Origin of the sequence: Mycobacterium sp. 4858 (assembly GCF_900240975.1) — a bacterium.
In the GTDB taxonomy this organism is placed as follows: Bacteria; Actinomycetota; Actinomycetes; order Mycobacteriales; family Mycobacteriaceae; genus Mycobacterium.
In genome coordinates this window covers 338636-394805 of record NZ_LT968776.1, presented here as the reverse complement: position 1 = coordinate 394805, position 56170 = coordinate 338636, and the positions used below count along the sequence as shown (strand labels likewise).

General features: G+C 69.8%; 55 protein-coding genes, 1 pseudogene and 1 riboswitch (2 of these 57 cut by a window edge). Of the genes and pseudogenes, 39 read left to right on the top strand and 17 right to left on the bottom strand.

Annotated elements, in window-relative coordinates; all coding sequences use genetic code 11:
• Both C1737_RS10145 and C1737_RS10140 read left to right on the top strand, forming a co-directional pair.
• Positions 1 to 1425: the 3' portion of a class I adenylate-forming enzyme family protein gene (locus tag C1737_RS10145; RefSeq protein WP_102418011.1), read on the top strand. Its footprint begins 120 nt before the window's first position; 1425 of the gene's 1545 nt are visible here — the last part of the coding sequence; its start codon lies beyond the left edge, outside the window; it ends in the stop codon at positions 1423 to 1425.
• Positions 1422 to 4658 (top strand): carboxyl transferase domain-containing protein, encoded by a 3237-nt coding sequence (locus C1737_RS10140; RefSeq protein ID WP_102418008.1) that lies wholly within the window; start codon positions 1422 to 1424, stop codon positions 4656 to 4658. The genes C1737_RS10145 and C1737_RS10140 overlap by 4 nt, the downstream gene beginning before the upstream one ends.
• Before the next feature lie 13 nt (positions 4659 to 4671).
• On the opposite strand, the gene C1737_RS10135 is transcribed toward C1737_RS10140, so the two are convergent.
• Complete coding sequence (locus tag C1737_RS10135) at positions 4672 to 5019, bottom strand: PE-PGRS family protein (protein ID WP_067920154.1); 348 nt, start codon at positions 5017 to 5019, stop codon at positions 4672 to 4674.
• A gap of 90 nt (positions 5020 to 5109) precedes the next feature.
• Between C1737_RS10135 and C1737_RS10130 the strand changes: the two genes are divergently transcribed.
• The 3 genes from C1737_RS10130 to C1737_RS10120 are packed head-to-tail and all read left to right on the top strand — an operon-like array spanning position 5110 to position 8179.
• Positions 5110 to 5886: an SDR family oxidoreductase gene (locus C1737_RS10130; protein ID WP_068094765.1), complete on the top strand. Its 777-nt coding sequence runs from the start codon at positions 5110 to 5112 to the stop codon at positions 5884 to 5886.
• Positions 5887 to 5888: 2 nt separating this feature from the next.
• Positions 5889 to 7091: an acyl-CoA dehydrogenase family protein gene (locus tag C1737_RS10125; RefSeq protein WP_102418006.1), complete on the top strand. Its 1203-nt coding sequence runs from the start codon at positions 5889 to 5891 to the stop codon at positions 7089 to 7091.
• A complete protein-coding gene (locus C1737_RS10120; protein ID WP_102418003.1) occupies positions 7088 to 8179 on the top strand; it encodes an acyl-CoA dehydrogenase family protein in 1092 nt (363 codons plus the stop codon). The genes C1737_RS10125 and C1737_RS10120 overlap by 4 nt, the downstream gene beginning before the upstream one ends.
• A 24-nt stretch (positions 8180 to 8203) precedes the next feature.
• On the opposite strand, the gene C1737_RS10115 is transcribed toward C1737_RS10120, so the two are convergent.
• Positions 8204 to 8953, bottom strand: a complete 750-nt coding sequence (locus C1737_RS10115) for a dienelactone hydrolase family protein (RefSeq protein WP_102418001.1) — start codon at positions 8951 to 8953, stop codon at positions 8204 to 8206.
• Positions 8954 to 9196: 243 nt separating this feature from the next.
• On the opposite strand from C1737_RS10115, the gene C1737_RS10105 reads away from it, so the two are divergent.
• The 9 genes from C1737_RS10105 (at position 9197) to C1737_RS10065 (ending at position 18406) form a co-directional block, all read left to right on the top strand.
• On the top strand, positions 9197 to 9997 hold the full coding sequence (locus C1737_RS10105; RefSeq protein ID WP_067920095.1) for a thymidylate synthase: 801 nt from the start codon (positions 9197 to 9199) through the stop codon (positions 9995 to 9997).
• A complete protein-coding gene (locus C1737_RS10100) occupies positions 9994 to 10491 on the top strand; it encodes a dihydrofolate reductase (protein WP_068094774.1) in 498 nt (165 codons plus the stop codon). Before C1737_RS10105 ends, C1737_RS10100 begins: the two co-directional genes overlap by 4 nt.
• Before the next feature lie 87 nt (positions 10492 to 10578).
• Positions 10579 to 11280: a cell division protein DivIVA gene (locus C1737_RS10095; protein WP_068094778.1), complete on the top strand. Its 702-nt coding sequence runs from the start codon at positions 10579 to 10581 to the stop codon at positions 11278 to 11280.
• A gap of 18 nt (positions 11281 to 11298) precedes the next feature.
• Positions 11299 to 12546 (top strand): winged helix-turn-helix domain-containing protein, encoded by a 1248-nt coding sequence (locus C1737_RS10090; protein ID WP_199182957.1) that lies wholly within the window; start codon positions 11299 to 11301, stop codon positions 12544 to 12546.
• Positions 12546 to 13919 (top strand): type I restriction-modification system subunit M, encoded by a 1374-nt coding sequence (locus C1737_RS10085; protein ID WP_102417996.1) that lies wholly within the window; start codon positions 12546 to 12548, stop codon positions 13917 to 13919. The genes C1737_RS10090 and C1737_RS10085 overlap by 1 nt, the downstream gene beginning before the upstream one ends.
• Positions 13916 to 14977 carry a restriction endonuclease subunit S gene (locus C1737_RS10080; RefSeq protein WP_102417994.1) on the top strand — a complete coding sequence of 354 codons (1062 nt, stop codon included), beginning with the start codon at positions 13916 to 13918 and terminating at the stop codon, positions 14975 to 14977. Before C1737_RS10085 ends, C1737_RS10080 begins: the two co-directional genes overlap by 4 nt.
• A gap of 10 nt (positions 14978 to 14987) precedes the next feature.
• Positions 14988 to 15743 (top strand): FAD-dependent thymidylate synthase, encoded by a 756-nt coding sequence (thyX, locus tag C1737_RS10075; RefSeq protein WP_068099192.1) that lies wholly within the window; start codon positions 14988 to 14990, stop codon positions 15741 to 15743.
• 64 nt (positions 15744 to 15807) lie between these two features.
• Positions 15808 to 16710 carry a 4-hydroxy-tetrahydrodipicolinate synthase gene (gene dapA / locus C1737_RS10070; RefSeq protein WP_068099179.1) on the top strand — a complete coding sequence of 301 codons (903 nt, stop codon included), beginning with the start codon at positions 15808 to 15810 and terminating at the stop codon, positions 16708 to 16710.
• Positions 16711 to 16729: 19 nt separating this feature from the next.
• A complete protein-coding gene (locus C1737_RS10065; RefSeq protein WP_102417991.1) occupies positions 16730 to 18406 on the top strand; it encodes a ribonuclease J in 1677 nt (558 codons plus the stop codon).
• A gap of 21 nt (positions 18407 to 18427) precedes the next feature.
• Here C1737_RS10065 and C1737_RS10060 read toward each other — a convergent pair whose 3' ends face one another.
• The 3 genes from C1737_RS10060 to C1737_RS10050 are packed head-to-tail and all read right to left on the bottom strand — an operon-like array spanning position 18428 to position 20439.
• Positions 18428 to 19300: an SAM-dependent methyltransferase gene (locus tag C1737_RS10060; protein ID WP_102417989.1), complete on the bottom strand. Its 873-nt coding sequence runs from the start codon at positions 19298 to 19300 to the stop codon at positions 18428 to 18430.
• A 6-nt stretch (positions 19301 to 19306) separates the two neighbouring features.
• The gene (locus tag C1737_RS10055) at positions 19307 to 20128 is read right to left on the bottom strand and encodes a mycofactocin-coupled SDR family oxidoreductase (protein WP_102419878.1); all 822 of its coding nucleotides are present in this window, start codon (positions 20126 to 20128) and stop codon (positions 19307 to 19309) included.
• On the bottom strand, positions 20125 to 20439 hold the full coding sequence (locus tag C1737_RS10050) for a putative quinol monooxygenase (protein WP_067781730.1): 315 nt from the start codon (positions 20437 to 20439) through the stop codon (positions 20125 to 20127). Before C1737_RS10050 ends, C1737_RS10055 begins: the two co-directional genes overlap by 4 nt.
• Here C1737_RS10050 and C1737_RS10045 point away from each other — a divergent pair.
• A pseudogene (locus C1737_RS10045) lies at positions 20438 to 23108 on the top strand (DNA translocase FtsK 4TM domain-containing protein). The gene C1737_RS10050 and the pseudogene C1737_RS10045 sit on opposite strands and share 2 nt — an antisense overlap.
• Before the next feature lie 64 nt (positions 23109 to 23172).
• Here C1737_RS10045 and C1737_RS10040 read toward each other — a convergent pair.
• Positions 23173 to 23700: an amino-acid N-acetyltransferase gene (locus C1737_RS10040; protein WP_068099183.1), complete on the bottom strand. Its 528-nt coding sequence runs from the start codon at positions 23698 to 23700 to the stop codon at positions 23173 to 23175.
• A 38-nt stretch (positions 23701 to 23738) separates the two neighbouring features.
• On the opposite strand from C1737_RS10040, the gene pgsA reads away from it, so the two are divergent.
• The 4 genes from pgsA to C1737_RS10020 all read left to right on the top strand — a co-directional run bounded on the left by pgsA (position 23739) and on the right by C1737_RS10020 (position 26598).
• The gene (gene pgsA / locus C1737_RS10035; protein WP_068099194.1) at positions 23739 to 24338 is read left to right on the top strand and encodes a CDP-diacylglycerol--glycerol-3-phosphate 3-phosphatidyltransferase; all 600 of its coding nucleotides are present in this window, start codon (positions 23739 to 23741) and stop codon (positions 24336 to 24338) included.
• A 155-nt stretch (positions 24339 to 24493) separates the two neighbouring features.
• Complete coding sequence (clgR, locus tag C1737_RS10030) at positions 24494 to 24820, top strand: transcriptional regulator ClgR (RefSeq protein WP_067923414.1); 327 nt, start codon at positions 24494 to 24496, stop codon at positions 24818 to 24820.
• A gap of 128 nt (positions 24821 to 24948) precedes the next feature.
• Complete coding sequence (pspA, locus tag C1737_RS10025; RefSeq protein ID WP_068099185.1) at positions 24949 to 25779, top strand: phage shock protein PspA; 831 nt, start codon at positions 24949 to 24951, stop codon at positions 25777 to 25779.
• Between the two features lie 9 nt (positions 25780 to 25788).
• Entirely contained in the window at positions 25789 to 26598 is an 810-nt protein-coding gene (locus C1737_RS10020) for a hypothetical protein (protein WP_067925456.1), read from the top strand.
• Positions 26599 to 26607: 9 nt separating this feature from the next.
• Here the strand turns inward: C1737_RS10020 and C1737_RS10015 are convergent, their stop codons facing one another.
• Positions 26608 to 27039, bottom strand: coding sequence for a limonene-1,2-epoxide hydrolase family protein (locus tag C1737_RS10015; protein ID WP_102417987.1), 432 nt, complete (start codon positions 27037 to 27039; stop codon positions 26608 to 26610).
• Positions 27040 to 27092: 53 nt separating this feature from the next.
• Here C1737_RS10015 and C1737_RS10010 point away from each other — a divergent pair, with 53 nt between their 5' ends.
• Genes C1737_RS10010 through C1737_RS10000 form a run of 3 tightly spaced genes read left to right on the top strand, consistent with a single transcriptional unit; the run spans position 27093 to position 28792 of the window.
• Positions 27093 to 28259, top strand: coding sequence for a glycosyltransferase (locus C1737_RS10010; RefSeq protein ID WP_102417986.1), 1167 nt, complete (start codon positions 27093 to 27095; stop codon positions 28257 to 28259).
• A 31-nt stretch (positions 28260 to 28290) separates the two neighbouring features.
• The gene (locus tag C1737_RS10005; RefSeq protein ID WP_067925459.1) at positions 28291 to 28554 is read left to right on the top strand and encodes a hypothetical protein; all 264 of its coding nucleotides are present in this window, start codon (positions 28291 to 28293) and stop codon (positions 28552 to 28554) included.
• A 19-nt stretch (positions 28555 to 28573) separates the two neighbouring features.
• Positions 28574 to 28792: a DUF3046 domain-containing protein gene (locus tag C1737_RS10000; RefSeq protein WP_197509328.1), complete on the top strand. Its 219-nt coding sequence runs from the start codon at positions 28574 to 28576 to the stop codon at positions 28790 to 28792.
• 91 nt (positions 28793 to 28883) lie between these two features.
• Here the strand turns inward: C1737_RS10000 and C1737_RS09995 are convergent, their stop codons facing one another.
• Positions 28884 to 29585: a (2Fe-2S)-binding protein gene (locus C1737_RS09995; protein WP_102417985.1), complete on the bottom strand. Its 702-nt coding sequence runs from the start codon at positions 29583 to 29585 to the stop codon at positions 28884 to 28886.
• Positions 29586 to 29641: 56 nt separating this feature from the next.
• Positions 29642 to 29776: riboswitch (cobalamin riboswitch) on the bottom strand.
• Positions 29777 to 29945: 169 nt separating this feature from the next.
• On the opposite strand from C1737_RS09995, the gene recA reads away from it, so the two are divergent.
• The 4 genes from recA to C1737_RS09970 are packed head-to-tail and all read left to right on the top strand — an operon-like array spanning position 29946 to position 33642.
• Entirely contained in the window at positions 29946 to 30998 is a 1053-nt protein-coding gene (recA, locus tag C1737_RS09985) for a recombinase RecA (protein WP_068058892.1), read from the top strand.
• Positions 30964 to 31485 (top strand): recombination regulator RecX, encoded by a 522-nt coding sequence (gene recX, locus C1737_RS09980; protein ID WP_102417984.1) that lies wholly within the window; start codon positions 30964 to 30966, stop codon positions 31483 to 31485. The genes recA and recX overlap by 35 nt, the downstream gene beginning before the upstream one ends.
• A gap of 52 nt (positions 31486 to 31537) precedes the next feature.
• Positions 31538 to 33046 carry a tRNA (N6-isopentenyl adenosine(37)-C2)-methylthiotransferase MiaB gene (gene miaB, locus C1737_RS09975; protein WP_255413386.1) on the top strand — a complete coding sequence of 503 codons (1509 nt, stop codon included), beginning with the start codon at positions 31538 to 31540 and terminating at the stop codon, positions 33044 to 33046.
• The gene (locus C1737_RS09970) at positions 33034 to 33642 is read left to right on the top strand and encodes a hypothetical protein (RefSeq protein WP_102417983.1); all 609 of its coding nucleotides are present in this window, start codon (positions 33034 to 33036) and stop codon (positions 33640 to 33642) included. Before miaB ends, C1737_RS09970 begins: the two co-directional genes overlap by 13 nt.
• On the opposite strand, the gene C1737_RS09965 is transcribed toward C1737_RS09970, so the two are convergent.
• Positions 33639 to 35000 (bottom strand): DUF349 domain-containing protein, encoded by a 1362-nt coding sequence (locus C1737_RS09965; protein WP_102417982.1) that lies wholly within the window; start codon positions 34998 to 35000, stop codon positions 33639 to 33641. The two genes, C1737_RS09970 and C1737_RS09965, sit on opposite strands and share 4 nt — an antisense overlap.
• A 484-nt stretch (positions 35001 to 35484) precedes the next feature.
• Here C1737_RS09965 and C1737_RS09960 point away from each other — a divergent pair, with 484 nt between their 5' ends.
• The 7 genes from C1737_RS09960 (at position 35485) to C1737_RS09925 (ending at position 44569) form a co-directional block, all read left to right on the top strand.
• Complete coding sequence (locus C1737_RS09960; RefSeq protein ID WP_102417981.1) at positions 35485 to 36453, top strand: DMT family transporter; 969 nt, start codon at positions 35485 to 35487, stop codon at positions 36451 to 36453.
• A 34-nt stretch (positions 36454 to 36487) separates the two neighbouring features.
• A complete protein-coding gene (locus C1737_RS09955; RefSeq protein WP_102417980.1) occupies positions 36488 to 37177 on the top strand; it encodes a hypothetical protein in 690 nt (229 codons plus the stop codon).
• Between the two features lie 7 nt (positions 37178 to 37184).
• Positions 37185 to 38108, top strand: a complete 924-nt coding sequence (gene miaA, locus C1737_RS09950; RefSeq protein ID WP_102419875.1) for a tRNA (adenosine(37)-N6)-dimethylallyltransferase MiaA — start codon at positions 37185 to 37187, stop codon at positions 38106 to 38108.
• 4 nt (positions 38109 to 38112) lie between these two features.
• On the top strand, positions 38113 to 38985 hold the full coding sequence (dapF, locus tag C1737_RS09945) for a diaminopimelate epimerase (protein ID WP_102417979.1): 873 nt from the start codon (positions 38113 to 38115) through the stop codon (positions 38983 to 38985).
• 46 nt (positions 38986 to 39031) lie between these two features.
• Positions 39032 to 40459: a GTPase HflX gene (gene hflX / locus C1737_RS09940; protein WP_067917256.1), complete on the top strand. Its 1428-nt coding sequence runs from the start codon at positions 39032 to 39034 to the stop codon at positions 40457 to 40459.
• Between the two features lie 94 nt (positions 40460 to 40553).
• Complete coding sequence (locus C1737_RS09935) at positions 40554 to 41714, top strand: acyl-CoA dehydrogenase family protein (protein ID WP_067917254.1); 1161 nt, start codon at positions 40554 to 40556, stop codon at positions 41712 to 41714.
• A gap of 593 nt (positions 41715 to 42307) precedes the next feature.
• Positions 42308 to 44569: an LGFP repeat-containing protein gene (locus tag C1737_RS09925; RefSeq protein WP_102417978.1), complete on the top strand. Its 2262-nt coding sequence runs from the start codon at positions 42308 to 42310 to the stop codon at positions 44567 to 44569.
• Positions 44570 to 44592: 23 nt separating this feature from the next.
• On the opposite strand, the gene lexA is transcribed toward C1737_RS09925, so the two are convergent.
• Positions 44593 to 45291, bottom strand: a complete 699-nt coding sequence (gene lexA, locus C1737_RS09920; protein ID WP_067917250.1) for a transcriptional repressor LexA — start codon at positions 45289 to 45291, stop codon at positions 44593 to 44595.
• Between the two features lie 290 nt (positions 45292 to 45581).
• Here lexA and C1737_RS09915 point away from each other — a divergent pair, with 290 nt between their 5' ends.
• The 3 genes from C1737_RS09915 to C1737_RS09905 all read left to right on the top strand — a co-directional run bounded on the left by C1737_RS09915 (position 45582) and on the right by C1737_RS09905 (position 47162).
• Positions 45582 to 46076, top strand: a complete 495-nt coding sequence (locus C1737_RS09915; RefSeq protein WP_102417977.1) for a LysM peptidoglycan-binding domain-containing protein — start codon at positions 45582 to 45584, stop codon at positions 46074 to 46076.
• Positions 46077 to 46162: 86 nt separating this feature from the next.
• The gene (gene nrdR / locus C1737_RS09910) at positions 46163 to 46627 is read left to right on the top strand and encodes a transcriptional regulator NrdR (protein WP_067917247.1); all 465 of its coding nucleotides are present in this window, start codon (positions 46163 to 46165) and stop codon (positions 46625 to 46627) included.
• Positions 46628 to 46676: 49 nt separating this feature from the next.
• Entirely contained in the window at positions 46677 to 47162 is a 486-nt protein-coding gene (locus C1737_RS09905) for a peroxynitrite isomerase (RefSeq protein ID WP_067917244.1), read from the top strand.
• Positions 47163 to 47183: 21 nt separating this feature from the next.
• Here C1737_RS09905 and C1737_RS09900 read toward each other — a convergent pair whose 3' ends face one another.
• The 3 genes from C1737_RS09900 to C1737_RS09890 are packed head-to-tail and all read right to left on the bottom strand — an operon-like array spanning position 47184 to position 49969.
• Complete coding sequence (locus C1737_RS09900; RefSeq protein ID WP_102417976.1) at positions 47184 to 47870, bottom strand: PhzF family phenazine biosynthesis protein; 687 nt, start codon at positions 47868 to 47870, stop codon at positions 47184 to 47186.
• A 46-nt stretch (positions 47871 to 47916) separates the two neighbouring features.
• Positions 47917 to 48948 (bottom strand): alpha/beta fold hydrolase, encoded by a 1032-nt coding sequence (locus C1737_RS09895; RefSeq protein WP_102417975.1) that lies wholly within the window; start codon positions 48946 to 48948, stop codon positions 47917 to 47919.
• A gap of 46 nt (positions 48949 to 48994) precedes the next feature.
• Complete coding sequence (locus C1737_RS09890; RefSeq protein WP_068095799.1) at positions 48995 to 49969, bottom strand: proteasome assembly chaperone family protein; 975 nt, start codon at positions 49967 to 49969, stop codon at positions 48995 to 48997.
• 195 nt (positions 49970 to 50164) lie between these two features.
• Here C1737_RS09890 and C1737_RS09885 point away from each other — a divergent pair, with 195 nt between their 5' ends.
• Positions 50165 to 51004 (top strand): serine protease, encoded by an 840-nt coding sequence (locus tag C1737_RS09885; protein WP_067917237.1) that lies wholly within the window; start codon positions 50165 to 50167, stop codon positions 51002 to 51004.
• On the opposite strand, the gene sthA is transcribed toward C1737_RS09885, so the two are convergent.
• Positions 51001 to 52416, bottom strand: coding sequence for a Si-specific NAD(P)(+) transhydrogenase (gene sthA, locus C1737_RS09880; RefSeq protein WP_068095801.1), 1416 nt, complete (start codon positions 52414 to 52416; stop codon positions 51001 to 51003). The genes C1737_RS09885 and sthA overlap by 4 nt on opposite strands.
• Positions 52417 to 52527: 111 nt before the next feature.
• Between sthA and C1737_RS09875 the strand changes: the two genes are divergently transcribed.
• Positions 52528 to 53586: a DUF4192 domain-containing protein gene (locus C1737_RS09875; RefSeq protein ID WP_067924028.1), complete on the top strand. Its 1059-nt coding sequence runs from the start codon at positions 52528 to 52530 to the stop codon at positions 53584 to 53586.
• A 16-nt stretch (positions 53587 to 53602) separates the two neighbouring features.
• On the opposite strand, the gene C1737_RS09870 is transcribed toward C1737_RS09875, so the two are convergent.
• From C1737_RS09870 to C1737_RS09860, 3 genes are all read right to left on the bottom strand, one after another.
• Entirely contained in the window at positions 53603 to 54292 is a 690-nt protein-coding gene (locus C1737_RS09870) for a metal-dependent transcriptional regulator (protein WP_067924025.1), read from the bottom strand.
• A 182-nt stretch (positions 54293 to 54474) separates the two neighbouring features.
• Complete coding sequence (sigB, locus tag C1737_RS09865) at positions 54475 to 55464, bottom strand: sigma-70 family RNA polymerase sigma factor SigB (RefSeq protein ID WP_067924022.1); 990 nt, start codon at positions 55462 to 55464, stop codon at positions 54475 to 54477.
• Between the two features lie 108 nt (positions 55465 to 55572).
• A complete protein-coding gene (locus C1737_RS09860) occupies positions 55573 to 55986 on the bottom strand; it encodes a DUF3099 domain-containing protein (protein ID WP_369804416.1) in 414 nt (137 codons plus the stop codon).
• 45 nt (positions 55987 to 56031) lie between these two features.
• Between C1737_RS09860 and C1737_RS09855 the strand changes: the two genes are divergently transcribed.
• Positions 56032 to 56170, top strand: the 5' portion of a protein-coding gene (locus C1737_RS09855) for a DUF3039 domain-containing protein (RefSeq protein WP_067924016.1). Its footprint extends 101 nt past the window's final position; only the first 139 of its 240 coding nucleotides appear in the window; its start codon is at positions 56032 to 56034; the stop codon falls past the right edge of the window.

Below are 56170 nucleotides of genomic sequence, written 5' to 3'. Positions count from 1 at the left end.
GACATGCTCGTCGACCAGGTCGAGCGGCGCCCGGACAGCGAGGCGGTGGTCGAACTCGGCGCCGGGCGACTGACCTACCGCCAGTTGTGGGACTCCGCGGCGCGGGTGGCCGGTGGGTTGCGCGCGGCCGGACTGCGGCCCGGCGACCGCGTCGCGGTGCGGCACCCCGCGGGCATCGACTGGGTGCTGGCGTTCTGGGGCACGGTGATGGCCGGCGGCGTCGCGGTGGCGGTCAATACGCGCTCGGCGCAACCTGAAGTCGACTTCGTCCTCTCCGACTCGGGGGCGACGCTGGACCTGGCGGCCGACGCACCCCTGCCCGAAGGGCGGCCGTACGTGACCGAGCAAGTCGGTCCCGCCGACGTGGCCGCGCTGTTCTATACCTCGGGGACCACCGGCCACCCCAAGGGGGTGCCGACCACCCACGAGGCCTTCCTGACCAACACCGAGAACGCGATTCGCTGCCTCGACCAGCCTCGCGATCTCGGCGAAGCGATGCGCACGCTGATCTCCGTGCCACTCTTCCACGTGACCGGGTGCAACTCGCAACTGTTGGCGGCCACCCGCCTGGGTGGGGCGTCGGTGATCATGCCCGCCCTCGACCTGGACGGGCTGATCGCCACGCTGAGCGCCGAGCGCATTTCGGTCATGGTCACCGTCCCGGCGATCTACGCATTGATGTTGCGGCACAACAGCTTCGCCGACGTCGACGTCTCCGGGGTCCGCTGGGTCGGGTACGGCGGCGCCCCGATCGCCCCGGCGTTGGCGCGGGCGGTGAAGAACGCCTTCCCCCGGGCCACGGTGTTCAACGGCTACGGCATGACCGAGACGGCATCGCTGATGACCGTGCTGCCGAGCCGCGACGCGGTCGAGCACGCCGACTCGGTCGGGTACGCGGTCCCGTCCGTCGACCTGGGCCTGGTTCCGTTCGGCGGCGACGAGCCGGGAGTCGGCGAGCTGGTGGTGCGCGGCGCCAACGTGACCGCCGGCTACTGGGACCGGCCGGAGGCCACCGCGGCCACCATCGTGGACGGCTGGCTGCACACCGGCGACGTGGTGCGGGTCGACGACGCCGGTCGGATACACATCGTCGACCGGCTCAAGGACATCATCAACCGCGGCGGTGAGAACGTCTCCAGCGTCGAGGTCGAAGCCGTGCTCCTGGCGGCGCCCCACGTCGCCGACGCGTGCGTGCTCGGGGTTCCCGACGACGTCATGGGCGAGAAGGTGGGGGCGGTGCTCTTCGGCGGCGCGGACGAGATCGACGTACCGGCGGTGCTCGACCACTGTCGCTCGCAGCTCGCCGACTTCAAGGTGCCGCAGTACGTCGCTGTGGTCGCTCACGCGCTGCCACGCAACGCCGGCGGCAAGCTGCTCAAAGGCAAACTCCGTGAGCAGGTGCGGTGGGGGGAGCAGGTGCGGTGAGTGCGACCGTGTTGGTCGCCAACCGCGGCGAGATTGCGCTCCGAATCGTCCGCACCGCAACCGAATTGGGCATGCGGACGGCCGCGGTCTACGCCGAGGACGATGCCGAGAGCCCGCACGTGCACGCCGCCGACGAGGCGATCGGCCTGCCCGGCGCCGGACCGCGAGCCTACCTGGACCAGCCCGCACTGCTGGCCGCGGCCAAGAGCTCGGGCGCACAGCTGGTCCACCCGGGCTACGGATTCCTCAGTGAGAACGCCGAATTCGCCCGCGCCTGCGTCGGCGCAGGGTACGCGTTTGTGGGGCCGGACGCCGACGCACTCGAGCTGGTCGGCAACAAGGCCGCCGCCCGCGCCGCCGCCGTGGCCGCCGGGGTGCCGGTGTTGCCCGCCACCGACGGGCCGAGCAGCGTGGCGGACGTCGAGGCGTTCTTCGCCGCCCAGGGCGGCGCCATCATGATCAAGGCCCTCGCCGGCGGCGGTGGACGCGGGATGCGCACGGTGTGCAGCGCCGATCAGATCGGCGACGCCTACCGCCAGTGCGCCGCGGAGGCGCGACTCGGCTTCGGCGACCCGGCGCTGTTCGCCGAGGCGCTGCTCGACGATGCCCGGCACATCGAGGTCCAGGTGATCGCCGCCCCGGCGGGGCACCAGACCCGCGCGCTCGCACTCGGCGACCGCGACTGCAGCATCCAGCGGCGCTATCAGAAACTCGTCGAAATGGCGCCCGCCCAAGGGATTTCGGATCGCTTGCGCCGCGCCCTGCACCAGGCCGCGGCCCTGATGTGCGCGCGAGTCGCGCTGCGCGGGCTGGCCACGGTCGAATTCCTGGTCACCGGCGAGGACTTCGTATTCCTGGAGGTCAACCCGAGAATCCAGGTGGAGCACACGGTCACCGAGGAGACGACCGGGATCGACCTGGTGGCTGTCCAGCTGGACATCGCCGGGGGCGCCTCCTTCTACCAGCTCGGGCTGCCGGCCGGAATCGCCTCCGACGGAACCGAAGTCATCGGCGAGCCCGCAGCGCACCGCGGCTTGGCGATCCAGGCGCGGGTCAACGCGGAGACCTTCGCCGCCGACCTCTCGGTTGTCCCCTCCGCCGGCACGCTCACCGCCTTCTCTCCACCGAGCGGGCCGGGGATCCGGGTCGACACCTACGGCCGGGTGGGACTGGTCGTCAACCCGCATTACGACTCGCTGCTGGCGAAGGTGGTGACCCACGTGCGCGGGGCGTCACCCGGGGCCGCGTTGCGCAAGACCCGGACCGCCCTGGCTGAGTTCGCCATCGAGGGCGTCCGCACCAACATCGACTTCCTGCGCGAGTTGCTGAGTGACCCTGCCGTGGAATCCGGCTGCGTGAGCACTGTTTTCGTCGACCAGAAGCTACCCGAGCTGGCGGCGGCGTCGTGGCACCAGCACGACGTCCGCGCCGCGCCGGTCGAGCTCTACCCCGGCGAGGACGTGCTGCGGGCGCAGCTGGCCGGCACCGTCGTCGAGGTGGCGCCCGAGGACGCCGAATACGGCGCGGGCAGCCAGCTCGTCGTCCTCGAGGCGATGAAGATGCAGCACGTGCTCGTCGCCCCGGATGCGCTGCGGACCATGCGCAACCTGGTGACCCCCGGGCAGGTCGTCGGAACCGGCGACCCGTTACTGGTCTTCACCCGCACCGGCGCCGCTTCCGGCGGCGATTCGTCAACGGCCACAACGGATCTCGACCGGCCGCGCGCCGACCTCGACGAGGTGCGCGGGAGGCATCTGCTCACCCGGGACGAGGGGCGCGAGGCGGCGGTGGCCAAGCGGCACAAGCAAGGCCGTCGCACCGCCCGGGAGAACATCGCCGATCTGATCGACCCCGGCAGCTTCGTCGAATACGGCGCGCTGGCGATCGCGGCGCAGCGCAGCCGGCGCTCGGAGGAGGACCTGATCGCCAACACGCCGGCCGACGGCCTGGTCGCCGGCCTTGCCACCATCGGCGCGGACCGTTTCGGGCGAGCGGCCGCCGAGGCCGTCGTGGTGTCCTACGACTACACCGTGCTGGCCGGCACGCAGGGCATGCGCAACCACGCGAAGACCGACCGAGCGTTCGACCTGGCCGCCCGAAAAGGGTTGCCGGTGGTGCTGTTTGCCGAGGGCGGCGGCGGGCGGCCGGGCGACACCGACGTCGGCGGCGCCGCGGGGCTGGACGTGCCGACCTTCCGGATGCTCGCGGCGCTGAGCGGCCGGGTCCCGCTGATATCCATCGTGTCGGGCCGGTGCTTCGCCGGCAACGCGGCGCTGGCCGGGGTGTGCGACGTCATCATCGCGACGCCGGACGCCAACATCGGGATGGGCGGCCCGGCCATGATCGAGGGCGGCGGGCTCGGGGTCTACCCGCCCGAGGCGATCGGGCCGATCGGCGTGCAGCGGCGCAACGGCGTGGTCAGCCTGGTCGCCCGCGACGAGGCGCACGCGGTCTCGCTGGCCAAGCAGTATCTGTCCTATTTCCAGGGCGCACTGGATGACTGGGCGGCACCGGACCCACGCCTGGCCCGTCATGTGTTGCCGCAGAATCGGTTACGCGCCTACGACGTCCACCGGGCGATCGAGGCGATCGTCGACGCCGGCTCCGCGTTGGAGCTGCGGCCCGACTACGGCGTCGGGATCGTCACCGCGCTCGTCCGCGTCGAAGGGGCGCCCTACGGGCTGATCGCCAACAGCACGCACCACCTCGGCGGCGCCATCGATGCCGAGGCGGCCGACAAGGCCGGCGACTTCCTGGCCCTCTGCGAATCGTTCCGGCTGCCGGTCATTTCGCTGTGCGACACCCCGGGCTTCATGGTCGGTCCCGACGCGGAGACCCAGGCCGCGGTCCGGCGGTTCGGGCGAATGTTCGTACTGGGAGCGCGGCTGACCGTGCCGGTCGGCATGATCATCCTGCGCAAGGGATATGGGCTCGGCGCCATGGCCATGGCCGGCGGTTCGTTCCGCGCCCCGCAGTTCACCGTCGCCTGGCCCACGGGGGAGATCGGCGGGATGGGACTCGAGGGCGCCGTGCGCCTCGGCTTCAGCAAGGAGCTGGCGGCCGAGGCGGACCCGGTGCAGCGCCAGGAGCTGTTCGACAAGCTGGTGGCGGCGGCCTACGAGCACGGCAAGGCGCTCCGGGCGGCCACCACTTTCGAACTTGACGACGTCATCGACCCCGCGGACTCCCGGGCCTGGATCGCCAGGCTCCGGGAGCCGCGCGGATCGGATTGATCAGTCGAACGGATCAGGCGTGGCCGGAACCGCACCCGACGCCGGGCAGGCAGCCCTGACCGCCGGGGATCCCGCCGGGTCCCGCGTTCTGGCCGCCGGAGCCGCAGCCCACGCCCGGGACGCAGCCCTGGCCGCCGGGACCGCCGCCGGGGCCGCTGAACTGGCCGCCGGAACCGCAGTTGCCGTTGGCGTCACAGCCACCACCGCCCGGGTCGTCCTTGAACACCACGTGCGTGGGCGCCGCGGACGGCGCAGGCGCCGAGGCGTGGGAGTCGGTCATGGCGATCGGCGCGACCGCGATTGCCGCGGCCGCAGCCCCGCCCACTACCAGTCTTTTCGCGAGGGTTAATTTCGAGAACATGCGGGTCGCATACCACGGACCCACACGTGTAAAACATCCATGTAGCGAACGGGAAACCGTTCGCTTTCGCGCAACGGAAGGCGCACCACGATGACCTCACTGGATCTGACCGGCCGAACGGCGATCGTCACCGGCGCCTCGCGCGGGATCGGGCTGGCCATCGCCCAGCAGCTCGCGGCCGCGGGGGCGAACGTGGTGCTCACCGCCCGCAAGCAGGAGGCCGCCGACGAGGCCGCCGCGCAGGTGGACGGCAACGCCCTCGGCGTCGGCGCCCACGCGGTCGACGAGGACGCCGCCCGCCGCTGCGTGGACCTCACGCTCGAACGTTTCGGCGGCGTGGACATCCTCGTCAACAACGCGGGCACCAACCCGGCCTACGGTCCGCTCATCGACCAGGACCACGCCCGCTTCACCAAGATCTTCGACGTCAACCTCTGGGCGCCGCTGCTGTGGACCTCGCTGGTCGTCAAGTCGTGGATGGGCGAGCACGGCGGGGCGATCGTCAACACCGCCTCCATCGGCGGCCTGCACCAATCGCCGGCCATGGGCATGTACAACGCCACCAAGGCCGCCCTGATCCACGTCACCAAGCAGCTGGCGCTGGAACTCTCCCCGCGCATCCGTGTCAACGCCATCGCCCCCGGGGTGGTGCGCACCCGGCTCGCCGAGGCGCTGTGGAAGGACCACGAGGACCCGCTCGCCTCCTCGATCGCGCTCGGGCGCATCGGTGAGCCGGCCGATGTGGCCGGCGCCGTGGCCTTCCTCGTTTCCGACGCCGCGAGCTGGATCACCGGCGAAACCATGGTCATCGACGGCGGCCTCCTGCTCGGTGCCGCGCAGGGCTTCCAGGTCCGGCCGCAGGGCTAGCGATGACCTCCGAAGACCTGGCGGTCGACCTCAAGGCGCGGGTGCAGGCGCTGCTGGACGAACACGACCCGGCCAGCACCGAACCGCGAGAATTCCTCGGCGCGCAGTACGACGCGGGCCTGGCCTGGGTACACCTGCCGCACGGTTTCGGCGGGCTCGACCTGCCGCGCAAGGCCCAGGAAATCGTCGACGCCCAGCTGGCCGCCCCGGGCGCGCCGGTGGGCGGCACACCCAAGAACTTCATCGGCATGGGCATGGCGGCCCCCACCATCGCCGCATTCGGCACAGACGAACAGAAACGAAAGTTCCTGCGCCCCTTGTTCACCGGCGAGCAGGTCTACTGCCAGCTGTTCAGCGAACCCGGCGCGGGCTCGGACCTGGCCGGGCTGGCCACCCGCGCGGTGCGCGACGCGGATAACCCTTCTAACTGGATTGTCAACGGGCAGAAGGTGTGGACCTCGATGGCCCAGCACGCGCAGATGGCCATCCTGGTCGCCCGCACCGACCCCACCGTGCCCAAACACGCGGGCCTGACGTATTTCCTGTGCGACATGACGCAGCCCGGCGTCGAGGTGCGACCCCTGCGCCAGATCACCGGCGAGGCGGAGTTCAACGAGGTGTTCCTCACCGACGCCCGCGTGCCCGACGCCAACCGGCTCGGCCCGGTCGGCGGCGGCTGGCGGGTCGCGACCACGACGCTGAACAACGAGCGCGTCGCCATCGGCACCCGCGCCGGGACGCCGCGCGAGGGTGGGATGATCGGGAAGGTCACCAAGGCGTGGCGGGACCAGCCCGGGCTGCGCAACCCCGGAATGCACGACGAGCTGATGCGCCTGTGGGTCGACGCCGAGGTCCTCCGGCTGGCCGGTGAGCGGCTGCGGCAGCAGGCCCAGGCCGGCCAACCGGGACCGGAGGGCGCGGGCATGAAGGTGGCCTTCGCCCGCCTCGCGCAAGCCATTTCGGGCTTCGACATCGAGCTGCACGCCGAGTCCGGCCTGCAGTACGACGACTGGACCATGCGCAGGACCGAGGTCGTCGACCTGATCGGACGCGAGCCCGGGTACCGCTACCTGCGCGCCCGCGGCAACTCGATCGAGGGCGGCACCTCGGAGGTGCTGCGCAACACCATTTCCGAGCGCATCCTCGGCCTGCCGGGTGAACATCGCGTCGACAAAGACGTCGCGTGGAAGGACCTGAACCGGTGAGTGACCTGCTGTACTCCGACACCGAGGAGGCGCTGCGGGACAGCGTCCGGCAGCTGTTCGCCGACCGCTGCCCACCCGAATCGGTGACCCACACCTACGACCCTGAGCCGCAAGACTTTTCGGGTGTTTGGCGGACGCTTGCCGGCGAGCTGGGAGTGGCCGGCCTACTGGTCCCGGAGTCGCTCGGCGGAGCGGGCGCGGGTGCGCGCGAGGCGGCGGTCGTCATGGAGGAGATCGGGCGGGCCGTCGCGCCCGTGCCGTTCTTGTCCAGCGCCGTGCTGGCCACCGTCGCGCTGTTGCGCGCCGGCGACACCGAGACCGTGTCCGCCCTGGCACAAGGCGAACTGACCGCCGCGTTGGTGGTGCCGCTGTCGGCAGCACCCGGCGATCCGGTGACGGCGGTGACCGGCGCCGCCGACGGGCTGACCGGCTCGGTCACCAGCGTCGCCGGGGCCGCCGAGGCCGACGTGCTGGTGGTGCCGGTCGCGGGCCCGGACGGGCTGGAGCTACATACCGTCCCGCGCGCGGCGGCCGGTGTGCAGGTGTCCCCACTCCTCGCATTGGATATGACGAGACCCCTTGCCGACGTGAGCTTTTCGGCGGTGGACTCGTCGCGCGTCGGGCCGGCGGACGGACCGGTCGCCGAGGCGCTGCGCACCGGGGCGGCGCTGCTGGCGTCGGAGCAACTCGGGGTGGCCCAGTGGTGTTTCGACACCACCCTGGCTTACGTCAAGCAGCGCAAGCAGTTCGGCCGCGCGATCGGTTCCTACCAGGCGGTCAAGCATCGGCTGGCCGACCTGTGGTTCGAGGTCGGCGCCGCGACGGCGGCGGCCCGCTATGCCGCCGACACGTGCGCCCGCCACGACGATGACGCCGCCGTCGCCACGGCCCTCGCCCAGGCCTATTGCAGCGGCGTCGCCGTGCACGCGGCCGAGGAGTGCGTCCAGTTACACGGCGGCATCGGCATGACGTGGGAGTATCCCGCGCACCTCTACCTCAAGCGCGCCAAGAGCGACCAGCTCATCTTCGGCACCGCCTACCGTCACCGCGCCCGGCTGGCCGAATTGGTGGACCTGCCGCCGAGCTAGGCGAGACCCGTGCTGCTGGGCGGCTTAGCGCGGTAGCGCCGAAGCGAACACCTCGGTCATGGCCTGCCAGTGCCGCTCGGCCGCCGCGGGATCGTACGGCGCGTTGTCCGGAACCGCGAACCCGTGGCCCGCCGGATACCACTCGATGGTGTGCCGCACGCCGGCCGCTGTCAGCGCTTTCTCGAGCTGCTCAGCGTCCTCGCGGGTGAAGGACGCGTCGTCCTTGGCGCCGCCCACGTACACGGTGGCGCGCATCCGGTCGGCCAGCAGGTGCGGGCTGTCCGCGGTGTCGGTCACCAGGCCGCCGCCGTGGAACGACGCCGCCGCGGCGACGCGTTCGGGCACCCGGCCGGCGACCACCAGCGACGTGCGCCCACCCATGCAGTAGCCGCACACACCGAAGCGCTCCCCGGACACCTCGGGCCGGGCCGCTAGGTAGTCGAAGAAGGCGCCGGCGTCGCTGGCCATCTTGTCCGGAGTGAGACCGCCGATCATGCCGAACAGCCGCCTGCGTTCCCGCTCGTCGCCGAACACGGTGGCCATGTCGAACGGCGCCCAGTCGCCGCTGCGGTAGTACACGTCGGGCAGCAGCACCGTGTAGCCGTATCCGGCGAGTTTGGCGGCCATCTGGTCGAAGGTGTCGCGCACCCCGCCGGCATCGGGGTACATGACCACGCCCGGCCAGGGGACCTGGGCTTCCGGACTGTCGGGGGTGAACAAGCCGACGGTGCAGGTGCCGTCAGGGGTGGTGATGGTGTCGATGATTTTCGGCATGGCATTCGTTGTACTCCGCGTGCCCGAAGCGGGAAATATGCGGCGACCCGCCGCGCTTGCGATCGCCGCGGAAATATGGCGGCGACCCGCCGCGCCCGGCTTCGCCGCGCTTGCGATCGCCGCGGAAATATGGCGGCGACCCGCCGCGCCCGGCTTCGCCGCGCTTGCGATCGCCGCGGAAATATGGCGGCGACCCGCCGCGCCCGGCTTCGCCGCTCTTGCGATCGCCGCTAAGCTTTCCGCGTGCCGGTTCCCACGCCCTACGAGGACCTGCTGCGCCTGGTGCTCGAGCGGGGCACGGCCAAATCCGACCGCACCGGCACCGGGACCCGCAGCCTGTTCGGCCAGCAGTTGCGCTACGACCTGTCGGCCGGCTTCCCGCTGCTCACCACCAAGAAGGTGCATCTGAAGTCGGTTGTCTACGAGTTGCTGTGGTTCTTGCGCGGCGACTCCAACGTCGCCTGGCTGCACGAGCACGGTGTCACCATCTGGGACGAATGGGCAAGTGAGACAGGCGATCTCGGTCCGATCTACGGCGTGCAGTGGCGGTCCTGGCCGACGCCGACGGGTGAGCACGTCGACCAGATCAGCGCGGCGTGCGAGCTGCTGCGCACCGACCCGAACTCGCGGCGCATCATCGTCTCGGCGTGGAACGTCGGGGAGATCCCGCAGATGGCGCTGCCGCCGTGCCACGCGTTCTTCCAGTTCTACGTGGCCGACGGCCGGCTGAGCTGCCAGCTGTATCAGCGCAGCGCCGACCTGTTTCTCGGGGTGCCGTTCAACATCGCCAGCTACGCGCTGCTCACCCACATGATGGCCGCCCAGGCCGGTCTGGGGGTCGGCGAGTTCGTCTGGACGGGCGGCGACTGCCACATCTACGACAACCACGTCGAGCAGGTGCGGACCCAGCTCAGCCGCGAACCGCGCCCCTACCCGGAATTGGTACTGGCCCACCGGGATTCGATCTTCGACTACACCTACGACGACGTCGTGGTGAAGAACTACGACCCGCACCCCGCGATCAAAGCGCCCGTCGCCGTATGACCGATCTCGGCCTGGTGTGGGCGCAGTCCACATCGGGCATCATCGGCCGCGGTGGCGACATCCCGTGGCGAGTGCCCGAGGACCTGGCCCGCTTCAGGGAGCTGACGCTCGGGCACACCGTGGTCATGGGCCGCCGCACCTGGGAGTCGCTGCCGGCGAAGGTCCGGCCGCTGCCGGGTCGCCGCAATGTCGTACTCTCGCGCCGGAGCGACTTCGAGGCCGATGGGGCGCAGGTCGTCGATTCGCTCGAGGCGGCCCTCGCCGGTTGCGAGGACGAGCCACAGACCTGGGTGATCGGCGGCGAACAGGTGTATCTGCTCGCGCTGCCGCGCGCCACCCGGTGCGAGGTCACCGAGGTCGAAGTCGACCTGCGGCGCGACGACGACGACGCGCTGGCACCGGTGCTCGACGACAGCTGGATCGGTCACGCGGGGGAGTGGCAGGTCAGCCGCACGGGGCTGCGGTACCGGCTGCACAGCTACCGTCGGGCATGAGCGTTGGTCCCCGCGCCCGTGACATACTCGGACGCGGGGGTCGGTCTCGCCAGGTCACCAACACGTTGCCAGAAGGGGGAAATGGCAGTGATAACCGAACCCGCAAAGGCGTTCAATCGCATGTTCAGGGGGTACGACCCGTCCGCGGTCGACGCCCACATCGAGATGTTGACCACCAAGCAGCAGTTGCTGCTCGACGACGTCGAGAGCCTGCGGACCCGGCTGAAGGAAGCCGGCGACGAAACGGCCGCGCTGCGCAAGGAGGTCGCCGTCCTCACCGACACCTCACCCGCACCGCACGCGATGCAGCGGCGGATGGCGAAGATGCTCAACCGCGCGGTCGACGAGGTGGCCGAGATGCAGGCCGAGGCGCGCAGCGAGGCGGACGCGCTGATCGCGGCGGCCCAGGCGGAGGTCGAGGCGGCGCAGCGAAAGCACGAAGAGGAGTTGGCGGAGATGGCCGCCCAACGAAAAGCCATGGAAAGCGATTACGAGGAAACCAAGAAGCAACTCGAGGCCGAACTGGCCGGCATGCGCGCCGAAACCGAAGCGGCGATCGACAAGTCCTGGCGCGATGCCCAGCGGGAGGCCGATCACTACCGTGAGCAGGCCCGGCGCGCGGCGGACGAGGCGATCAAACAACGGATCGACGTCCTCGAGCAGCTGATGGGCGTGTACCGCGACCTCGAGGCCGTCCCGGCCGCGCTCGAGTCGGCCTACCAAGAGCAGAAGAACGCGCCGGAACCCAGCGTCGTGGTGCCGCTGGACGCAAAGGTCAGCACGGCCTAGCCGCGTCGCCGCCCGCCGCTGTCGGACCCGAGCGGTATTCTCGGCGCCGTGTCGATCCGGACCCCCAGGCTGTCGGCCGCGCAGGCCCGGCGGATCGCCGTTGCGGCCCAAGGCTTTAGCGAGCCGCGGCCGTCCGGTCCGGTCACCCGCGCCCACCTGAAGCGGCTGATATCGAGAATTCAAGTGCTGCAACTGGATTCGGTGTCGGTCGCGGTGCGCGCACACTACGCGCCGGTGTTCAGCCGGCTCGGCCCCTACGACCGCGACGTGCTGGACCGCGCCGCCTGGGGCCCGCGGTCGTCGCGGCTGCTGGCCGAGTACTGGGCGCACGAGGCCGCGCTGATGGCCGTCGACGACTGGCCCCTGCTGCGCTGGCGGATGCGCCAGTACCGGCACGGCCGCTGGGGCACCCACATCGTCAAGGCCAACCCCCACCTCGCCGACAAGATCGTTGCCGCCGTCGCCGAACTCGGGCCCAGCACCGCCGGGCAGATCGAGGCTCATCTCGAGGCCGAACCGCGCGGGCCCAAAGGAAGCTGGTGGGGCAGCCGCAGCGACACCAAGTGGGTCGCCGAGGCGCTGTTCGCGGCCGGCGTGCTCACCACGGCCACCCGGGTGGGCTTCGCCCGCCACTACGACCTGGTGGAGCGGGTGCTGCCGGCGAGCGTGCTGGCCCGCGAGGTCGACGACACCGAGGCCGTCCGGGGACTCACGCTGCGGGGGGCCACCGCGCTCGGCGTGGCCACCGAGGCCGACATCCGCGACTACTTCCGTCTGTCGGCCCAGCAGGTCAAACCCGCCGTCGCGGAGCTGGTCGCTGCGGGGGAGATCGAGCGGGTCGAGGTGGCCGGCTGGCCCGCGCCGGCCTACCTGCGCGCCGGTCGGGCGGTGCCGCGTAGAGATCGAGGCACCGCGCTGCTGTGCCCGTTCGACCCGCTGATCTTCTTCCGTCCCCGGGTCGAGCGGCTGTTCGGGTTTCACTACCGCATCGAGATCTACACCCCGGCCCACAAGCGCCAGTACGGCTACTACGTGTGGCCCCTGCTGATGGACGGGCAACTGGTCGCCCGCGTCGACCTCAAGGCGGACCGGGCCGGCGACACGCTGCGCGTCGTGGGCGCGTTCGGCGAACCCGACATCCCGCGGCCGCGCGTGGTCGAGGCGCTGGCCGGCGAGCTGCGGTCCATGGCGTCCTGGCTGGGGCTGGGCGGGTTCAGCGTCGCGACCCGGGGCGATCTGGCCGCCGACCTGCGGGCGGCCGCCTGATGGGGGCGGCGGACAAGGAGCTCAAAGACACGCTCTGGAAGGCCGCCAACACGCTGCGCGGATCCCTGCCGGCGAGCCAGTACAAGGACGTCGTCCTCGGGCTGGTGTATCTCCGCCACGCCTCCGACGCGCAGTGGGAACTGTTGAGGCACAACGCCGAATCGCCCGGGCTTGGCCGGCTCGTCGATGACGCGATGGAGGCGATGGCGCTGCCACGGCTGTGCGAACGGCTCGACCAGCGCCGGCTCGGTGACCTGCTGCGCCTGCTCGACTCCGCGCGACTCGGGGAACCCGGCCACGCCCGCGACTTCCTGGGCGAGGTGTACGAATACTTCCTGGGCAATTTCGCGCGCGCGGAAGGCCGCCGGGGCGGCGAGTTCTTCACCCCGCCGAGCGTGGTACGGGTGATCGTCGAGATGCTGGAACCCGCACGAGGGCGGGTTTATGACCCGTGCTGCGGCTCGGGCGGCATGTTCGTGCAGACCGAACGGTTCATCGCCGAGCGCGACGGCGATCCCGCGGACGTCACGATCTGTGGGCAGGAAAGCGTCGAGCAGACCTGGCGGATGGCGCGAATGAACCTCGCCGTGCACGGCATCGACAACACCGGCCTGGGCACCCGCTGGGGCGACACGCTCCTCGAGGACCAGCACGCCGGAGTGCACATGGACTACGTGATGGCCAATCCGCCCTTCAACATCAAGGACTGGGCCCGCGACGAACACGACCCGCGCTGGCGATTCGGTGTCCCACCCGCCGGCAACGCCAACTACGCGTGGATTCAGCACATCCTGTCCAAACTCGCCCCCGGCGGACGGGCCGGGGTGGTCATGGCCAACGGTTCGATGTCGTCGAATGGGCTGGGGGAGGGAGATATTCGTGCGCGGATCGTCGACGCCGACCTGGTCTCCTGCATGGTCGCCTTGCCCGCGCAGCTGTTCCGCAGCACGTCGATTCCGGTGTGCCTGTGGATCTTCGACACCGACAAGGGTGAGCGGTCCGGACAGGTGCTGTTCATCGACGCCCGTGGGTTCGGCTACCTGGCCAGCCGCGCCGAGCGCGCGCTGACGCACGAGGAGGTCGTCCGGATCGGCGACACCTATCACGCATGGCGCGGATCACCGTCAGCCGCCGCGAAAGGCGTCGCCTATCAAGACGTTCCGGGGTTCTGCGGGTCCGCCTGCCTCGACGACATCGCGGCGGCCGGCTACCCGCTCACGCCGGGCCGCTATGTCGGTGTGCCCGCCGCCGCCGATGACGGCGAGCCCATCGGGAACAGGATCACCCGGTTGACCGGTGACCTGCTGGCCGCGCTCGACGAATCCGCCCGGCTGGAAGACGTGGTGCGCCGGCAACTGGAGCGCTTGCGGTGACGGCCACGCTGGGCGACCACCTGGTCTTCAGCACCGGCGGCAGCGCGCCGCGGAGCGCCCCGCGCGGACGGTTCCGTGTCTATGGCGCCAACGGGGCCATCGGTTATTGCAACGAACCCAATGCGGCCGGTCCGCTGATCGTCCTCGGGCGCGTCGGGGCGCAGTGCGGGAGCCTGCGGTATTGCGACTCCGACGTCTGGGTCACCGAGAACGCCGTGGTGTGCCGGGCCAAAGACCCACGCGAGACGCGGTATTGGTACTACGCGTTGCACACCTGCCGGCTGGGCGATCACCGCTGCGGATCGGGACAACCGCTGCTCAGCCAGCGGGTGCTGCGTGACGTGGCGGTGCGGAGCGTGGAGGCGCCGCGGCGTCGGGCGATCGCCGAGCTGCTCGGCTCCCTCGACGACAAGATATCCGCCAACGCGCGGGTGATCGACACCGCCGAGGACGTGATGGTGGCCATCGCGGAGTCGGCCGGCGAGCGTGTGCCGTTGTCCGCCCTGGCGAGCCGGTCCACGGGGTTGCTCAACGTGGCCGAGTTCGACGAGACGGTCGCGCACTACAGCCTCGCCGCGTTCGATGACGGGGCGAACCCCCGCGTCGTGCCCGCCGCGTCCATCAGGAGCGGCAAGTTCCTCTTGTCGGGGCCGTGCGTGTTGTTCGCGAGACTGAACCCGCGCATCCCCCGGATCTGGAACGTGGTCGGCCTGCCGCCGGAAATGGCCCTGGCCAGCAGCGAGTTCGTCGTCCTGACACCGAGCGGCGTCGACGCGTCGGCCCTGTGGGCGGCCCTGCGGCAGCCCAACGTTTCCGAACGACTGCAACGCCGGGCCGCCGGGACGTCGGGAAGCCATCAGCGGATCCCGCCGCACGAGCTGCTGGACGTTCCGGTCCCCGACGTGCGGCGCCTGCCCAGCGCGGCCCGGGAGACGATCACCGGCCTCGGGGCGCTGTGTCACGCGCGGCGCACCGAAAGCGAGCGGCTGTCCGCGCTTCGCGACGCGCTGTTGCCGGTGTTGATATCGGGTGAGCTGTCCGTGGCCTCACCGCGTTAAGGTGAGCGCCGTGGCCGAGACCGCGCCGCTACGCGTGCAACTGATCGCCAAGACCGAGTTCCTGGCACCGCCGGACGTGCCGTGGACCACCGACGCCGACGGCGGCCCGGCGCTGGTCGAATTCGCCGGCCGAGCCTGCTATCAAAGCTGGTCGAAGCCCAATCCCAGGACCGCGACCAACGCCGGCTACATCAAGCACATCATCGACGTCGGGCATTTCTCGGTGCTCGAGCACGCGAGCGTGTCGTTCTACATCACCGGCATCTCCCGATCGCTCACGCACGAGCTGATCCGGCACCGGCACTTCTCCTACTCGCAGCTGTCACAGCGCTACGTGCCCGAGGGTGATTCGCGAGTCGTCGTGCCACCGGGCATGGAAGACGACGCCGAACTGCGGCAAATCCTGACCGAGGCCGCCGACGCCAGCCGGGCCGCCTACACCGAGCTGCTGGGCAGGCTCGAGGCGAAACTCGCGGCGGGCCAGCCGAACGCGGTCTTGCGCCGCAAACAGGCGCGGCAGGCCGCCCGTGCCGTGCTGCCCAATGCGACCGAGACCCGCATCGTCGTGACGGGCAACTATCGGGCCTGGCGGCACTTCATCGCGATGCGCGCCAGCGAGCACGCCGACGTGGAAATCCGTCGGCTGGCCATCGAGTGCCTGCGCCAGCTCGTCGACGCCGCGCCGGCCGTGTTCGCCGACTTCGAGATCTCGGCGCTGGCCGACGGGACCGAGGTGGCCACCAGCCCGCTGGCGACCGAGGCCTGAGTGGCGCTGCCGCCGCGCCGCGCCGTTGCTAAAGCCCTTGCCGCCGCCAGGTAACCTAAAGACCGTGAGCACGGTCGGATTCGACGCCCCGGCACGGTTGGGAACCGTGCTGACCGCGATGGTGACACCGTTCGCTCCCGACGGCTCGCTCGACACCGCCGCCGCGGCACAGTTGGCGAACCACCTGGTCGACGCCGGCTGTGACGGCCTGGTGGTCTCCGGAACCACCGGCGAGTCCCCGACCACCACCGACGACGAGAAGCGGGAGCTGCTGCGCGTCGTGCTGGAGGCGGTGGGTGATCGCGCCCGCGTCATCGCCGGTGCGGGCACCTACGACACCGCCCACAGCGTCCGGCTGGCCCAGGCCTGCGCCGCCGAGGGCGCCCATGGATTGCTGGTGGTCACGCCGTATTACTCGAAGCCGCCGCAGAGCGGGCTGATCGCCCACTTCACCGCGGTCGCCGACGCCACCGAGCTGCCCGTGCTGCTGTACGACATCCCGCCGCGCTCGGTGATACCGATCGCCACCGAGACCATCCGCGCGCTGGCCGCCCACCCGAACATCGTGGGAATCAAGGACGCCAAGGCCGACCTGCACAGCGGCGGCCAGATCATCGCCGAGACCGGACTGGCCTACTATTCGGGCGACGACGCGCTGAACCTGCCCTGGCTGGCCATGGGCGCTACCGGTTTCATCAGCGTGATCTCGCACGTGGCCGCCGGTCAGCTTCGAGAGATGTTGTCGGCCTTCGCTTCCGGTGACATCGCGACCGCGCGCAAGATCAACGTCACCGTCGCGCCGCTCTGCGACGCGATGAGCCGGCTGGGCGGCGTGACGATGTCCAAGGCGGGTCTGCGCCTGCAGGGCATCGACGTCGGCGATCCCCGGTTGCCGCAGATGCCCGCAACGCCCGAGCAGATCGATGCGCTGGCCGCCGATATGCGCGCGGCATCGGTGCTCCGGTGAGCTAGAGGGTGGCCAGTAAGTGGATGTAGAGCTCGCCCCTCCCGGTCCCTTGACCACTGGCGGGCTGCGGGTCACCGCGCTGGGCGGCATCAGCGAAATCGGCCGCAACATGACGGTTTTCGAGCACCTCGGCCGGCTGTTGATCATCGACTGCGGGGTGATGTTCCCCACCCATGACGAGCCGGGGGTGGACCTGATCCTGCCGGACCTGCGCCATATCTCCGACCGGCTCGACGACATCGAGGCGCTGGTGCTGACCCACGCGCACGAGGACCACATCGGCGGCATCCCGTTCCTGCTCAAGCTGCGCCCGGACATCCCGGTCGTCGGGTCGAAGTTCACCCTGGCGCTGGTCGCCGCCAAATGCCGCGAGCACCGGATCAAGCCGGTGTTCGTCGAGGTCACCGAGCGGCAGCGGAGCACCCACGGCGTCTTCGAGTGCGAGTACTTCGCCGTCAACCACTCCATCCCGGACGCGCTGGCGATCGCCGTGCACACCGGCGCGGGCACCGTCCTGCACACCGGGGACATCAAGCTCGACCAGCTGCCGCTGGACGGCCGGCCCACCGATCTGCCCGGCATGTCCCGCCTCGGCGACGCCGGGGTGGACCTGTTCCTGTGCGACTCGACCAACTCCGAGATCCCCGGCGTGGGACCGTCCGAAAGCGAAGTGGGACCGACGCTGCACCGGTTGATCCGCGGCGCCGAGGGCCGCGTCATCGTGGCGTGCTTCGCCTCCAACGTGGACCGCGTCCAGCAGATCATCGACGCGGCGGTGGCATTGGGCCGGCGGGTGTCGTTCGTCGGGCGGTCGATGGTGCGCAACATGGGCATCGCCCGCGAGTTGGGATTCCTGCGGGTCGACGATGCCGACGTGATCGACATCGGCGCGGCCGAGCTGATGCCGCCCGAGCGGGTGGTGCTGATCACCACCGGTACCCAGGGCGAACCCATGTCGGCGCTGTCGCGGATGTCGCGCGGCGAGCATCGCAGCATCACGCTCACCGCGGGGGACCTGGTGGTGCTGGCGTCCTCGCTCATCCCCGGCAACGAGGAGGCGGTATACGGCGTGATCGACGCGCTCGCCAAGATCGGCGCCCGCGTCGTCACCAACGCCCAAGCGCGCGTGCATGTCTCGGGCCACGCCTACGCCGGTGAGCTGCTGTTCCTCTACAACGGCGTGCGGCCGCGCAACGTCATGCCCGTGCACGGTACCTGGCGGATGCTGCGCGCCAACGCCAAGCTGGCGGCCAGCACCGGGGTGCCGGAGGAGTCGATCCTGTTGGCCGAGAACGGCGTCAGCGTCGACCTGGTCGCCGGCACGGCGTCGATCGCCGGGGCGGTGCCGGTGGGCAAGATGTTCGTCGACGGGCTGATCAGCGGCGACGTCGGCGATATCACGCTGGGCGAGCGGCTCATCCTGTCATCGGGTTTCATCGCGGTGACCGTGGTCGTCCAGCGCGGCACCGGGCGCCCCGCGGCCGCGCCGCACCTGCATTCGCGCGGGTTCTCCGAAGACCCCAAGGCGCTGGAGCCCGCCGTGCGCCGGGTCGAGGCCGAGCTGGAATTGCTCGCCGCCGACAGCATCACCGACCCGGGCCGCATCGCCCAGGCGGTGCGCCGCACGGTCGGCAAGTGGGTGGGCGAGACGTACCGCCGGCAGCCGATGATCGTGCCGACGGTCATCGAGGTCTGAACCCGTCCACGGCGCAGCGCGCTAAAGCTTCTCCGCGTAGGCCGACCACTCCACCTGGGAGGCAGGGAGTTTGCGGCCGGTGGGTGCGACGTAACGCGCAACGAGCTCGTCGGGGCCGGCCTGCTCGAGCAGCCGCCAGCCGTATTCGCCGACGAACCCGCCGACCTCGTCGGGCAGCAGGCCGAACCGCCACAACTGCCGCCGCTGGCGCACGCTGCGATAGAGCGTGCGGGTGCCGTACCGGTTGGTGCCGTCGATGAAATCCCGCCGGACGTAGGTGAAGACGAAACGGCTGCCGGGCGCGGCCGCGCGCAACCCCTCCAAGGTCCGCCGGACGGTCTCCTCGCTGAGGTACTGGGTCACCCCCTCGCAGATGAAGAACGTCCGGTAGTCGGTGTGATAGCCGTGCTCGGCCAGGGAGGTGAGCAGGTCGTCGCGCTCCAGGTCCAGTGCCACCTGCCGCACCGACATCGGCGGTCCGCCGAGCACCCGCCGGACCGTCTTGAGCTTGCGGGCGATGTTGACCGGCAGGTCCACCTCGAAGACGGGGATGCGGACCTGCCGTGTCAAAAGGTATGCGCGCGTGTCCAATCCGGCGCCGAGGATGACGACCGCGTCGATGCCGTCCAGGGCTTCGGCCAGCTTGTCGCCGATGAACCGCTTGCGGCAGGCCAGGTTCGCCCACAGGCCGCGGCCGGACCACTCCGATGCGCGGATCATCAGGCGGCGCACCGGCGCCGCGCGCGTCGCCGCGACGAGCCAGCGCAGCGGCGTCGGCAGGAACAGTTCCGCGAGGTCGTCGTCCACCAGACGGCGGCCCGGGGGCTCGTTGTGTTCGACCGCCGCCAGCACCATCGGTCCGAAGGCGGTCTGCGCGGCGGGATTTCGGGCCATGCGCCGCTACTTGTTCAAGAACCCGGCATCGACGGGCAACGTCACACCGGTGATGTAGCGGGCCTGGTCGGACACCAGCCACGCCACCGCGTTGGCGACGTCTTCGACCTGCAGCACCTCCACCGGCATGGCATTACCCATGGCTCCCGGCGTGTCGGTCGCGGCGGCCATCTTGGCCAGCCACTCCCGGGTGAACTCATTGTTGATCATCGGGGTCTCCACACCGGAGGGATGGATCGAGTTGACTCGAATATACTGGGTGGCAAGCAGATTCGCGTACACCCGCATCAATCCCACCACGCCGTGCTTGGCGGCGGCGTAGCCGACCGAGCCGGCATCGGGGCTACCGACACCGGCCAGGCCGGCGCTCGAACTGATCAGCACGATCGAGCCCCCGGTGCCCTGCTTGACCATGGTCGGGATGGCGGCCTTGATCGTGTTGTAGACGCCGGTCAGATTGACGTCGATCACGTCGCGCCAGCCGTCGTCGCCGGACTGCATCGGGGCGATGCCGGCGTTGGCCACGACGATGTCGAGCCGGCCGAACTCGTCCAGACCCGACTGCAGCGCGGCCGACAGTGACGCCCGCTCGCGCACGTCGCCACGAGCGGCCACGATGCGAGCGCCGGCGTCCTCGACCAGCTTGACGGTCTCCGCCAGGTCGTCCTCGGTGGCCAGGGGATAGGGAACGCTGGCGATCTGCTCGCACAGGTCGACCGCGATGATGTTCGCGCCGTCGGCGGCGAGACGTACCGCATGCGCGCGTCCCTGCCCGCGGGCCGCACCGGTGATGAAGGCGACCTTGCCCTCGAGTGGCCTGGCCATCAGGACCGGAGCTGACCCTTGTCCGGGTCCCCCGCGGGAACCGGCTGCAGCATCTTGATGTCCGGCGCCCCGGCGAGGTGCTCGCCGGCCGCGCCGAACATCTTGCCGATGGCCGGCGCGGTGCTGTGGGCCTTGAGCGCCTCTTCGTCCGCCCACTGCTCGACGAACACGAAGGTCTCGCCCGATTGGTGCAGCGAGTACAACTGGCAGCCCGGTTCGTTGTGCACTTCCTCCACCGCCTGCGTGAGGATGTCGCGGACTGTGTCGACCGACTCCGGTTTGACGGTCATGGTGGCAACGACGACGACGGGCATGCTGGGGCCTCCTGGGGCAAACGGGGTGGGGTGACGCGCACAACTTCAGTCACCGGTTGTCACCCTACTCACGCGGTCAGGCGCCCGACCCGCCAGATGGCGCACGAGGCCGAACCGTTACCCGTGTGGCGGGTGGTGCAGATGATGTCGATGCGACTACCCTGGCCGACATGGCTAACAAGACGGCCGCCCGCTCCAAAGCCAGAACGAGCAGGTCAAAGGCCCCTTCGCGGAGCGGGTCGGGTCGCGCGCGGCCGGCGGCACCTCGCAAGCGGCCGAGCAGGCCCGCCAGGCGGCGCAACCATTCGCTGTTGGTGGCCGCCGGGCTGACTGGCGGCCGTGCCCTGCGCGCCACCTGGCTGATGGCCGCGCGGAGCACGGGCGGCGCGGCGCGGTCGATCGGGCGGGCCCGGGAGATCGACCCGGGACACCGCCGCGACGGCATCGCGCTGATGCTGCTCGCCCTGTCCGTCGTGGTCGCCGCGAGCTCCTGGTTCGACGCCGCCCGGCCGGTCGGCGCGTGGGTCGACACGCTGTTGCGCACCTTCATCGGGGCTGGCGTCCTGGCCCTCCCCGTCGTCACCGCCGGCGTGGCGGTGACGCTGATGCGCACCCAACCCAATCCCGACGCGCGGCCCCGGCTGATCCTGGGCGCCACCCTGATCGCCCTTTCCGTGCTGGGGCTGCGCCACCTGTGGTCCGGCTCGCCCGAGGACCCGGAGGCCCGGCGCCGCGCGGCGGGATTCGTCGGCTTCGCCATCGGGGGGCCGCTGTCGGACGGGCTGACGGCATGGATCGCGGCGCCGTTGCTGTTCATCGGCTTCATGTTCGGCCTGCTGTTGCTTACCGGGACGACCATCCGGGAGGTGCCCGACGCGGTCCGCAACATGTTCGGCGCCCGACTGCTCAGCGACGACGACGAATACGACTACGACGACTTCGACGACGCCGATTCCGATGCCGATTCCTATGCCGCCGACGACTTCTCCGACGGCTTCGACGACGAGGGCGCGCCGGCCCCCGACGACAAGCCGCACGCGTGGTCGGTGGCGGACCCGGCGCCCGCCCTGCGCGACAACGAGGACGACATCCCCACCACGCCGGAGCCGGCCATCGGGAAGAGCCGCCGCCGCGACAAGAAGACCGAGGTGCTCGACCGCGTCGTCGAGGGCCCCTACACGCTGCCCTCGCTGAACCTGCTGGTCGCCGGCGACCCGCCCAAGAAGCGCAGCGCCGCCAACACCGTCATGGCCGACGCCATCAGCGAGGTGCTCACCCAGTTCAAGGTCGACGCCGCCGTCACCGGCTGCACCCGCGGGCCGACCGTCACCCGCTACGAGGTCGAACTCGGCCCCGGCGTCAAGGTGGAGAAGATCACCGCACTGCAGAAGAACATCGCCTACGCGGTGGCCACCGAGAGCGTGCGCATGCTGGCGCCGATCCCCGGCAAGTCCGCCGTCGGCATCGAGGTGCCCAACACCGACCGGGAGATGGTGCGGCTGGCCGACGTGCTGACCGCGCCGTCGACCCGCCGCGACCACCACCCGCTGGTGATCGGGCTGGGCAAGGACATCGAGGGCGACTTCATCTCGGCCAACCTGGCCAAGATGCCGCACCTGCTGGTCGCCGGCTCCACCGGCTCGGGTAAGTCGAGCTTCGTCAACTCCATGCTGGTGTCGCTGCTGACCCGGGCCACGCCGGAGGAGGTCAGGATGATCCTGATCGACCCGAAGATGGTGGAGCTGACGCCGTACGAGGGCATCCCGCACCTGATCACCCCCATCATCACCCAGCCCAAGAAGGCCGCCGCCGCGCTGGCGTGGCTGGTCGAGGAGATGGAGCAGCGCTACCAGGACATGCAGGCCTCCCGGGTGCGTCACATCGACGACTTCAACGCCAAGGTGCGCTCCGGGGCCATCACCGCGCCGCTGGGCAGCCAGCGCGAATACCGGCCCTACCCGTACGTCGTCGCCATCGTCGACGAGCTGGCCGACCTGATGATGACCGCACCCCGCGACGTCGAGGACGCCATCGTGCGGATCACCCAGAAGGCCCGTGCGGCGGGCATCCACCTGGTGCTGGCCACCCAGCGCCCGTCGGTGGACGTCGTCACCGGGTTGATCAAGACCAACGTGCCGTCGCGGCTGGCGTTCGCCACGTCGTCGCTGACCGACAGCCGGGTCATCCTGGACCAGGCCGGTGCCGAGAAGCTGATCGGCATGGGCGACGGCCTGTTCCTGCCGATGGGCGCCAGCAAGCCGCTGCGGCTGCAGGGCGCCTACATCACCGACGAGGAGATCCACGCGGTCGTCAGCGCCTGCAAGGACCAGGCCGAGCCCGAGTACACCGATGGCGTCACCACGGCCAAGCCCACCGGCGAGCGCACCGACGTCGACCCGGACATCGGCGACGACATGGACGTGTTCCTGCAGGCCGTCGAGCTGGTGGTGTCCAGCCAGTTCGGCTCAACGTCGATGCTGCAGCGCAAGCTGCGCGTCGGCTTCGCCAAGGCCGGCCGGCTGATGGACCTGATGGAGACCCGCGGCATCGTCGGGCCCAGCGAGGGGTCGAAGGCGCGTGAGGTGCTGGTCAAGCCCGACGAGCTGGCCGGAACGCTGGCCTTGATCCGCGGCGGCAGCGACGCGGTCGGGGGCGACGCCGACGACTAACGCCGAGCGTGCTCTGAGGGCGAAAAAATAGCCGAAATCTCGCCATGAGTGCACGTTCGGCGGGCTACAGCACCAGCAGCATGCGGGAGTTGCCCAGGATATTGGGCTTGACGTAGCTCAGATCCAGGAACTCGGCGACCCCGATGTCGTAGGAGCGGCACATCTCCTCGAACACCTCGGCGGTCACCGGGGTGCCCTCGATCTCGGTGAACCCGTGCTTGCCGAAGAACTCGGTCTCGAACGTCAGCACGAACAGCCGCTTGAGCTGCAGCTCGCGCGCGACCGCCAGCAGCCGGTCGACGATCGCGTGGCCGATGCCGTGGCCGGTCATCGCCGGGTCGACCGCGACCGTGCGGATCTCGCCCAGGTCGGACCACATCACGTGCAGCGCGCCGCACCCGACGACGTCGCCCCCGCGCTCGGCCACCCAGAACTCCTGGACCGCCTCGTACAGCGTCACCAGGTTCTTCTCCAGCAGGATCTTGCCGGCGTAGGTGTCGACGAGTCGCTTGATTGCGGGGACATCGGAGGTTCGCGCGCGTCGCACCAGGCAGTCCTGCGAACTTTCGGTCACGGCTAACAGTATCGGCATCGGGGACGGGCGTGCTGACCAACAGTTATTCTGTTGCGGTGTCGGGGCAGCCGCAAACGGGTCCGGTGATGGGACCCCCAGGCCGCGCCCACATCGCAAATCTCGCCAACACGCTGACGCTGCTGCGGCTGGTGTTGGTCCCGGTCTTCCTGCTCGCGCTGTTCGCCAAGGACGGGCACGAGATCGCCTTCCGGGTCGTGGCTTTCGTGATTTTCACCCTCGCGGTCATCACCGATCGGTTGGACGGCCTGCTGGCCCGCAACTACGGGATGGCAACCGAATTCGGCGCGTTCGTCGATCCGATCGCGGACAAGACGCTGATCGGGTCGGCGTTGATCGGGCTCTCGATGCTCGGCGACCTGCCCTGGTGGGTCACGGTGGTGATCCTGGCCCGCGAGGTCGGCGTGACCGTGCTGCGCCTGGCGGTGATTCGCCGCGGCGTCATCCCCGCCAGCTGGGGCGGCAAGATCAAGACCGTGGTGCAGTCGGTGGCGATCGGCTTGTTCATCCTGCCCGTGTCCGGGCCCTTCCGCGTGGTCGCGGCGGTGGTGATGGGGGCGGCCATCGTGCTGACCATCGTCACCGGCATCGACTACGTGGTGTCCACCGTCAGGGAAGTGCGCCGGTCGGCCGACTGAATCTGCCGACTGAATCTGTCGACTGAATCTGTCGACTGAATTCGTGGCCGCCGAACGGGAACCAAGACCCCGCCGCCCGCGTTCCACCTAATGAGCGCCTGCCGAACGGGGCGGTTTTCGCTCCGGCGGGCTGACTGGACGAAGGAGGGCGGAAAATGCCGCCATTAGTGCGCGAGGTCATCGGCGACGTGCTGCGGGAGGCCCGGATGACGCAGGGCCGGACGCTGCGGGAGGTGTCCGATTCGGCGCGGGTAAGCCTGGGCTATCTGTCCGAGGTCGAGCGCGGGCGCAAGGAGCCCTCCAGCGAGCTGCTCAACGCGATCTGCGACGCGCTGCAGGTGCCGCTGTCGTCGGTCCTGATCGACGCCGGCGAGCGGATGGCCGGCGTGGAGCGGGCTCCCGCCGACGGGCTGCGCGGTCCCAGCATCGACGCCGACACCAAGGTCGTCATCCCGCCGGTGGCCTCCCTGGCGATCGCCTGATCGCCGCCCGCACCAAGGATCCTGCGTCAGGGGTAGGGCGATCGGCGCCGACCCACTAAATTGAGCGACAAGCGACGGGCCCATCCCGGGACCCTCCAGCCCACAAGAAGCGAAGGTGGAGCTCACTCATGGCCAATCCGTTCGTCAAAGCGTGGAAGTACCTCATGGCGCTGTTCAACGCGAAGATCGACGAGCACGCCGACCCCAAAGTGCAGATCCAGCAGGCCATCGAGGAAGCGCAGCGCACGCATCAGGCGCTGACCCAGCAGGCGGCGCAGGTGATCGGCAACCAGCGTCAGCTGGAGATGCGACTCAACCGGCAACTCGCCGACATCGAGAAGCTGCAGGTCAACGTGCGTCAGGCCCTGACGCTCGCCGACCAGGCCACCGCATCCGGCGACGCCGCCAAGGCCACCGAATACAACAACGCCGCCGAGGCGTTCGCGGCCCAACTGGTGACCGCCGAGCAGAGCGTCGAGGACCTCAAGACCCTGCACGATCAGGCGCTGAACGCGGCCGCCCAGGCCAAGAAGGCGGTTGAGCAGAACGCGATGGTGCTGCAGCAGAAGATCGCCGAGCGCACCAAGCTGCTCAGCCAGCTCGAGCAGGCGAAGATGCAGGAACAGGTGAGCGCCTCGCTGCGGTCGATGAGCGAGATCGCCGCGCCCGGCAACGTGCCCAACCTCGACGAGGTGCGCGACAAGATCGAACGCCGCTACGCCAACGCGGTCGGGGCCGCCGAGCTCGCGCAGGGCTCGGTGCAGGGCCGGATGCTCGAGGTCGAGCAGGCCGGCGTGCAGATGGCCGGTCACTCGCGGCTGGAGCAGATCCGCGCGTCGATGCGCGGCGAGGCGTTGCCGACCGGGGCGACGCCCGCGGCCGGGGCCACTCCGGAAGCGGCCCCCGCGCCCGCCGAGACCACCGGGGGCGCGGCCACCGAAAAGCCCTTTGGCCAGTAGCGCGGTGTCGTGGCGGTGACCGAGACGCAGCGGGGGCTCTGGCGCACCTTGCTCGGGCGTGGGCTGGCCACCGCCGCCGACCTGTCGGACCTGGTGGCCCAGAAGATCAGCGCCGCCGCGGACCCCCGCGCGCGGCTGCTGCGGCGGCGTCGCCGGGCGCTGCGCTGGGGCCTGATCTTCAGCGCCGGCTGCGTGTTCTGGGCGGCCGTGACGATGCTGCTGGCGGCCTGGGGTTGGTTCGCGCTGCTGCTGGAGATCACCGGCGCCGTCGCGGTCGTCATGGCCATCCCCGCGACGCTGTTGCTGTTCCGCTACCGGTGGCTGCGTTCCGAGCCGCTACCCACACCGCGCCCCACGAACGTCCGTCGGCTGCCGCCGCCCGGCTCGGCGGCGCGGCCCGCGATGTACGCGCTGGGCGCCTCCGAACGCGGCTTCCTGTCGCTGCTGAACGTGATCGAGCGGGGCTCCATGTTGCCCACGGCCGAGATCCGCGACCTGACCGCGGCCGCCAACAAGACCTCGGCGGCCATGGCGGCCACCGCCGCGGAGGTGGTGTCGATGGAGCGGGCGGCGCAGTCCAGCGAATCGTCGCGGTCGTATCTGGTGCCGACCATCAACGCGTTCACCGCGCAGCTGAGCGCCGGCGTGCGCCAGTACAACGAAATGGTCACCGCCGCAGCCCAATTGGTGTCGTCGGCCAACGGTGATCAGTTGGCCGCCTCGCAGCGCTACCGCGCCGAGCTGGCCGGGGCGACCGACCGCCTGGTCGGTTGGGCGCAGGCTTTCGACGAACTCGGCGGGCTGCGCGGCGCCAGCTGATGACCGCGGCTAGAACGTCGCTTTGAGCGACGGCAGCACCACGGCCGCCAGGCCACGAAGGGTGGCCTTGAACATGTCGAAGAAGTCGAAGTAGTCGCGCCACAACGTGATTCGCCCGTCGTGGACCTCGAACACGCCGCACACCCAGAACTGAAGCCGCACCGGGCCGAAGATCAGGGCGTCGGTGCGCTCGGTGAGCACCGCCCCGCCGTCGGCGGCGATGCGATGGATCTTCACCTCGAAGGCGGCCCGGCCGTCCATCTGGCGAAACAGCTTCATGGCTCGGACGCGGCCGTGAATCGTCGGCAACCCCACGTTCTCGTAGACGAGGTTGTCGTCGAGTGCCGCGTCGGCGGCGTCGTAATCCGCGTCCTGCAGGGCGTTCAGAAAGCCCTCGACCGTGCGGGTGTTCGCAACGGTTGTACCGGTCAGCTCGGTCATGACTGCCAGCGTAGGCGAGCGTGGGGGTCGCGCGCTGTGGCAGGGTGAGGCCGATGCGTGTCGCTGTGGTCGCCGGGCCTGATCCCGGTCACTCGTTTCCCGCGATCGCGCTGTGCCAACGCTTCGCCGACGCCGGCGACGAGCCGACGCTGTTCACCGGCGCGGAGTGGATCGACACCGCCCGCGCCGCCGGCATCGACGCCGCCGTGCTGGACGGGCTCGTGGCCACCGACGACGATGTCGACGCCGGGGCCCGCATCCATCGGCGCGCGGCGCGGATGGCCGTCCTCAACGCGCCTGCGCTGCGCGACCTGGCGCCCGACCTGGTGGTGTCCGACGTCATCACCGCCGCTGGTGGCATGGCCGCGGAGCTGTTGGGCATCCCGTGGATCGAGCTCGACCCGCATCCCCTGTACCTGCCGTCGAAGGGGTTGCCGCCGATAGGCAGCGGGCTGGCGCCGGGCACCGGCCTGCGCGGCCGGCTCCGCGATGCGATCATGCGCGCGCTCACCGCGCGATCCTGGCGCGCGGGCCTGCGGCAGCGCGCCGCCGTGCGGGTGGAGATCGGGCTGCCCGCCCGCGACCCCGGGCCGCTGCGGCGCCTGATCGCTACCCTGCCGGCCCTCGAGGTGCCGCGGCCGGACTGGCCGGCGGAGGCCGTGCTGGTGGGTCCCCTGCACTTCGAACCGACCGATCGGGTGCTGGAGATCCCGGCCGGATCGGGGCCCGTGGTGGTGGTCGCGCCGTCGACCGCGTCGACCGGAACCGAGGGACTGGCCGAGGTCGCGCTGGCCCACCTGCGGCCCGGGGAGACGCTCCCGGCCGGATCGCGGCTGGTGGTCTCGCGGCTGGGCGGGACGGATCTGCGGGTGCCGCCGTGGGCGGTGGTCGGGTTGGGCAGCCAGGCGGAGCTGTTGACGCACGCCGACCTGGTGATTTGCGGCGGGGGCCACGGCATGGTGGCCAAGACGCTGCTGGCGGGGGTGCCGCTGGTGGTGGTGCCCGGGGGCGGTGATCAGTGGGAGATGGCCAACCGGGTGGTCCGGCAGGGCAGCGGGCGGCTGATCCGGCCGCTGACCCCCGAGGCGCTGGTGGCCGCGGTCAACGAGGTGCTGTCGTCGCCGTGTTATCGGGCGGCCGCCCGATCCGCCGCCGCTAGCATCGCCAGTGTGGCCGATCCGGTCCGCGTGTGCCACGAAGCGCTCGCCCGGACGGGATGACGGGCCGGATCGCGACGGGAGGGCAATGGCAATGAGGGCGATCGCCGCCGGCGGCCTGCTTCTGGCCTTGATGTTCAGCTCGGGAGTCGCGCGCGCGGACAGCGGCGACGAGCAGCAGGCATGCCAGTTGATGGACGACCCGGTTGCCGCTCAACAGGGCTTGCAGCCGGTCGAATACGCCTTCATGCAGTTGCGCTCCAGGATGTCGGCGGAGCGCGCGCGGACCACCATGTCGGAGGCCGTCCAGGACTTCTGCCCCAACCACTGGACCGACCTGCCGGCCAGCTGGCGGTGACGGGGCCGGTGTCCGACTCCTGCCCGATGGGTATCTTGCTGGCGTGCGGCTAACGGAATTCAACGAACGGGTGGTCCTGAGGTTCGGTGCGGCGTACGGCTCTTCGGTGCTGGCCGACCACGTGCTGACCGGTTTCGGCGGCCGCACCGCCGCCCAGGCGATCGAGGACGGGGTCGAGCCCCGCGACGTGTGGCGGGCCCTGTGCGTCGACTTCGACGTGCCGCGTGACCAGTGGTGAATCCGTCGATGGCGGCGTTGCGTGTGCGCTTGTGGCTTCGAGTGTGTAGCGGTGGCGCGATCGGGGCCGTTTTCCCGCCCTGGACGCACACTCAAAGCCCTGGACGCACACTCAATCTCCGGTTCGATGACGGTGGCTTCTCGAAGACGCAGTCGCCGCAGACGGATCCGCCGGGCAGGCGATAGAAGAGACAGCAACTACGACGTCTGAAGCCCAGGGGAGGGCCGGTGACGACGCCCGATCCGGCCAGCACACCGGTGCCCTGCAGCGCGCGGACCATCTCGGTGATCCGCGCGCCCAGGTCGGGCCGCGCGGCGAGCAGGGCCCGGGCAGCTCCGATCAGCGCCGAGGAGATGTTGCCCGCCAGCAGCGCGGGCGCCAGCCCCACTCGCAGACCGGCGGCGAGCTCCTGCATGTGCTCGTGCACGACCAGCCGGTAGAGCGCGTCCGGTGAGCAGGCCGGGATCCCGACCGGAGCGGGCAACCGCAGTTGCGCCCCGTCATCGGCGCGTTGCAGGTCGGCCAGGTCGGGGACGACACCGTGACCGAGCGCGCACGCGAGCATGGGTGACCACAGCCGGGTGGCGTGGCCGAGGTGCACCAGCGAGGCGCTGATCCGCAGATCCGTCGTGTGATAGCGCCGGGCGGTGGCCTCGACCAAGTCGGTGAACCCGTCGGCGTAGGCCTGCCGGACCGGATGCCACCCGGCCGCGTCACCGCCGACGGTCAGCGCGAAAAACCCTTTGTAGGTAGATATTTCGGCCAGCCCAGCGTAGATGTCTCGCACGGTCATGTATGCGCAACCAGGCCTCTCTGGGGAGATCCGCCCCAGTTGTCGTGAGGAAGCTGTCGTGAGGAAGCGCTGACGGTGAGTATCTGGGCTCTCGGGAGGGGGCGATCCCCATCCCGGTCACCGTGGCGGGACCGCACCGGATTCACACCGGTTTGCTCGAGCGTATGGGCCCCGTCAGCGCCTTTCGGTGGCCGATGTTGCCACACGCTGTCACCGGTTCGGCGTGTCCGCTTGAATCGAACAGGTGTTCGGCTACTGTGGGAAACGTTCGGTGAGTCAACTTGTCGGTGGCCCTCTCTAGTGTCACGGCCAACCGACCGACACCGGTCACCGAACACACCGAACCATAGGAGAGGCACCATGGCGCAAGCCCCCGACCGCGAGAAGGCTCTCGAACTGGCGATGGCCCAGATCGAAAAGAGCTACGGCAAAGGCTCGGTGATGCGTCTCGGCGACGAGATGCGTCAGCCGATCTCGGTCATCCCGACCGGATCCATCGCACTGGACGTGGCCCTGGGCATCGGCGGTCTGCCCCGCGGCCGGGTCGTGGAGATCTACGGCCCGGAATCCTCGGGTAAGACCACCGTCGCCCTGCACGCGGTGGCCAACGCCCAGGCCGCCGGTGGCGTCGCGGCGTTCATCGACGCCGAGCACGCCCTGGACCCCGATTACGCCAAGAAGCTCGGCGTGGACACCGATTCCCTGCTGGTCAGCCAGCCCGACACGGGGGAGCAGGCCCTCGAGATCGCCGACATGCTGATCCGCTCCGGCGCGCTGGACATCCTGGTCATCGACTCGGTGGCGGCGCTGGTGCCGCGCGCGGAACTCGAGGGCGAGATGGGTGACAGCCACGTCGGGTTGCAGGCCCGGCTGATGAGCCAGGCGTTGCGGAAAATGACTGGCGCGCTGAACAATTCGGGCACCACCGCGATCTTCATCAACCAGCTGCGCGAGAAGATCGGCGTGATGTTCGGCAGCCCGGAAACCACCACGGGTGGAAAGGCCCTCAAGTTCTACGCGTCGGTGCGCATGGACGTGCGCCGGATCGAGACGCTCAAGGACGGCACCAACGCGGTCGGCAACCGCACCCGCGTCAAGGTCGTCAAGAACAAGGTGTCGCCGCCGTTCAAGCAGGCCGAATTCGACATCCTCTACGGCAGGGGGATCAGCCGGGAAGGCTCGCTGATCGACATGGGCGTGGAGCAGGGCTTCATCCGCAAGTCCGGTTCCTGGTTCACCTATGAGGGCGAGCAGCTCGGTCAGGGCAAGGAGAACGCCCGCACCTTCCTGATGGAAAACGACGAGGTGGCCAACGAGATCGAGAAGAAGATCAAGGAGAAGCTCGGCATTGGCCCGGTCGTCACCGATGGCTTGTCCGATGACAGCGTCCTGCCCGCCCCCGTCGATTTCTGAGCCGTCCCGCGAGGAGCAGGCGCGGACGCTGTGTCTGCGCCTGCTCACCACGAGGGCGCGCACTCGCGCCGAGCTGCACGGACAGCTGGCAAAACGCGGTTACCCCGAAGACGTCAGCGCTTCCGTGCTCGACCGGCTGGCCGCCGTCGGCCTGGTCGACGACACCGACTTCGCGCAGCAGTGGGTGCAGGCCCGCCGGGCGAAGGCGGGAAAGAGCAAGCGCGCCCTGGCCGCCGAACTGCACACCAAGGGTGTGGACAGGGACGTGATCGCCGCGGCGCTGTCCGGGATCGACGCCGGGGCCGAGCGGGACCGGGCCGAGCAGTTGGTGCGGGCCAAGCTGCGCCGGGAGACGCTGGACGGCGACGACGCGCGAATCACCCGCCGGCTGGTCGGGATGCTTGCGCGGCGCGGCTACAGCCAGAACCTGGCCTGCGAGGTCGTCCTCGCCGAGCTGGCCGCCGAACGGGAGCGTCGCCGGGTCTAGCCCGCTGACGTGCGGTTTCTCGCGGGCCGACCGGCCGCCGTACCATGGCTCCGTGACTTCGGTGGTGGTTTCGGCGCGGACGTATCAGGTCCGCACCTACGGCTGCCAGATGAACGTCCACGACTCCGAGCGGTTGGCGGGTCTGCTGGAGGCCGCCGGCTATCAGCGGGCCGTCGAGGGTGCCGACGCCGACGTCGTCGTCTTCAACACCTGCGCGGTCCGCGAGAACGCCGACAACAAGTTGTACGGCAACCTCAGCCACCTGGCCCCGCGTAAGCGCGCCAACGCTGAGATGCAGATCGCGGTCGGGGGCTGCCTGGCCCAGAAGGACCGGGACGCGTTGCTGCGCAAGGCGCCCTGGGTCGACGTCGTGTTCGGCACGCACAACATCGGGTCGCTGCCCGCGCTGCTCGAACGGGCCCGGCACAACAAGACCGCCCAGGTGGAGATCGCCGAGTCGCTGCAGGAGTTTCCGTCGTCGCTGCCGAGCGCACGCGAATCCGCTTACGCCGCGTGGGTTTCCGTCTCCGTCGGGTGCAACAACAGCTGCACGTTCTGCATCGTCCCCTCGCTGCGGGGCAAGGAGGTCGACCGCAGCCCGGCCGACGTCCTGGCCGAGGTGAGGGCGCTGGTGGACGACGGCGTGCTCGAAGTCACGCTGCTGGGCCAGAACGTCAACGCCTACGGGGTGTCGTTCGCCGACCCGACGCTGCCGCGCGATCGCGGCGCCTTCGCGCGACTGCTGCGGGCCTGCGGAGACATCGACGGCTTGGAGCGCGTGCGGTTCACCTCCCCGCATCCGGCCGAATTCACCGACGACGTCATCGAGGCCATGGCGCAGACGCCGAACGTCTGCCCCGCCCTGCACATGCCGCTGCAGTCGGGCTCGGACCGGGTGCTGCGCGCCATGCGGCGCTCGTACCGCGCCGAGCGTTACCTCGGCATCCTGGACCGCGTCCGCGCGGCCATGCCGCACGCCGCCATCACCACCGACCTGATCGTCGGGTTCCCCGGCGAGACCGAAGCGGACTTCGCCGAAACCCTGGAGGTGGTGCGGCAGGCCCGGTTCGCGGCCGCGTTCACCTTCCAGTACTCCAAGCGGCCCGGCACCCCGGCCGCCGAGCTCGACGGGCAACTCCCGAAAGCCGTTGTGCAGGAACGCTACGAGCGGCTGGTCGAGCTGCAGGAGCAGATCTCGCTGGAAGGCAATCGGGCGCTGGTCGGCCAGACCGTCGAATTGCTGGTCGCCGTCGGCGAGGGGCGCAAGGACACCCGCACTTCCCGGATGACGGGGCGCGCCCGCGATGGCCGCCTGGTGCACTTCGGCTTGGACAAATCCGGAGCCGACCGGGTGCGGCCGGGGGACGTCGTCACCGCGGTGATCACCCAGGCCGCGCCGCACCACCTCATCGCCGACGCGGGCATCCTCAGCCATCGCCGCACCCGCGCGGGAGACGCGCACGCCGCCGGGCGGCGCGGCGGCGGCGTCGGTCTCGGCATGCCCGCCGTCGGACCGCCCGGCCCGGCGGAACCCACCGAAACCCTTGGATGTGCCCGATGAACGAAGAACACCCCCATTTCCACGCCCTGCGGAGCGAAATCGAGGCCGCCGAGCGCCGCGTCGCGCGCGGATTCGACCCGGGTCCACGCGGTTTCGTCGTGGCGATCCTGGTCTTCGTGCTGCTGGGATCGTTCATCCTGCCGCACACCGGCTCGGTGCGCGGCTGGGACGTGTTGTTCAGCAGCCACGGCGCCGGCGCGGCCGCGGTGGCGCTGCCGTCGCGCGTCTTCGCCTGGCTGACACTCGTTTTCGGCGTCGGGTTCTCCATGCTGGCGTTGGTGACCCGGCGTTGGGCGCTGGCCTGGGTCGCGCTGGCGGGTTCGGCGCTGGCCGGCGCGGCGGGGATGCTGGCCATCTGGTCGCGCCAGACCGTGGCCGCGGGACACCCCGGCCCCGGGGTGGGGCTGATCGCGGCGTGGATCGTCGTCCTCGTGCTGACCTACCAATGGGCCCGGGTGGTGTGGTCGCGGACCATCGTGCAACTCGCGGCCGAGGAGGAGCGGCGCCGGGTCGCGGCGCAGCAGCAGTCGATGACGCTGCTCGACAGCCTGGGCGGGGGATCGACCGACCGGACCTCCGGGGACTCCGAAGCCTAGGGCTTACGGGTCAGCGCCTGGGCGGCCGCCTGCGCCCACTGCCGCCACTGTTCGGCGTTGGCCCTGGCCTCTTCGGCCTCTTTGGTGCGGCCCGCCGCCGCGGCCTTTTCGGCCTGCCGCTCGTATTGTTCGGCGCGGGTGCGGAATTGCTCGGCGCGGGCCTGTGCCTGCGGATCGGACCAATCGGCCTCGCCCGCATCGCGCACCTTCTTCTCGACCGCGCGCAGCCGACGCTCCAATTCGGCGGACCGCTCGCGCGGCACCTTGCCGATCGCGTCCCACTTGTCGGCGATCGAACGCAGCGCCGCCCTGGCCGCGTCGTGGTTGCTGGTGTCGATCCTCTCCGCCTCGGCCAGCAGCGCCTCCTTGGCGGTGGCGTTGGCCCACAGCTCCGCGTCCTTCTCCGCCGTCGCCGCGTTGCGGGCCGCGAAGAAGACGTCCTGGGCCGCCTTGAACCGCCGCCACAGCGCGTCGTCGACGTCGCGGGCGGCTCGGCCCGCCGCCTTCCATTCCGTGAGCAGCTTGCGGAATTCGGCGCTGGTGGCGGTCCAGTCCGTCGAATCGGACATCTCCTCGGCCCGTTCGCAGAGTCGTTCCTTCGCCTGGCGCACGCCCAGGCGTTCGCGGTCCAGCTCGGCGAAATGGGATCCCCGGCGCCGGTTGAACGCCTCCCGGGCCGCCGAATAGCGCTTCCACAGGGCGTCGTCGACCTTGCGGTCCAGGCCGTTGATGGTCTTCCACTCGTCGAGGATGGCCCGCAGCCGGTCGCCGGCCGCCTTCCACTGCGTGGAGTTGGCGCCCAGCTCCTCGGCCTCGGCGGCCAGCGCCTCCTTGCGCGCAGTCTGGGCGGCGCGATGCTCGTCGCGGCGCGAGCGTTCCGCGGCGACGGTGGCCTCGACCTGGTCGATGAGGCTGGTCAACCGGCGCGCGAGCGCGTCGATGTCGCCCAGTACGGCCGCCGTCGGCAGGGTCTCGGCGAGCTCGGAGGCGTGGGCCTTGATCTTTCGGGCGTCGCCGGTGCCCGCCGCGAGCCGCTCCTCCATGAGCGTGACTTCGGTGCCCAGGTCGTCGAAGCGGCGGCCGAAGTGGGCGAAGGCGGCTTCGGCGTCGCCGGCCTGCCAGGAGCCGACGACGCGTTCGCCGTCGGCGGTGATCAGCCACACCGTGCCGTCGTCGTCGACGCGACCGAACCGATGCGGATCGCTGGTGGGCGGCGCCGGCACCGGGTGGGCGGCGGGCCGCGGCCCCGGGCCCTGCGGCCGGGGGCCGGGACGTGGTCCCGGGCGTGGCACCGGACCCGGAACGGGTCGGGGCGCCGGCCCGGCCGGCTCTGCGCCGTGGGGTTCGTCAGCCGTCATGCGCTCGTCACCTACCCTTCGCGCGGTCGTTGTCCCGCGCACCTGCCGCGCGTAGCGGCACCGTCTGCTGCACCCGTGGGCTGGCCGTCGCGGCCCTCCCAACAGCTGCTCAACAGTATTCAAGCAGCTTGGCGGCCCGTGCGCCGCCACCAGTGATCTTGCCGCTTGGGACGCATCGGCGTGGGCGCATCGGATATCACACCTGTCCTACCCCCGCTCGGACGCAGAAACCATGCCCAAGGCGGACATCGCCGCTTTGCCGGCGTTGGCGTCGGCGGGGTGCGCCGCGGCCGTCGTTACCCGATCGCAGCGTGACCCACAGCGCCTCCATAGGTTGGTGAAGTATCAACAGAGGGTGTTTCGCTGAACGCCGGCGGCGTGGGCGACGTCATACGGTTGTTGCTGAATTGAATGCAAATTTTGGGTGTATTTGCCCTTGCCCCAGGGAAAGCTGGTCGGGGCACTTTTGAGGTGAGGGGTCGCTATGTCGAAGGTTGATGTCGCGGCGTTGATCGCATTGTGCGCGGCGCTGGCGTCCGCGGTCGGCGATGTGATCCGCCAGCGCTCGGCGCAGGAGATCACGGACAAAGACGTCGGCCATCTCGAGTTGTTCCGCATGTCGCTGCGGGACACCCGGTGGTGGTTGGGGGGCGTGGCGGCGATCGTCAATTACAGCCTGCAGGCCGCGGCCCTGGCCTGGGGCTCGGTCGTGCTGGTGACCGCGTTGCAGGTGACCGCGTTGTTGTTCGCGCTGCCGATCTATGCGCGGCTGACCAAGCGGCGGGTGACCCGCTGGGAGTGGACCTGGGCGGTGATACTGGCGAGCGCCCTGGCGGTGGTCATCATCGTCGGCGACCCGGCCTCCGGCGATCAGCGCGCGGCGGTCGGCACGTGGGCCATCGTGGCCGCGGTGATGGTGCCGCTGCTGGTGGCGTGCGTGGTGGCCGCGCGGATCTGGTCGGGCAGCCCGATGGCGGCCGCACTGCTCGCGGTGGTGGCGGGCTCCGCTTTGGCCCTGTTCGCGGTGCTGACCAAGGGCATCGTCGAGGTGGGCGAAGCCGGCCCGCTGGCCGTGTTGAGCGCACCCGAATTCGTGCCCTGGTTGCTGCTGGCGCTGACCGGGATGATCTTCCAGCAGTCGGCGTTCCGCGCCGGCGCGCTGACGGCCTCCATGCCGACGATGACCGTGGCCAAGCCCGTGGTGGCCGGCCTGCTCGGCATCTTCGTGCTCGGTGAAACGCTGAACGCCGCGGGACCCAAGGCCTTCGTGCTGCTCGCGGCGGTGGCGGTGGTGATCGTGGCGACGATCGCGCTGGCCCGCGGCGAGGCCGCCACCATGGTCGCGCAGGTCGGCCGTGACACCGGAGACGTCACGGCGGACGCGTGGTCGTCCGGCGACGACGCGTCGGACCCGTGCAGCGGTCCCGTCATGGTGGCGAGAGCCGAGGCCTGAACACGCCGCGCCGGTGAAACGTTAGTTTGGTGGCGTGCTCAGCGGCATTGCGATCGTTCCGTCGGCGCCGTTGCTCGTGCCCGAGCTCGCCGGGGCCGCCGCCGTGGAGGTGACCGACCTGGCGGCCGCGGTGCTGGCGACGGCCGCGCTGCTGCCCGTGGACTGGACCATCATCGGGACCGCCGGGCGTGACGAGGCGTTCGGGCCCGACACGGCCGGCACCCTCGCGGGTTTCGGCGTGGACCTCCGGGTCCGGCTGTCCCCGCGGGCCGACGACGAGTCCCCCGCCGAGCTGCCCGTGTGCGTGTTGCTGGCCGCCTGGCTCCGCGGCCAGGTCCGCCCCGACGCCACCGCGCAAGCACGGGTCTATTCCGCCGACCACGACGCCGAGGCCGCGCTGGACCGCGGACGGCGGTTGCGCGCCGAGATCGACGCGTCCCCCACGCCGATCGGGGTGCTGGTGGTGGCCGACGGCGCGAACACCCTTACCCCGGCCGCCCCCGGCGGGTACGACCCCGGCAACGCCGACGCGCAGCGGGCCCTCGACGACGCGCTGGCCACGGGCGACGTCGCCGCCCTGGGCCGGTTGCCGCGCCAGATCCTGGGCCGGGTCGCCTTTCAGGTGCTGGCCGGCCTGGCCGCACCGGGACCGCGGACGACCAAGGAGCTGTACCGGGGTGCGCCCTACGGCGTGGGCTACTTCGCCGGTGCCTGGCAGCTCTGAGGTGGCCGTGCGACCGCTGGCGATAATCGGCCCCACCGGAACGGGCAAGTCGCAGCTGGCGCTCGACATCGCGGAACGGCTCGAGGGCGGCGCCGAGATCGTCAACGCCGACGCGATGCAGCTGTATCGCGGAATGGACATCGGCACCGCCAAGCTGCCCGTCGGCCAACGCCGCGGGATCCCGCATCACCAGCTCGACGTCCTGGACGTCACCGAGACCGCGACCGTCGCCCGCTACCAGGCCGCCGCGGCCGCGGACGTCGAGGCGATCGCGGCCCGCGGCGCCGTGCCCATGATCGTGGGCGGCTCCATGCTCTACATCCAGTCCCTACTCGACGACTGGTCGTTCCCGGCCACCGATGCGGCCGTGCGGGCGCGCTGGGAACGGCGGCTGGCCGAGGTCGGGGTCGGCGACCTGCATGCCGAGCTGGCCCGGCGCGACCCCGCCGCGGCCGCGGCCATCCTGCCGACCGACGCGCGACGAACGGTGCGGGCGCTCGAGGTGGTCGAGCTGACCGGACGGCCGTTCGCCGCGTCCGCGCCGCGCATCGGCGCGCCGAGGTGGGACGCCGCCATCGTCGGACTCGATTGCCAGACAACGACTCTCGACGAGCGATTGGCCCGCCGCACCGACGCCATGTTCGACCAGGGGCTGGTCGACGAGGTGGCCGCGCTGCTCGACAAGGGACTTCGCGACGGGGTCACCGCGTCGCGCGCCCTGGGCTATGCGCAGGTGATCGAGGCGCTCGACGCCGGGGGCGGCGCCGAGCGGCTGCGCGACGCGCGGGAGCAGACGTACGTGGGCACCCGACGCTACGTGCGGCGCCAGCGGTCGTGGTTCCGCCGCGACCATCGGGTCCGCTGGCTGGATGCTGGTGACAGCGCCCGGCTCGTCGACGAAGCCCTGCAAGCCTGGCGCCACGTATCCTGAGCAGGTGCAATTCGCGAAGGGCCACGGCACCGAGAACGACTTCGTGCTGCTCCCGGACGCGCAGGCCGCGCTCGACCTGACCGCGGCCCGGGTGGCCGCCCTGTGTGACCGGCGGCGCGGGTTGGGCGCCGACGGGGTACTGCGCGTCACCACCGCCGGCGCCGCGCTGGCGGCCGGCGTGCTCGACCGCCTGCCCGACGGCGTGGCCCCGGCCGACTGGTACATGGACTACCGCAACGCCGACGGCTCGCTCGCCCAGATGTGCGGCAACGGCGTCCGGGTGTTCGCGCACTACCTGCGCGCCAGCGGGCTCGAGGCCCGCGACGAGTTCGTGGTCGGGTCGCCGGCCGGCCCGCGGCCGATCACCGTGCACCGCGCCGACGCCACCCGTGCCAACATCAGCGTCGACATGGGCAAGGCCAACACGCTCGGCCCCGGAAGCGCGGTCGTCGGCGGCCGCCGGTTCTCCGGCCTGGCGGTCGACGTGGGCAACCCGCACCTGGCGTGCGTGGATCCCGGCCTGACCGCCGAGGAGCTGGCGCGGCTGGACGTGGCCGCGCCGGTCAGCTTCGACCACGCCCAATTCCCGGACGGGGTCAACGTCGAAGTCCTCACCTCACCGGTTGACGGCGCGGTGCGGATGCGCGTGCACGAGCGCGGTGTGGGCGAGACGCGCTCGTGCGGCACCGGCACGGTCGCGGCCACCGTCGCCGCGCTGGCCGCCGCCGGTGCGGCCACCGGCACGCTGACCGTGCGGGTGCCGGGCGGTGACGTCGTCGTCACCATCACCGACGCCACCAGCTACCTGAGGGGGCCGTCGGTACTGGTGGCGCACGGGGAGGTCAGCGAGGAATGGTGGGACGCGCAGGAGCGTTAATTCGAGTGCACGACGCCGATTCGCCGTGCATCATCTTGTATTGCCTATGACACAACCTGAATTCCAAAATCACGCGCCCGCAGTCGCGGAGCCAAGCACCGGCGAGCTCGCGCTGGAAGAACGGTCGGCGCTGCGCCGCGTTGCCGGTCTGTCCACCGAACTCACCGACGTCTCCGAAGTCGAGTACCGCCAGCTGCGGCTGGAACGCGTCGTGCTGGTCGGTGTGTGGACCGACGGCACCGCCGCCGACAGCGAGGCCAGCATGGCCGAGCTCGCCGCCCTGGCCGAGACCGCCGGCTCCCAGGTGCTCGAAGGGCTCATCCAGCGCCGCGACAAGCCCGACCCGTCCACCTACATCGGCTCGGGGAAGGCCCAGGAGCTACGCGAAGTGGTGCTGGCGACCGGCGCCGACACCGTGATCTGCGACGGTGAACTGTCGCCGGCGCAGCTCACCGCGCTGGAAAAGGCGGTGAAGGTCAAGGTCATCGATCGCACCGCCCTGATCCTGGACATCTTCGCCCAGCACGCCACCAGCCGGGAGGGCAAGGCGCAGGTATCGCTGGCCCAGATGGAGTACATGCTGCCGCGGCTGCGCGGCTGGGGTGAGTCGATGTCCCGGCAGGCCGGTGGCCGCGCCGGCGGCAGCGGGGGAGGCGTGGGCCTGCGCGGTCCCGGTGAGACCAAGATCGAGACCGACCGCCGCCGCATTCGCGAACGCATGGCCAAGCTGCGCCGGGAGATCAAGGACATGAAGCAGGTCCGCGACACCCAGCGCAGCCGGCGGCTGGCCAGCGATACGCCGTCGGTCGCCATCGTCGGCTACACCAACGCCGGCAAGTCGAGCCTGCTCAACGCGCTGACCGGAGCGGGGGTCCTGGTGCAGGACGCGTTGTTCGCCACCCTGGAGCCCACCACTCGCCGCGCCGAGTTCGAAGACGGTCGCCCGCTGGTGCTCACCGACACCGTCGGGTTCGTCCGGCACCTGCCCACCCAACTGGTCGAGGCTTTCCGCTCCACGCTGGAGGAGGTCGTCGACGCCGACCTGTTGCTGCATGTGGTCGACGGCTCCGACGTCAACCCCCTGGCCCAGATCAACGCGGTGCGGGAGGTGATCTCCGAAGTGATCGCCGATCATCATGGTGACCCGCCGCCCGAGCTGCTGGTGGTGAACAAGGTCGACGCCGCGAGCGGCCTGATGCTGGCCAAGCTCCGGCACGCGCTGCCCGGCGCGATGTTCGTCTCGGCCCGCACGGGCGAGGGCATCGACGCCCTGCGGCACCGGATGGGCGAGATGGCCGTGCCCGCCGACACCGCCGTGGACGTGGTGATCCCCTATCACCGCGGCGACCTGGTCGCCCGGCTGCACGCCGACGGGCGGGTGCAGCAGGAGGAGCACAACCCCGACGGCACCCGGATCAAGGCCCGGGTGCCGGTGGCGCTGGCCGGCCGGCTGCAAGAGTTCTCGGCCCACTGATCTGCCCGGCGGGGCCGACCCCGCCGACTGCCGACCAACCGTCTGGTTGGTATATGTTGGGCGACAGAGTTCCCCGTCGCCGGAGGTCATTCACATGGGCAGTGCCGTCAAGTACCAGCGCACTCTTTTCGAGCCGGAGCACGACCTGTTCCGTGAGTCCTACCGTGCGTTCCTGGATCGCCATGTCGCGCCGCACCACGACGAATGGGAGAAGGCCAAGATCGTCGACCGCGGCGTCTGGCTCGAGGCCGGTAAGCAGGGCTTTTTGGGCATGGCGGTGCCGGAGGAATACGGCGGCGGAGGCAACCCCGACTTCCGGTACAACACGATCATCACCGAGGAGACCACCGCCGGCCGTTACAGCGGCATCGGCTTCGGCCTGCACAACGACATCGTGGCGCCGTACCTGCTCGCGTTGGCCACCGAGGAGCAGAAGCAGCGCTGGCTGCCCAAGTTCTGCACCGGCGAGATCATCACCGCGATCGCGATGACCGAGCCGGGAACCGGTAGCGACTTGCAGGGCATCAAGACCCGCGCGGTCAAGCAGGGCGACCACTACGTGCTCAACGGCGCAAAGACGTTCATCACCAACGGAATCAACGCCGACCTGGTGATCGTGGTCGCCCAGACCGATCCGGACAAAGGGGCGCAGGGCTTTTCGCTGCTCGTCGTCGAACGCGGCATGGAGGGCTTCGAACGCGGCCGCCACCTGGACAAGATCGGGCTGGACGCGCAGGACACCGCCGAGTTGTCGTTCACCGATGTGAAGGTGCCCGCCGAAAACCTGCTGGGGCAGGAGGGCATGGGGTTCATCTACCTGATGCAGAACCTGCCGCAGGAACGCATCTCGATCGCTATCATGGCCGCCGCGGCGATGGAGCACGTGCTCGAACACACGTTGCAATACACCAAGGAGCGCAAGGCATTTAACAAGCCGATCGGCAGCTTCCAGAACAGCCGCTTCGTGCTTGCCGAGCTGGCGACCGAGGCGACCGTGGTGCGCATGATGGTCGACGAGTTCATCCGGCTGCACCTGGACAAGAAGCTGACCGCGGAGCAAGCGGCGATGGCCAAGTGGTACTCCACCGAAAAGCAGGTGCACCTGATCGACCGTTGCCTGCAACTGCACGGCGGTTATGGCTACATGCGCGAATATCCCGTTGCCCGTGCCTATCTCGACGCCAGGGTGCAGACGATCTACGGCGGAACGACCGAGATCATGAAAGAGATCATCGGCCGCAGCCTGGGGGTCTAGCCCTAGCATCGTCGGCTGGAAATGCCGCCGGACCGGGCAATTCGGCGCTTCGGCGGCAAACCCGACCGGCGCTCGCCGCGCGGCCGTTTTTTCGGGTGGATCGTTGAAGAGTTAATGGCTTCACGTACCGTCGGCACATGTGTTTTGGGTATGCCGCCCGGGCAATGACCATCGCCACGCCGAAAAGCATGACGGCGCCGAGGACCTGGTCAAGTTCGGCAAGCCCTTCGAGCGCCGAATCGCTGCTTTCCGCGGCGGGCGTGCCCCATTGCGCAGGCGATCGTCGGGTTCGGGATTCGGCGCGATTAGCCCAACGTCGCGTGAGCGACGGGGGATCCGGTCGCGATTTGAGCGTGGCTCGGCATCATTTCGACATCGGCGTGGTATCCGTTTTTGTAATATTCGTGATCTGACTTCGCATTTTTCGTTGGCTGGAGCAAAGTTATGCGAGCCCGGCGCAAATGCGGTTCGGAACGTGGTCGTTTCTCCGCGGTCGAACTGCGGCCCGCTCGCCGGCTGTGCGGAACGGGCGCAGCCGCTGATAGGGGAATAGCCGTCGGCTGGGAGGCTTGGTGAACGGGCAGAGAGGTCACATGCGCAGGCTGGTCGGGAGCGCGCTGGTCAGCTTGGCCGCTGCAGCAATGGCCGCTGCCTTGCTGGCGCCACCGGCGGCGGCGTCGCCCATCGGCGACGCCGAGGCGGCCATGATGGCGGCCTGGGAGAAGGCCGGCGGCGACTCATCACCGTTGGGCGCCCGGAAGGGCGATGTCTATCCCGCTGGCGATGGCTTCGCGCTGGACTTCGACGGCGGCAAGATGTTCTTCACCCCGGCGACCGGCGCGAAATTCGCCTACGGGCCCATCCTGGACAAATACGAGATGCTGGGCGGCCCCGCCGGCAGCGATCTGGGCTTCCCGGCCATCAACGAAGTACCCGGCCTCGCCGGCCCCGACAGCCGCGTGGTCACCTTCTCGGCCAGCGACAAGCCGGTGATCTTCTGGACGCCCGACCACGGCGCATTCGTGGTACGCGGCGCGATCAACGCCGCCTGGGACAAGCTGGGCAGTTCGGGCGGCGTGCTCGGAGTCCCGGTCGGCGACGAAACGTACAACGGCGAGGTGTCCGCCCAGAAATTCAGCGGCGGTCAGGTGTCATGGAACAGGCAGACGAAGCAGTTCAGCACCGAGCCGCCGGCCCTGGCCGACCAGTTGAAGGGCCTGCAGGTGGCGATCGATCCCACCGCGGCCATCAACATGGCATGGCGCGCGGCCGGCGGCCCCAACGGGGCCTTGGGGGTCAAGAAGGGCGCGCAGTATCCGATCGGCGGCGACGGCATCGTCCAGGACTTCGCCAACGGGAAGGTGTACTTCAGCCCCGCCACCGGCGCGAACGCCGTGGAAACCAACATCCTGGCCAAGTACGAGTCGCTCGGCGGACCGGCGGGCAGCGACCTGGGTTTCCCCACCGCCAATGAGTCCGACGGTGGCATTCCGTCCAGCCGCATGGTCACCTTCTCCGGAGCCGACAAGCCGGTGATCTTCTGGACCTCGGAGCACGGCGCCTTCGTGGTCCGCGGGGCCATGAAGGCCGCGTGGGACAAGCTCCGCGGACCGACCGGCAAGCTGGGGGCGCCGGTCGGCGACCAGGCCGTCGACGGCGACGTCGTCTCCCAACAGTTCGCCGGCGGCAAGATCTCGTGGAACCGGGCGAAGAACACGTTCAGCACGGATCCGGCCAACCTGGCGCCGTTGCTGTCCGGCCTGCAGGTGTCGGGCCAGAACCAGCCGAGCAGCTCGGCGATGCCCACGCACCCCAAGAAGTTCATCTGGCAGTCGTGGTGGCTGCTGGCCGTCATCCCGGTGCTGGTGCTGATCGTGTTGGCGGGGCTGGTGGCCTTCCGCTGGCGCCGGCGTCGGGCCGGTGACGACGCCGGCTACGAGCCCGACCGCGACCTCGATGTCGGCTACGACGCCGTCGGTGATCAGCAGTGGGGACACGAGGACGCGACCACCGAGCACTTCGCCCACGAGCCCGCAGCCCCCGATGCTGAGGCGGCTGGGCGGGTTAGCTGGCGCCGGGGTGGCGCGGACGAGGGTCCTTTCGGGCTCGAGCAGGAGGACCCCGACGCGGTCGACACCGACTCCTTCTCCGCCGTCTCGCCGGCGGCCCTGTCGGAGGCCGGTTACCCCGAGGGCGAAGTCGGTTACCCCGAATCCGGGGCCGGTTATCCCGAAGGCGAGGCCGGTTACCCCGAAGGCGAGTACGCCGAACCCGGATACGGTGAACCCGAATACGCCGAATCCGATTACGCCGACGCGGATTACGCCGAAGGCGGGTACGTCGACGACGAGCACGGGTCCGCCTACCCCGAAGCCGACCATGCCGACGGCGACTACGTGGAGGCCGAATACCTCGATGTCGCCGTTCCCCACACGCCTCCCGACGCCGGCTTCGAGGGCGGTGCTCCCGCCCCCGAGCCCGCTCCCGAGTCCGAGGCCGAGCATCCTGACGTCGCGGTGCCCCGCGTCCCGGCGGACGTGTCCGAGGCCGAGGTAGCCGCCCCGGAAGCCGTCGCGCCCGAGGCGGCGGCCGTCGGGGCGTCCGAGCAGCGCGGCGGGCGGCACGCGGCCGTCGACGACGACAGCGGTGTGGCGCTCGGCCCGGGCGGGCGCCCGACCATCCACCTACCGCTCGACGACCCCTACCAGGCGCCCGACGGATACCCGATCAAGGCGAGCGCCCGCTTCGGGCTGTACTACACGCCCGGCAGCGAGCTCTACCACGACACGCTCGCCGAAATCTGGCTGGCCAGCGAAGAAGTGGCGCAGGCCAACGGGTTCGTCAAGGCGGACTGAGCCTGCCGGCACCCGGTACGGGGCTAGACCTTGCGGATCACCGTGACGACCTTGCCCAGCACGGTCGCGTCGTTACCGGGTATGGGATCGAACGCCGGGTTGTGCGGCATCAGCCATACCTGACCACCCGCGCGCTTGAACGTCTTCACGGTGGCTTCCCCGTCGAGCATGGCGGCGACGATGTCGCCGTTGTCGGCGACGTTCTGCTGCCGCACGACCACCCAGTCGCCGTCGCAGATCGCCGCCTCGATCATCGAGTCGCCGACGACCTTGAGCAGGAACAGCGTGCCCTCGCCCACCAGCTCGCGCGGCAGCGGAAACACGTCCTCGACGGCTTCCTCGGCGAGGATGGGGCCACCGGCCGCGATGCGCCCAAGGACCGGGACGAAGGTCGGCTCCGGCAGCGCGTCCGAGCCGGCGACTTCGGTGGCCGGCGCCGCCACGTCGTCATCGGCGCCGCGGACGTCGACCGCGCGGGGGCGGTTCGGGTCGCGGCGCAGGTACCCCTTGCGTTCCAGCGTGCGCAGCTGATGCGCCACCGACGACGTCGACGTCAGGCCGACGGCGTCACCGATCTCCCGGATGCTCGGCGGGTAGCCACGGCTGGTGACCGACGCGCGAATGACGTTCAAGATGGTGCGTTGCCGTTCGGTCAGCGATGAATCGACCGCGTGCAGCCGGCCGTCCGACCCGGCCGATGAGGTGTCGTTGCTGTCGCTCATGGCACTGAATGTAACCCCACCGCGCCCAAGAATCAAACATGTGTTCGACTGGCGTGTCGTGCCGATGCCGCGAGGGTGGAAAACCGCGCCGAAGTCCTAAATCACAAAGGTGTAACTCTTCGGCGGATCGGGTATTTCAGCCGCATGTCAGCTCTAGCGACCACGGACTTGTCGGTGGCGTGGTCTAGCTTTCGACTCGTGCGACACGCTTCGCTCACATGTTCGGTTTTCGAACACACGAGCGATACAGTCGAACAGCTGAGCGAATTAAGTTGACCGGAGGAACGCAGATGACAACCATCCACACGCTGGCGCCGCGTACCAGCAGCCCCCGGCGTCCGGTCAACGGACCGGTCCCGGGTCTTCGTTACGGCAGGGACGGGCTGGATCGCTCGCGCCGCCCCGGTCCGGCGCGGCCGGCCGGCGCGCCCGCTCGCTACCGCGGCACCAGCGTCGCGATGTCGGGCGCGCCTCATCGCAGGCGGCCCGTCACGGTGGCGACCACCATCTGGCTGGCGCTGGCCGCCGGTGCGATCACTCTGTGGCTGGGCCTGGTCGGGAACGTCGGCCAGGTGCTCAACGGCGACTCCGGGAACTCGGCCGCGCACGTACCGGACCGCTTGGCCGTCGTGCGCGTCGAGGCGGGGGAGTCGCTGCAAGACGTCGCCCACCGGGTGGCTCCCGACGCCCCCGCCCGGCAGGTGGCCGACCGCATCCGTGAACTCAACGACATGAACTCGCCGAATGTGGTCGTCGGCCAGACCCTGATCGCCCCCATCGGTTGACGCCTGGGCTCCGCCCGCGCAGGTCGGCGCACGGGTACGCTCGAAGTGCTGCGGTACCTGGTTGTCGGCACGGCGAAGGAGCGTTCATGCATTGCCCCTTCTGTCGTCATCCCGATTCCCGGGTGATCGACTCGAGGGAAACCGATGAGGGGCAGGCCATCCGGCGCCGCCGCTCGTGCCCCGAGTGCGGACGGCGTTTCACCACCGTGGAGACCGCGGTCCTGGCCGTGGTCAAACGCAGCGGCGTCACCGAACCCTTCAGCAGAGAAAAAGTCATCAGCGGGGTCCGCCGGGCCTGCCAGGGCCGACAGGTCGACGATGATGCGCTGAACCTGCTGGCCCAGCAGGTCGAGGACACCGTGCGCGCCGCGGGCTCGCCGGAGGTCCCCAGTCACGAGGTCGGCCTGGCCATCCTCGGCCCGCTGCGCGACCTGGACGAAGTGGCCTACCTGCGGTTCGCGTCGGTGTACCGATCCTTTGAGTCCGCGGAGGATTTCGAACGCGAGATCCAGGCGCTGCGCGAACACCGCCAGGTCACCACGCCGAGCTGACCCTCCCGGCCGTGCCGGCCCTGATCGTCACCGGGCTAGGCTCGGTTTCATGCCCGTGGACTTGCATCCCGATCTCGAGGCCCTGGCGCCACTCCTGGGAACCTGGGCCGGCCGGGGGTCGGGTGAGTACCCGACGATCCAGCCCTTCGACTACCTCGAAGAAGTGGTCTTCACGCACGTCGGCAAGCCGTTTCTGGCGTACGCGCAAAAGACCAGGGCGGCGTCCGACGGCAAGCCGTTGCACGCCGAGACCGGATACCTTCGCGTGCCGCAGCCCGGTCACGTCGAACTGGTGCTGGCCCATCCGAGCGGCATCACCGAGATCGAGGTGGGCACTTACTCGGTCACCGGCACGCTGATCGAAATCGAGCTCTCCACAACGGACGTCGGGCTCACCCCGACCGCCAAGGAGGTCACCTCGCTGGGCCGGTCCTTCCGCGTCGACGGTGACGAGCTGTCGTACTCGGTGCGGATGGGTGCGGTCGCGCAACCCCTGCAGCACCACCTCGCCGCGGTGCTGCACCGGCAGCGCTGAGCGCGCAACCCGGCCGGGGGGTCAGTTCAGATGCCGGACACCGTCATTGACGACGCGGCCGGCCACCCCCACCCAGCCCTCGGCGTTCCACGTCGTGTCGATGATCGATCCCTTGCCCTGGGTGATGTGGAGGTCGCGGCTGAGGTAATCGGTGATGCGCATCGCCGCCGAACCCGTCGCCTCGTCTTCCCGCACGCCGAGATTGGCGGCGAACACGCGGGCGCGCAGCGAACCGCCGGCCCGGTCCGTCCAGGCCCACAGGTAGTGCGCCGTGTCGTCGGGAAAATCCCCCGGGTCGGCGGCGAGAAGTTCGTCGGGCGAACCGAATTCGTGGAGGGCGACCTCGGGCGCCCACTCCGAGCGGGCGCTGATTCCGGTCCGGTCGGCGGTGTAACTCACCTGCACCAGGCCCGCCGACACCTGCAGCGTGTTGATCGGCGTCCCGTTCTCCCGCAACCACCACGCCGCGCCGACGGTGGGGTGCCCCGCGAACGCGATCTGGATCATCGGGGTGTAAATGCTGGCGTGCGCGGTGGTTGACCCGGCAGCGGGAAGATCGACGAAAACCGTTTCGCTGTAGCCCAATTGCGTCGCCAGCCGTTGCCGGTCCGCGGGTTCGACCTGGCCGGCATCCACGACGCCCAGCGGATTGCCGTAATTGCCGTCCGGATCGGTGAACACCCGCAACACGGTGACGTCGATACCCATGGCCCGACTGTACGACCCCGCGCGCGGCCGCACCGATCAAGGTGGTTCAGGTGGCGCTGCGTTCGTCGGAGTCCATGGCGTTCAGCACGGCGACGCGGGTGGGCGCTGGGCCGCTGACGGCCTTCTCGCCGCCGCCGCTGCGAAGTAACGCGCGCAGGGCGGCCTGATCGTATTCGGCGGGCACGGTGCTGTCGATGAAGCGTTCGACCACGTCGATGAAGCGGGCCGGGTCGTCGTGGAACGGAAAGTGGCCGGACTCTTCGAAGATTTCCAGCCGGGAGCCGGGCATGGCGGCGTGGGCCATCTGCGCATGCCCTACCGGGACGACGGAGTCCTTGGCGCCCCAGACGATCTGGACCGGGATGGCCTCGGTCAAGTAACAGCGGTCCAGCATCGTGACGATCTGTCCGCGCCAGTCCACCACCGCACGCAGCGTCCGGCTGAATGCCGCCGAGGCCGTCGGCTCCGGCAGATCGTCGAGGATCCGCAACATGTTGGGCAGGTCGCGACCCAGTCCCGTACTGCCCAGCATCGTGCCCAGCACCCGCCCGAGGATCTGGACGGCCGGCAGCACCATCGGCAGGCGCAACAACGCGAGGGCCTCACTGCCCATCGGCAACGAGGCCCACCGCAGCACGAAGTTCACGTCCTTGGTGACGCCCCCGGCGCCGACCAGGATCAGCCGCTCCACCAAATGCGGGAACTGGTAGGCGAATTGCATGGCGACACCGCCGCCCAGCGAATGGCCCACGATGGTCACCCGCTCGATGTCGAGCACGCTGAGCAGGTCGCGCATCCCGTTGGCGTAGGCGGCGACCGAGTAGTCGGCGCGCGGTTTGTCGGATCGGCCGTGGCCCAACAGGTCGGGGGCGATAACGGTGAACCGCTGGGCGAGCTTGGCCTGCACGGTATTCCACGTGGTGGAGTTGTCGCCGATACCGTGGACCAGCAGGATCGCCGGCCCGTCACCGGCGATGCGGTAGGCCCGCTTATAGCCGTGGATGGTGCGGAACTCCAGCCGGGGGGCGGCGACCTCACGCACCGGGCGCAGAGTGTTCTTGCGCTTCCGCTCGGTCATGTCGCCAACCTTGGTGTCGGGCCGGGATGAGGGCCGGGTGGAAAGGTCAGGGCTGGTCGTCGTCGTCGCGCTTCTTCTCCGCCTGCTGGGCGAGGAATCGCTCGAACTCTGCGCCAAGCTCGTCTCCGCTAGGCAGGTCCTCGTCCCTCGTTAGTAACGACCTGTTCTCCTGAGCGTCGATGAAGGCATCGTACTGGCGCTCGAGCGCGGTCACCACTTGAGCAACCTCCGCGCTCGCCTCGACCTGCTCGTCGATCTTGGCCCGGATGACCGCGGCCGCTTCGGTCAACGCCGTCAGCGGCAGCTCGAGCGACGCGATCTTGGCCACCTGCGCGAGCAACGCCTCGGCGGCGGCCGGGTAGTCGGTCTGCGTCAGGTAGTGCGGCACGTGCACGGTGTAACCGATGACCTCGTGCCCGTGTTGGGCCATCCGGTACTCCAGCAGGTTGGACGCGCTGGCCGGGACCTGGATCTCGGAGATCCACGGGGTGAACTCGGCGATCAGCTCGGGGTTGTTGGAGTGCGCCGTCATCGTGATGGGCCGCGTGTGCGGAACCGCCATCGGCACGGTGCCCAGGCCGATCGTCTGACGCACGCCCAGGCGCTCGGCCAGCAGGCGGACCGCGGTGATGAAGCGCTCCCACTTCAGGTCTGGTTCCATGCCGGCCAGCAGCAGGAACGGGGTCCCGATGGTGTCGCGCAACGCGTACAAGCTCAGTTCGGGTTCTTCATAGCTCGTGAAGTGATCCGTCTTGAAGGTCATCAGGGGCCGCCGCGACCGGTAATCGAGCAATTCGTCGATGGCGAAGGACGCGACCAGCTCGGGGTCCAGGGCCGCCTTCAGATGCGACGAGGCGAGCCGGATCGCGTGACCGGCGTCCGAGAAGCCCTCCAGCGCATGCACCAGCACCGGGCCTCGGCCGTCCGACGTCGACAACTGCGGCGCCGGCAGCTCGAGCTCGTACATCCCGGCCTGTCCCGGCTGGTAGTGCGGCTCCTGCGGGTCCTGACCGTGAGCCATCACCGATCGCCTCCTCTCGGGGGTTGCTCCGTGCCCTACAAGTGTCCCCCGAATCGGGGTGCGCCAATGTCAAACAGCAGTGTGAAGTTCGCGTTTAATCCAGAAGAGAACATCGTGGGGGTGGCCGATGCCCCTTGCCGGGAAGCGGGGAGGGACGCGACGCGTTGGAGTCTGCTCGTCAGGCAGGCGTCAGGCATGATGAAAACGATGCGCGTACCGACCGTGATGCTGTGCCTGGTGGTCGCCGTGGCAACGTCACTGACGTCGTGCAAGCGGCCACCGGGCGATCGTGCGTCGGCACCGCCGGCAGCCCCTCCGCGGAGCAGTGCGCCGGCGCAACGGCTCGCTCAGCCCCAGCAAAAGGCGGTGGCCGGCCCGGTGGAGCCGGACAAACGCGTCGGCGCCATCTTCATCGACGGTGGCCCCCTGCACGTGTGCACGGGCTCGGTGGTGCATTCGGCCGGCGGCAACCTGATGATCACGGCGGCGCACTGCCTGGCCGGGGCGTCCAAGATCACCTTCGTGCCGGGTTTCACCGGCGACGCGCCCCCGGCCCCGACCGATGTGTGGAAGGCCGACGCCGTCTACCTCGACCCCCGCTGGACCGCCAGCAAGGATCCCAACGCCGACTACGCGATCGCGCGGATGAGCAATGACGCCGGGGGCTCGGTCGAATCACGCGCCGGCCTGGCGCTCACGCTGGGCACGACGCCGCCACCCGGTAGTCACATCACCGTGATGGGCTATCCGGCCGGCGTGGGCGGCAACCCCATCGGGTGCCAGGCCAGCACGTCGTTGACCGACGGCGGGTTTCCCTCGTTTCCGTGCGAGGGGCTGGTGGACGGCACCAGCGGTGCCCCCTGGGTGAGCGGTACGACGCTGACCGGGGTGATCGGTGGTTTTGAGCGCGGCGGATGTGCCGCGAACGTCTCGTATTCGGCACCGTTCGACGCGCAGACCGCGCAGCTGCTGGCCCGCGCCGACGCCGGCGGGCCCGGCGACCCGGTTCCGGGCGAACTCGACGACAGCTGTTAGTGGCGGAACTGGTTGAGCGCTCGCACCTTGTTCATCACGTCGAGCGCCGCCACCTTGTAGGCCTCGGAGAAGGTCGGGTAGTTGAACACGGCGTCCACCAAATATTCGACGGTGCCGCCGCAGCCCATGACGGCCTGTCCGATGTGCACCATCTCGGTGGCGCTGGTGCCGAAGATGTGGACGCCCAGCAGCTTGAGATCGTCGGTGGACACCAGCAGCTTGAGCATGCCGTAGGAGTCGCCGGCGATCTGGCCGCGGGCCAGTTCCCGGTACCGGGCCACCCCGACCTCGTAGGGGATCGCGTTCTTCGTCAGCTCGACCTCGGTGGCGCCGACGTAGGACACCTCCGGGATGGAGTAGATGCCGATCGGCTGCAGCTCGGTGATGCCCTCTGTGGGCTCCCCGAAGGCGTGGTAGGCGGCCAGCCGGCCCTGTTCCATCGAGGTGGCGGCGAGCGCGGGGAAGCCGATCACGTCGCCGACGGCGTAGATGTGCGGCACCTTGGTCTGGAAGAAGTCGTCGACGAAGATCCGGCCGCGGTTGTCAGCCTCCAGCTCGGCGTTGTGCAGGTCGAGGTGATCGGTCTGTCCCTGGCGCCCGGCGGAGTACATCACCGTCTCGGCGGGGATCTGCTTGCCGCTGGCCAGGGTGGTGACGGTGCCCGCCGAGCCGACGTCGACCGCGGTCACCTCCTCGCCGAACCGGAACGTCACCGCCAGGTCACGCAGGTGGAATTTCAGCGCCTCTACCACTTCGGGGTCACAGAAGCCCAACATGTCGCTCTGCTTTTCCACGACCGTGACCTTGGTGCCCAGCGCGGCGAACATCGAGGCGTACTCGATGCCGATCACCCCGGCGCCGACCACCACCATCGAGGTGGGCAGCGACTTGAGGTCGAGGATGCCGTCGGAGTCGAGCACCCGGTCCTCGTCGAATTCGACGCCCGACGGCCGCGCCGGCCGGGTGCCGGTGGCGATGACGATGTATTTGCCGCTGACGGTGAGCTTTTCGCGGCGGGAGGGGTCCTCGACCTCGATGGTGTGCGGGTCGACGAACCGGCCGTGTCCCAGCAACAGGTCGATGCGGTTGCGCATCAGCTGGTTGCGCACCACGTCGACTTCCTTGCCGATCACGTGTTGGGTGCGGGCCAGCAGATCGGCCGGGGTGATCTTCTCCTTGACGCGGTAGCTCGCCCCGTACAGTTCGCGCTGGCTCATCCCGGTGAGGTAAAGGACGGCCTCGCGCAACGTCTTTGACGGGATGGTGCCGGTCTGGACGCACACGCCACCGAGCATCTGGCCCCGTTCGACGACCGCGACCGACTTGCCGAGCTTGGCCGAGGCGATGGCGGCCTTCTGGCCGCCGGGCCCCGAACCGATGACCACCATGTCGTACTCTTGCGCCGAACTCATGGGTAAACAGTAGAGCAGCAGAACTCACAGTGCTGAGTTCATTCACAGGTGCGGGATTCCGCCGCTTCTCGCGAGCGCCGGCTGACGGCGGGGCCCGTCAGCGTGGTGCCCATGACGACGCATCGACCTGACTTCAAACTGAACCGGCCCGGCGCACTCATCGCCGCGCTGCCTGCCGTTCTCGGCTTCGTACCCGAAAGTTCATTGGTATTGGTGTCTTTGGACGGTGGTGACCTCGGAGCGGTGATGCGAGTCGACCTCTCCGAAGAACTCACCGCCCGGGTCGGACACCTCGCGGATGTCGCCGCCGCGGCCAGGCCCGACGCCGCGATCGCGGTGATCGTCGACGGGGAGGGGGCGCACTGCCCGTCCTGCAACGAGGACTACCGGCAGGTGTGCGACGCGCTCGCAAAGTCGTTGTCGCAGCACGGTATCGAGCTGTGGGCGGCGCATGTGGTCGACCGGGTCGCGCTCGGTGGGCGCTGGCATTGCGTGGACGGTTGCGGTTCGAGCGGCCCGGTGGACGATCCCTCGGCGTCGCCGCTGGCCGCCGCGGCGGTGCTCGACGGCAGGCGGCTCTACGCTCGCCGCGCTGACCTGCAGGCCGTCGTCGCGGTCGAGGACACGGCGCGCAGCGCCGAGCTGACCGGCGTGATCGACCGGCAGGCGGCCAGGCGCCGGGCGGCCCACCGCACGAACCCTGACCGCTGCGTGCGTGGCGACGTGCGGCACGCGATGACGGTGGCGTCGCGTGTGGCCGCCGGCCAAGCACCGTCCGATGCCCAGCTGGCCAAGCTGGCCTGCGCCCTGAGCGACGCGCAGGTGCGCGACATCCTCTACGCCCTGGCGGTCGGCGAGAACGCCGGCGAGGCGGAGTCGTTGTGGGCGTTGCTGGCGCGCACCCTGCCCGCGCCCTGGCGGGTCGAGGCGCTGGTGCTGCTCGCGTTCAGTGCCTACGCCCGCGGCGACGGGCCGCTGGCGGGGGTGTCGCTGGAGGCCGCGCTGCGCTGCGCGCCCGAGAATCGGATGGCGGGCATGCTGGACACGGCCTTGCAGTCGGGGCTACGGCCGGAGGACATTCGGGAACTGGCGCTCACCGGCTACCGGCTGGCCAAACAGCTCGGCGTGCGGATACCGCCGCGCCGAGTGTTCGGCCGCAGGGCATGCTAGCCCGACGGCGGGGCGGTCAGACCTTCTCGACCTTGACGGCGTGCGCCATCTCGTGCGGCAGGGTGACGTTCTCGTGGCCGGGGATGACGATGGTGACCCCGGCGGGCCCAGTCTCGACGGTCACCCGGGCATTGGGGACGACCCCGGCGTCCTTCAGGCGGGTGATCAGGTCGATGTCGCCTTGCACGTGTTCGGTCAGCTGGCGGACGACGACGGCCACCGGGGAGCCGGGCGGCAACTCGGTCAGCCGGACGAGGATGGCTTCCTCCGCGCCCGATTCGGGGCCCACGCCCAGGTCCAGAAGCCCCGGGATCGGGTTGCCGAAGGGGGAGGTGGTCGGGTGGTTGAGCACCTTCACCAGCCGCCGCTCCACGTCCTCGCTCATCACGTGCTCCCACCGGCATGCCTCGGCGTGCACTTCCTCCCAGGGCACCCCGATGACGTCGACGAGCAGCCGCTCGGCAAGGCGGTGCTTGCGCATCACCGCGATGGCCAACGCCCGGCCCTTGTCGGTGAGCTCCAGGTGGCGGTCGCCGGCGACGTGGAGCAGCCCGTCGCGCTCCATCCGGGACACGGTTTGGCTGACAGTCGGCCCGCTCTGCTCGAGGCGTTCGGCGATGCGCGCGCGCAGCGGCGTCACGCCCTCTTCTTCGAGGTCGTAGATGGTCCGCAGGTACATCTCGGTGGTGTCAACCAGGTCGTTCATTCAGCACCCTCCATCGACGCCGAGTCTACTTGGCCAGCTGCGCGAACGGGTGTAACGCTTCCCCGACAAGCAGTATGCCCGCCGCGTCCGCGGCGGGCATACCGTCTTGTTACTAGTTCGGGCGGCGATCGCAAGCGCGGCGTTAGCCGGGCGCCGCGGGTCGCCGGGATCTACCTGGAGTCTTAGCTTGCGTACGACCGTAGCCGGTCGGCGCGCTCGCCGTGGCGGAGTTTGGACATTACGTCCCGCTCGATTTGCCGGACCCGCTCACGCGAGAGGCCGAAGAGCTTGCCGATCTGGTCCAGCGTGCGCGGCTGGCCGTCGTCCAGGCCGAAGCGCAGCCGGATCACCTGGTGCTCACGCTCGTCGAGAGTGGCGAGCACGCTGCGGATGTCGGTGTGCAGCAGCTCGGCGATCACCGCGTTCTCGGCGGACATCGCCTCGGCGTCCTCGATGAAGTCACCCAGCGGGGCTTCTTCCTCGGAGCCGACGGGCATGTCCAGGCTTACCGGGTCGCGGCTGTGCTCGAGCAGGTCGTTGATCTTCTCGACCGGGATCCCGGATTCGGCCGCTAGCTCCTCGTCGGTGGCCTCGCGGCCCAGGTTCTGGTGCATCTCCCGCTTGATCCGTGCCAGCTTGTTCACCTGCTCGACCAGGTGCACCGGCAGCCGGATAGTCCGGCTCTGGTCGGCCATGCCGCGGGTGATGGCCTGGCGGATCCACCACGTGGCATAGGTGGAGAACTTGAAACCCTTTGTGTAATCGAACTTTTCCATCGCACGGATCAGGCCCAGGTTGCCCTCCTGGATCAGGTCCAGCAGCGGCATCCCGCGACCGGTGTAGCGCTTGGCCAGCGACACCACCAGACGCAGGTTGGCTTCCAGCAGGTGACGGCGCGCGGCCTCACCGTCGCGCACCACGGCCTCGAGGTCGCGTCGGCGGTTCTCGCCGAGGCGCTTACGAGTTTCGAGCAGATGCTCGGCGTAGAGCCCGGCCTCGATGCGCTTGGCCAGTTCAACTTCGCCCGCTGCATTCAGCAGCGCCGTCTTACCGATGCCATTGAGATATACGCGCACGAGGTCCGCGGCGGGGCTTTGAGCATCCAGATCGCCATCAAATCTGCTCGTGCTGGCGTTCGCCATAGCGACCTCCCGTTCGGCTTGTACTGTCATTGAGTTCAACGACAGATCAGCCCTGAGAGTTCCCAGCCCTATCCCATCTCACACGTCTTGACGTGCACAAATGTCCCGTCGACCTGAGAATGTCCTAAGAAGTGCGGACTATTCCCAGCCGTGCGGTCCCGGGGGCCAGCTTGAGTGCGGATGCGGGCGCGCCTCGAGCGCAGGCCGCTCGGCGCTGGGGAACAGCGGGGTGCGTCGGCGGGCGTCGTCGAACCGCCGAGGTTCGTCGGGGCGCCGTGGCGGGCGGTCGTTGGCGATCAGGACCGCCATCCATGGCAATGGGATCGACACGGCGACGATCGCCAGTGAGATCAGACCGTTGTGCCAGGCGCCGTATGCCAGCGCGGCCAGGATCAGGGCCGGGATCCGAAAGCCCATCAGGGTCAGGTATTTCCGGACCCGCGCGCGGTGCTGCTCTTCATACGAGGGTGCTGCGGCGGTGATGAGCACCGGTCGGCCCTCATCGTCGAACCCCAGATCGGATTCGCGCTTCATTTCTCCACTCTCCCACACCCGGCCGATTCCGGCAGGAGCGAGTTACGGGGCACAATGTGAGGCATGCAGACCCAGACGATCGAACGCACCGAGACCGACGAACGCGTCGACGACGGGACCGGCAGCGATACGCCGAAGTACTTCCACTACGTGAAGAAGGACAAGATCGCCGAGAGCGCGGTTATGGGCAACCATGTGGTGG

Excerpts from the sequence above, each read along its gene's own strand:
- C1737_RS10130 (WP_068094765.1), top strand. The coding sequence starts at position 5,110 with ATGACCTCACTGGATCTGACCGGCCGAACGGCGATCGTCACCGGCGCC.
- sigB (WP_067924022.1), bottom strand. The coding sequence starts at position 55,464 with ATGACAGTACAAGCCGAACGGGAGGTCGCTATGGCGAACGCCAGCACG.
- C1737_RS10135 (WP_067920154.1), bottom strand. The coding sequence starts at position 5,019 with ATGTTCTCGAAATTAACCCTCGCGAAAAGACTGGTAGTGGGCGGGGCT.
- clgR (WP_067923414.1), top strand. The coding sequence starts at position 24,494 with ATGCCGCCATTAGTGCGCGAGGTCATCGGCGACGTGCTGCGGGAGGCC.
- C1737_RS10010 (WP_102417986.1), top strand. The coding sequence starts at position 27,093 with ATGCGTGTCGCTGTGGTCGCCGGGCCTGATCCCGGTCACTCGTTTCCC.
- nrdR (WP_067917247.1), top strand. The coding sequence starts at position 46,163 with ATGCATTGCCCCTTCTGTCGTCATCCCGATTCCCGGGTGATCGACTCG.
- recA (WP_068058892.1), top strand. The coding sequence starts at position 29,946 with ATGGCGCAAGCCCCCGACCGCGAGAAGGCTCTCGAACTGGCGATGGCC.
- C1737_RS09890 (WP_068095799.1), bottom strand. The coding sequence starts at position 49,969 with ATGGCTCACGGTCAGGACCCGCAGGAGCCGCACTACCAGCCGGGACAG.
- C1737_RS09900 (WP_102417976.1), bottom strand. The coding sequence starts at position 47,870 with ATGGGTATCGACGTCACCGTGTTGCGGGTGTTCACCGATCCGGACGGC.
- C1737_RS10060 (WP_102417989.1), bottom strand. The coding sequence starts at position 19,300 with ATGGCCCGAAATCCCGCCGCGCAGACCGCCTTCGGACCGATGGTGCTG.
- pspA (WP_068099185.1), top strand. The coding sequence starts at position 24,949 with ATGGCCAATCCGTTCGTCAAAGCGTGGAAGTACCTCATGGCGCTGTTC.
- C1737_RS10005 (WP_067925459.1), top strand. The coding sequence starts at position 28,291 with ATGAGGGCGATCGCCGCCGGCGGCCTGCTTCTGGCCTTGATGTTCAGC.
- C1737_RS10125 (WP_102418006.1), top strand. The coding sequence starts at position 5,889 with ATGACCTCCGAAGACCTGGCGGTCGACCTCAAGGCGCGGGTGCAGGCG.
- C1737_RS09960 (WP_102417981.1), top strand. The coding sequence starts at position 35,485 with ATGTCGAAGGTTGATGTCGCGGCGTTGATCGCATTGTGCGCGGCGCTG.
- C1737_RS10040 (WP_068099183.1), bottom strand. The coding sequence starts at position 23,700 with ATGCCGATACTGTTAGCCGTGACCGAAAGTTCGCAGGACTGCCTGGTG.
- hflX (WP_067917256.1), top strand. The coding sequence starts at position 39,032 with ATGACACAACCTGAATTCCAAAATCACGCGCCCGCAGTCGCGGAGCCA.
- C1737_RS09915 (WP_102417977.1), top strand. The coding sequence starts at position 45,582 with ATGACAACCATCCACACGCTGGCGCCGCGTACCAGCAGCCCCCGGCGT.
- C1737_RS10100 (WP_068094774.1), top strand. The coding sequence starts at position 9,994 with ATGACCGATCTCGGCCTGGTGTGGGCGCAGTCCACATCGGGCATCATC.
- C1737_RS09870 (WP_067924025.1), bottom strand. The coding sequence starts at position 54,292 with ATGAACGACCTGGTTGACACCACCGAGATGTACCTGCGGACCATCTAC.
- C1737_RS10115 (WP_102418001.1), bottom strand. The coding sequence starts at position 8,953 with ATGCCGAAAATCATCGACACCATCACCACCCCTGACGGCACCTGCACC.
- C1737_RS10050 (WP_067781730.1), bottom strand. The coding sequence starts at position 20,439 with ATGCCCGTCGTCGTCGTTGCCACCATGACCGTCAAACCGGAGTCGGTC.
- C1737_RS10085 (WP_102417996.1), top strand. The coding sequence starts at position 12,546 with ATGGGGGCGGCGGACAAGGAGCTCAAAGACACGCTCTGGAAGGCCGCC.
- C1737_RS09895 (WP_102417975.1), bottom strand. The coding sequence starts at position 48,948 with ATGACCGAGCGGAAGCGCAAGAACACTCTGCGCCCGGTGCGTGAGGTC.
- C1737_RS10015 (WP_102417987.1), bottom strand. The coding sequence starts at position 27,039 with ATGACCGAGCTGACCGGTACAACCGTTGCGAACACCCGCACGGTCGAG.
- C1737_RS09970 (WP_102417983.1), top strand. The coding sequence starts at position 33,034 with ATGTGCCCGATGAACGAAGAACACCCCCATTTCCACGCCCTGCGGAGC.
- C1737_RS09925 (WP_102417978.1), top strand. The coding sequence starts at position 42,308 with ATGCGCAGGCTGGTCGGGAGCGCGCTGGTCAGCTTGGCCGCTGCAGCA.
- sthA (WP_068095801.1), bottom strand. The coding sequence starts at position 52,416 with ATGAGTTCGGCGCAAGAGTACGACATGGTGGTCATCGGTTCGGGGCCC.
- C1737_RS09995 (WP_102417985.1), bottom strand. The coding sequence starts at position 29,585 with ATGACCGTGCGAGACATCTACGCTGGGCTGGCCGAAATATCTACCTAC.
- C1737_RS09965 (WP_102417982.1), bottom strand. The coding sequence starts at position 35,000 with ATGACGGCTGACGAACCCCACGGCGCAGAGCCGGCCGGGCCGGCGCCC.
- recX (WP_102417984.1), top strand. The coding sequence starts at position 30,964 with ATGACAGCGTCCTGCCCGCCCCCGTCGATTTCTGAGCCGTCCCGCGAG.
- C1737_RS09905 (WP_067917244.1), top strand. The coding sequence starts at position 46,677 with ATGCCCGTGGACTTGCATCCCGATCTCGAGGCCCTGGCGCCACTCCTG.
- C1737_RS09935 (WP_067917254.1), top strand. The coding sequence starts at position 40,554 with ATGGGCAGTGCCGTCAAGTACCAGCGCACTCTTTTCGAGCCGGAGCAC.
- C1737_RS09885 (WP_067917237.1), top strand. The coding sequence starts at position 50,165 with ATGATGAAAACGATGCGCGTACCGACCGTGATGCTGTGCCTGGTGGTC.
- lexA (WP_067917250.1), bottom strand. The coding sequence starts at position 45,291 with ATGAGCGACAGCAACGACACCTCATCGGCCGGGTCGGACGGCCGGCTG.
- C1737_RS09875 (WP_067924028.1), top strand. The coding sequence starts at position 52,528 with ATGACGACGCATCGACCTGACTTCAAACTGAACCGGCCCGGCGCACTC.